60 protein-coding genes and 1 pseudogene (2 of these 61 only partly in view) are annotated in these 53,877 nt (G+C 71.0%); 32 read left to right on the top strand and 29 right to left on the bottom strand.

Annotated features, from left to right (window positions below):
* Together ACZ61C_RS21410 and ACZ61C_RS21405 are read left to right on the top strand one after the other, a co-directional pair.
* Positions 1-378 carry the final stretch of an LCP family protein gene (locus ACZ61C_RS21410; protein ID WP_465309239.1) on the top strand. It extends 1,149 nt beyond the left edge of the window, so the window shows 378 of its 1,527 coding nt (coding positions 1,150-1,527); its start codon lies beyond the left edge, outside the window; it ends in the stop codon at positions 376-378.
* 37 nt (positions 379-415) lie between these two features.
* Complete coding sequence (locus ACZ61C_RS21405; protein ID WP_465309237.1) at positions 416-1,738, top strand: LCP family protein; 1,323 nt, start codon at positions 416-418, stop codon at positions 1,736-1,738.
* A 77-nt stretch (positions 1,739-1,815) separates the two neighbouring features.
* Here the strand turns inward: ACZ61C_RS21405 and ACZ61C_RS21400 are convergent, their stop codons facing one another.
* Positions 1,816-2,646: an NAD(P)H-binding protein gene (locus ACZ61C_RS21400; protein WP_465309235.1), complete on the bottom strand. Its 831-nt coding sequence runs from the start codon at positions 2,644-2,646 to the stop codon at positions 1,816-1,818.
* Between the two features lie 109 nt (positions 2,647-2,755).
* Here ACZ61C_RS21400 and ACZ61C_RS21395 point away from each other — a divergent pair, with 109 nt between their 5' ends.
* Positions 2,756-3,466: a TIGR03089 family protein gene (locus ACZ61C_RS21395; RefSeq protein WP_465309233.1), complete on the top strand. Its 711-nt coding sequence runs from the start codon at positions 2,756-2,758 to the stop codon at positions 3,464-3,466.
* Here ACZ61C_RS21395 and ACZ61C_RS21390 read toward each other — a convergent pair.
* Complete coding sequence (locus ACZ61C_RS21390; RefSeq protein ID WP_465309231.1) at positions 3,463-3,903, bottom strand: DoxX family protein; 441 nt, start codon at positions 3,901-3,903, stop codon at positions 3,463-3,465. The genes ACZ61C_RS21395 and ACZ61C_RS21390 overlap by 4 nt on opposite strands.
* Positions 3,904-4,156: 253 nt before the next feature.
* Between ACZ61C_RS21390 and ACZ61C_RS21385 the strand changes: the two genes are divergently transcribed.
* Complete coding sequence (locus ACZ61C_RS21385; protein ID WP_465309229.1) at positions 4,157-6,007, top strand: GTP-binding protein; 1,851 nt, start codon at positions 4,157-4,159, stop codon at positions 6,005-6,007.
* Here ACZ61C_RS21385 and ACZ61C_RS21380 read toward each other — a convergent pair.
* Positions 6,004-6,861, bottom strand: a complete 858-nt coding sequence (locus tag ACZ61C_RS21380; RefSeq protein WP_465309227.1) for a DUF1206 domain-containing protein — start codon at positions 6,859-6,861, stop codon at positions 6,004-6,006. The two genes, ACZ61C_RS21385 and ACZ61C_RS21380, sit on opposite strands and share 4 nt — an antisense overlap.
* 291 nt (positions 6,862-7,152) lie before the next feature.
* Here ACZ61C_RS21380 and ACZ61C_RS21375 point away from each other — a divergent pair, with 291 nt between their 5' ends.
* Positions 7,153-7,839, top strand: coding sequence for a hypothetical protein (locus tag ACZ61C_RS21375; protein WP_465309225.1), 687 nt, complete (start codon positions 7,153-7,155; stop codon positions 7,837-7,839).
* Positions 7,840-8,844: a DUF262 domain-containing protein gene (locus ACZ61C_RS21370; protein ID WP_465309223.1), complete on the top strand. Its 1,005-nt coding sequence runs from the start codon at positions 7,840-7,842 to the stop codon at positions 8,842-8,844.
* On the opposite strand, the gene ACZ61C_RS21365 is transcribed toward ACZ61C_RS21370, so the two are convergent.
* From ACZ61C_RS21365 to ACZ61C_RS21355, 3 genes are all read right to left on the bottom strand, one after another.
* Positions 8,841-9,272 (bottom strand): hypothetical protein, encoded by a 432-nt coding sequence (locus ACZ61C_RS21365; protein ID WP_465309221.1) that lies wholly within the window; start codon positions 9,270-9,272, stop codon positions 8,841-8,843. The two genes, ACZ61C_RS21370 and ACZ61C_RS21365, sit on opposite strands and share 4 nt — an antisense overlap.
* A 68-nt stretch (positions 9,273-9,340) precedes the next feature.
* Positions 9,341-10,270: an esterase/lipase family protein gene (locus tag ACZ61C_RS21360; RefSeq protein ID WP_465309219.1), complete on the bottom strand. Its 930-nt coding sequence runs from the start codon at positions 10,268-10,270 to the stop codon at positions 9,341-9,343.
* A gap of 273 nt (positions 10,271-10,543) precedes the next feature.
* Positions 10,544-11,701: an acyl-CoA dehydrogenase family protein gene (locus tag ACZ61C_RS21355; RefSeq protein ID WP_465309217.1), complete on the bottom strand. Its 1,158-nt coding sequence runs from the start codon at positions 11,699-11,701 to the stop codon at positions 10,544-10,546.
* A gap of 105 nt (positions 11,702-11,806) precedes the next feature.
* Between ACZ61C_RS21355 and ACZ61C_RS21350 the strand changes: the two genes are divergently transcribed.
* Both ACZ61C_RS21350 and ACZ61C_RS21345 read left to right on the top strand, forming a co-directional pair.
* On the top strand, positions 11,807-13,468 hold the full coding sequence (locus ACZ61C_RS21350) for a class I adenylate-forming enzyme family protein (protein ID WP_465309215.1): 1,662 nt from the start codon (positions 11,807-11,809) through the stop codon (positions 13,466-13,468).
* Positions 13,465-14,181: a hypothetical protein gene (locus ACZ61C_RS21345; protein ID WP_465309213.1), complete on the top strand. Its 717-nt coding sequence runs from the start codon at positions 13,465-13,467 to the stop codon at positions 14,179-14,181. Before ACZ61C_RS21350 ends, ACZ61C_RS21345 begins: the two co-directional genes overlap by 4 nt.
* On the opposite strand, the gene purE is transcribed toward ACZ61C_RS21345, so the two are convergent.
* The 5 genes from purE to ACZ61C_RS21320 form a co-directional block, all read right to left on the bottom strand.
* Positions 14,178-14,675: a 5-(carboxyamino)imidazole ribonucleotide mutase gene (gene purE, locus ACZ61C_RS21340; RefSeq protein ID WP_465309211.1), complete on the bottom strand. Its 498-nt coding sequence runs from the start codon at positions 14,673-14,675 to the stop codon at positions 14,178-14,180. The two genes, ACZ61C_RS21345 and purE, sit on opposite strands and share 4 nt — an antisense overlap.
* Positions 14,676-14,689: 14 nt before the next feature.
* A complete protein-coding gene (locus ACZ61C_RS21335; RefSeq protein WP_465309209.1) occupies positions 14,690-15,874 on the bottom strand; it encodes a 5-(carboxyamino)imidazole ribonucleotide synthase in 1,185 nt (394 codons plus the stop codon).
* 103 nt (positions 15,875-15,977) lie between these two features.
* On the bottom strand, positions 15,978-17,198 hold the full coding sequence (locus tag ACZ61C_RS21330; protein ID WP_465309207.1) for a glycosyltransferase 87 family protein: 1,221 nt from the start codon (positions 17,196-17,198) through the stop codon (positions 15,978-15,980).
* Positions 17,173-18,522 (bottom strand): glycosyltransferase 87 family protein, encoded by a 1,350-nt coding sequence (locus ACZ61C_RS21325; protein WP_465309205.1) that lies wholly within the window; start codon positions 18,520-18,522, stop codon positions 17,173-17,175. Before ACZ61C_RS21325 ends, ACZ61C_RS21330 begins: the two co-directional genes overlap by 26 nt.
* A 71-nt stretch (positions 18,523-18,593) precedes the next feature.
* The gene (locus ACZ61C_RS21320; RefSeq protein ID WP_465309203.1) at positions 18,594-19,445 is read right to left on the bottom strand and encodes a GGDEF domain-containing protein; all 852 of its coding nucleotides are present in this window, start codon (positions 19,443-19,445) and stop codon (positions 18,594-18,596) included.
* Positions 19,446-19,715: 270 nt separating this feature from the next.
* Here ACZ61C_RS21320 and ACZ61C_RS21315 point away from each other — a divergent pair, with 270 nt between their 5' ends.
* From ACZ61C_RS21315 to ACZ61C_RS21280, 8 genes are all read left to right on the top strand, one after another.
* The gene (locus ACZ61C_RS21315; protein WP_465309201.1) at positions 19,716-21,920 is read left to right on the top strand and encodes a sigma-70 family RNA polymerase sigma factor; all 2,205 of its coding nucleotides are present in this window, start codon (positions 19,716-19,718) and stop codon (positions 21,918-21,920) included.
* Positions 21,921-21,930: 10 nt separating this feature from the next.
* Positions 21,931-22,431: a GtrA family protein gene (locus tag ACZ61C_RS21310; RefSeq protein WP_465309199.1), complete on the top strand. Its 501-nt coding sequence runs from the start codon at positions 21,931-21,933 to the stop codon at positions 22,429-22,431.
* 38 nt (positions 22,432-22,469) lie between these two features.
* On the top strand, positions 22,470-22,997 hold the full coding sequence (locus ACZ61C_RS21305; protein ID WP_465309197.1) for a GtrA family protein: 528 nt from the start codon (positions 22,470-22,472) through the stop codon (positions 22,995-22,997).
* A gap of 392 nt (positions 22,998-23,389) precedes the next feature.
* Positions 23,390-24,691: an MFS transporter gene (locus tag ACZ61C_RS21300; RefSeq protein ID WP_465309195.1), complete on the top strand. Its 1,302-nt coding sequence runs from the start codon at positions 23,390-23,392 to the stop codon at positions 24,689-24,691.
* Positions 24,688-25,542: an NAD(P)H-binding protein gene (locus tag ACZ61C_RS21295; RefSeq protein WP_465309193.1), complete on the top strand. Its 855-nt coding sequence runs from the start codon at positions 24,688-24,690 to the stop codon at positions 25,540-25,542. Before ACZ61C_RS21300 ends, ACZ61C_RS21295 begins: the two co-directional genes overlap by 4 nt.
* A gap of 18 nt (positions 25,543-25,560) precedes the next feature.
* Entirely contained in the window at positions 25,561-26,208 is a 648-nt protein-coding gene (locus ACZ61C_RS21290; RefSeq protein WP_465309191.1) for a response regulator, read from the top strand.
* A 101-nt stretch (positions 26,209-26,309) separates the two neighbouring features.
* Positions 26,310-26,942, top strand: a complete 633-nt coding sequence (locus ACZ61C_RS21285; protein WP_465309450.1) for a response regulator transcription factor — start codon at positions 26,310-26,312, stop codon at positions 26,940-26,942.
* Positions 26,943-26,945: 3 nt separating this feature from the next.
* Positions 26,946-27,356: a Pvc16 family protein gene (locus ACZ61C_RS21280; RefSeq protein ID WP_465309189.1), complete on the top strand. Its 411-nt coding sequence runs from the start codon at positions 26,946-26,948 to the stop codon at positions 27,354-27,356.
* On the opposite strand, the gene ACZ61C_RS21275 is transcribed toward ACZ61C_RS21280, so the two are convergent.
* Positions 27,246-28,019, bottom strand: a complete 774-nt coding sequence (locus tag ACZ61C_RS21275; protein WP_465309187.1) for a TetR/AcrR family transcriptional regulator — start codon at positions 28,017-28,019, stop codon at positions 27,246-27,248. The two genes, ACZ61C_RS21280 and ACZ61C_RS21275, sit on opposite strands and share 111 nt — an antisense overlap.
* Before the next feature lie 67 nt (positions 28,020-28,086).
* Here ACZ61C_RS21275 and ACZ61C_RS21270 point away from each other — a divergent pair, with 67 nt between their 5' ends.
* Positions 28,087-29,211: an FAD-dependent oxidoreductase gene (locus ACZ61C_RS21270; protein ID WP_465309185.1), complete on the top strand. Its 1,125-nt coding sequence runs from the start codon at positions 28,087-28,089 to the stop codon at positions 29,209-29,211.
* A gap of 1 nt (position 29,212) precedes the next feature.
* On the opposite strand, the gene ACZ61C_RS21265 is transcribed toward ACZ61C_RS21270, so the two are convergent.
* Positions 29,213-30,496 carry an ATP-binding protein gene (locus ACZ61C_RS21265; RefSeq protein WP_465309183.1) on the bottom strand — a complete coding sequence of 428 codons (1,284 nt, stop codon included), beginning with the start codon at positions 30,494-30,496 and terminating at the stop codon, positions 29,213-29,215.
* Between the two features lie 3 nt (positions 30,497-30,499).
* Positions 30,500-31,195, bottom strand: coding sequence for a response regulator transcription factor (locus ACZ61C_RS21260; protein ID WP_395932280.1), 696 nt, complete (start codon positions 31,193-31,195; stop codon positions 30,500-30,502).
* Between the two features lie 42 nt (positions 31,196-31,237).
* Here ACZ61C_RS21260 and hisN point away from each other — a divergent pair, with 42 nt between their 5' ends.
* The gene (gene hisN, locus ACZ61C_RS21255) at positions 31,238-32,023 is read left to right on the top strand and encodes a histidinol-phosphatase (RefSeq protein WP_465309181.1); all 786 of its coding nucleotides are present in this window, start codon (positions 31,238-31,240) and stop codon (positions 32,021-32,023) included.
* On the opposite strand, the gene ACZ61C_RS21250 is transcribed toward hisN, so the two are convergent.
* From ACZ61C_RS21250 to ACZ61C_RS21225, 6 genes are all read right to left on the bottom strand, one after another.
* Complete coding sequence (locus ACZ61C_RS21250) at positions 32,020-32,484, bottom strand: phosphotransferase (protein WP_465309179.1); 465 nt, start codon at positions 32,482-32,484, stop codon at positions 32,020-32,022. The genes hisN and ACZ61C_RS21250 overlap by 4 nt on opposite strands.
* Positions 32,485-32,505: 21 nt before the next feature.
* Complete coding sequence (locus ACZ61C_RS21245) at positions 32,506-32,766, bottom strand: hypothetical protein (RefSeq protein ID WP_003105220.1); 261 nt, start codon at positions 32,764-32,766, stop codon at positions 32,506-32,508.
* A complete protein-coding gene (locus ACZ61C_RS21240; protein ID WP_465309177.1) occupies positions 32,766-33,731 on the bottom strand; it encodes a TNT domain-containing protein in 966 nt (321 codons plus the stop codon). The genes ACZ61C_RS21245 and ACZ61C_RS21240 overlap by 1 nt, the downstream gene beginning before the upstream one ends.
* A 96-nt stretch (positions 33,732-33,827) precedes the next feature.
* Entirely contained in the window at positions 33,828-34,757 is a 930-nt protein-coding gene (locus ACZ61C_RS21235; RefSeq protein WP_465309175.1) for a hydroxymethylglutaryl-CoA lyase, read from the bottom strand.
* A complete protein-coding gene (locus ACZ61C_RS21230; protein ID WP_465309173.1) occupies positions 34,757-35,344 on the bottom strand; it encodes a PH domain-containing protein in 588 nt (195 codons plus the stop codon). The genes ACZ61C_RS21235 and ACZ61C_RS21230 overlap by 1 nt, the downstream gene beginning before the upstream one ends.
* A gap of 85 nt (positions 35,345-35,429) precedes the next feature.
* Positions 35,430-36,230, bottom strand: coding sequence for a biotin--[acetyl-CoA-carboxylase] ligase (locus tag ACZ61C_RS21225; RefSeq protein WP_465309171.1), 801 nt, complete (start codon positions 36,228-36,230; stop codon positions 35,430-35,432).
* An 81-nt stretch (positions 36,231-36,311) separates the two neighbouring features.
* Here ACZ61C_RS21225 and ACZ61C_RS21220 point away from each other — a divergent pair, with 81 nt between their 5' ends.
* The 3 genes from ACZ61C_RS21220 to ACZ61C_RS21210 all read left to right on the top strand — a co-directional run bounded on the left by ACZ61C_RS21220 (position 36,312) and on the right by ACZ61C_RS21210 (position 38,358).
* Positions 36,312-37,337, top strand: coding sequence for a C40 family peptidase (locus tag ACZ61C_RS21220; protein WP_465309169.1), 1,026 nt, complete (start codon positions 36,312-36,314; stop codon positions 37,335-37,337).
* Between the two features lie 87 nt (positions 37,338-37,424).
* Positions 37,425-37,985, top strand: a complete 561-nt coding sequence (locus ACZ61C_RS21215; RefSeq protein WP_465309167.1) for a hypothetical protein — start codon at positions 37,425-37,427, stop codon at positions 37,983-37,985.
* 37 nt (positions 37,986-38,022) lie between these two features.
* Positions 38,023-38,358, top strand: coding sequence for a VOC family protein (locus tag ACZ61C_RS21210; protein WP_465309165.1), 336 nt, complete (start codon positions 38,023-38,025; stop codon positions 38,356-38,358).
* Positions 38,359-38,360: 2 nt separating this feature from the next.
* Here ACZ61C_RS21210 and ACZ61C_RS21205 read toward each other — a convergent pair whose 3' ends face one another.
* Positions 38,361-39,383 carry an alkene reductase gene (locus ACZ61C_RS21205; protein ID WP_465309163.1) on the bottom strand — a complete coding sequence of 341 codons (1,023 nt, stop codon included), beginning with the start codon at positions 39,381-39,383 and terminating at the stop codon, positions 38,361-38,363.
* Between the two features lie 65 nt (positions 39,384-39,448).
* Here ACZ61C_RS21205 and ACZ61C_RS21200 point away from each other — a divergent pair, with 65 nt between their 5' ends.
* Positions 39,449-40,297, top strand: coding sequence for a sigma-70 family RNA polymerase sigma factor (locus ACZ61C_RS21200; RefSeq protein WP_465309161.1), 849 nt, complete (start codon positions 39,449-39,451; stop codon positions 40,295-40,297).
* A gap of 34 nt (positions 40,298-40,331) precedes the next feature.
* On the opposite strand, the gene ACZ61C_RS21195 is transcribed toward ACZ61C_RS21200, so the two are convergent.
* Positions 40,332-40,919, bottom strand: coding sequence for a dihydrofolate reductase family protein (locus ACZ61C_RS21195; protein WP_465309159.1), 588 nt, complete (start codon positions 40,917-40,919; stop codon positions 40,332-40,334).
* A 185-nt stretch (positions 40,920-41,104) separates the two neighbouring features.
* On the opposite strand from ACZ61C_RS21195, the pseudogene ACZ61C_RS21190 reads away from it, so the two are divergent.
* The 3 genes and pseudogenes from ACZ61C_RS21190 to ACZ61C_RS21180 all read left to right on the top strand — a co-directional run bounded on the left by ACZ61C_RS21190 (position 41,105) and on the right by ACZ61C_RS21180 (position 43,579).
* Positions 41,105-41,922, top strand: a pseudogene (locus tag ACZ61C_RS21190) (class I SAM-dependent methyltransferase).
* Positions 41,923-41,941: 19 nt separating this feature from the next.
* Entirely contained in the window at positions 41,942-42,544 is a 603-nt protein-coding gene (locus ACZ61C_RS21185) for a TetR/AcrR family transcriptional regulator (RefSeq protein WP_465309157.1), read from the top strand.
* 135 nt (positions 42,545-42,679) lie between these two features.
* Positions 42,680-43,579 (top strand): LysR family transcriptional regulator, encoded by a 900-nt coding sequence (locus tag ACZ61C_RS21180; RefSeq protein ID WP_465309155.1) that lies wholly within the window; start codon positions 42,680-42,682, stop codon positions 43,577-43,579.
* Here ACZ61C_RS21180 and ACZ61C_RS21175 read toward each other — a convergent pair.
* The 3 genes from ACZ61C_RS21175 to ACZ61C_RS21165 form a co-directional block, all read right to left on the bottom strand.
* Complete coding sequence (locus ACZ61C_RS21175; RefSeq protein WP_465309153.1) at positions 43,536-43,658, bottom strand: hypothetical protein; 123 nt, start codon at positions 43,656-43,658, stop codon at positions 43,536-43,538. The two genes, ACZ61C_RS21180 and ACZ61C_RS21175, sit on opposite strands and share 44 nt — an antisense overlap.
* 399 nt (positions 43,659-44,057) lie before the next feature.
* Positions 44,058-44,339 (bottom strand): hypothetical protein, encoded by a 282-nt coding sequence (locus tag ACZ61C_RS21170; protein WP_465309151.1) that lies wholly within the window; start codon positions 44,337-44,339, stop codon positions 44,058-44,060.
* A 21-nt stretch (positions 44,340-44,360) separates the two neighbouring features.
* A complete protein-coding gene (locus ACZ61C_RS21165) occupies positions 44,361-45,359 on the bottom strand; it encodes a GlxA family transcriptional regulator (RefSeq protein WP_465309149.1) in 999 nt (332 codons plus the stop codon).
* Between the two features lie 71 nt (positions 45,360-45,430).
* Here ACZ61C_RS21165 and ACZ61C_RS21160 point away from each other — a divergent pair, with 71 nt between their 5' ends.
* Positions 45,431-46,207, top strand: a complete 777-nt coding sequence (locus ACZ61C_RS21160) for an NAD(P)H-dependent oxidoreductase (RefSeq protein WP_465309447.1) — start codon at positions 45,431-45,433, stop codon at positions 46,205-46,207.
* A gap of 234 nt (positions 46,208-46,441) precedes the next feature.
* Here ACZ61C_RS21160 and ACZ61C_RS21155 read toward each other — a convergent pair whose 3' ends face one another.
* Positions 46,442-47,185 carry an SDR family oxidoreductase gene (locus ACZ61C_RS21155; protein WP_465309147.1) on the bottom strand — a complete coding sequence of 248 codons (744 nt, stop codon included), beginning with the start codon at positions 47,183-47,185 and terminating at the stop codon, positions 46,442-46,444.
* A complete protein-coding gene (locus tag ACZ61C_RS21150; RefSeq protein ID WP_465309145.1) occupies positions 47,182-48,033 on the bottom strand; it encodes an NAD(P)-dependent oxidoreductase in 852 nt (283 codons plus the stop codon). The genes ACZ61C_RS21155 and ACZ61C_RS21150 overlap by 4 nt, the downstream gene beginning before the upstream one ends.
* Before the next feature lie 83 nt (positions 48,034-48,116).
* On the opposite strand from ACZ61C_RS21150, the gene ACZ61C_RS21145 reads away from it, so the two are divergent.
* The gene (locus ACZ61C_RS21145; protein WP_465309143.1) at positions 48,117-48,476 is read left to right on the top strand and encodes a winged helix-turn-helix transcriptional regulator; all 360 of its coding nucleotides are present in this window, start codon (positions 48,117-48,119) and stop codon (positions 48,474-48,476) included.
* On the opposite strand, the gene ACZ61C_RS21140 is transcribed toward ACZ61C_RS21145, so the two are convergent.
* A complete protein-coding gene (locus ACZ61C_RS21140) occupies positions 48,448-49,638 on the bottom strand; it encodes an FAD-dependent monooxygenase (protein ID WP_465309141.1) in 1,191 nt (396 codons plus the stop codon). The two genes, ACZ61C_RS21145 and ACZ61C_RS21140, sit on opposite strands and share 29 nt — an antisense overlap.
* Before the next feature lie 73 nt (positions 49,639-49,711).
* Here ACZ61C_RS21140 and ACZ61C_RS21135 point away from each other — a divergent pair, with 73 nt between their 5' ends.
* A complete protein-coding gene (locus tag ACZ61C_RS21135; RefSeq protein WP_465309139.1) occupies positions 49,712-50,278 on the top strand; it encodes a TetR/AcrR family transcriptional regulator in 567 nt (188 codons plus the stop codon).
* On the opposite strand, the gene ACZ61C_RS21130 is transcribed toward ACZ61C_RS21135, so the two are convergent.
* The gene (locus tag ACZ61C_RS21130; RefSeq protein WP_465309137.1) at positions 50,275-50,832 is read right to left on the bottom strand and encodes a flavodoxin family protein; all 558 of its coding nucleotides are present in this window, start codon (positions 50,830-50,832) and stop codon (positions 50,275-50,277) included. The genes ACZ61C_RS21135 and ACZ61C_RS21130 overlap by 4 nt on opposite strands.
* Before the next feature lie 77 nt (positions 50,833-50,909).
* Between ACZ61C_RS21130 and ACZ61C_RS21125 the strand changes: the two genes are divergently transcribed.
* The 4 genes in view from ACZ61C_RS21125 to ACZ61C_RS21110 are tightly spaced (at most 56 nt apart) and all read left to right on the top strand, a layout consistent with a single transcriptional unit that may run on beyond the window.
* Positions 50,910-51,326 (top strand): MarR family winged helix-turn-helix transcriptional regulator, encoded by a 417-nt coding sequence (locus ACZ61C_RS21125; RefSeq protein ID WP_465309135.1) that lies wholly within the window; start codon positions 50,910-50,912, stop codon positions 51,324-51,326.
* Between the two features lie 56 nt (positions 51,327-51,382).
* Positions 51,383-52,174, top strand: coding sequence for an SRPBCC family protein (locus tag ACZ61C_RS21120; protein ID WP_465309133.1), 792 nt, complete (start codon positions 51,383-51,385; stop codon positions 52,172-52,174).
* Positions 52,175-52,208: 34 nt separating this feature from the next.
* The gene (locus ACZ61C_RS21115; protein ID WP_465309131.1) at positions 52,209-53,312 is read left to right on the top strand and encodes a sensor histidine kinase; all 1,104 of its coding nucleotides are present in this window, start codon (positions 52,209-52,211) and stop codon (positions 53,310-53,312) included.
* Positions 53,309-53,877, top strand: the 5' portion of a protein-coding gene (locus ACZ61C_RS21110) for a response regulator (protein ID WP_465309129.1). 73 nt of this gene lie beyond the right edge of the window; 569 of the gene's 642 nt are visible here — the first part of the coding sequence; the start codon lies at positions 53,309-53,311; its stop codon lies beyond the right edge, outside the window. Before ACZ61C_RS21115 ends, ACZ61C_RS21110 begins: the two co-directional genes overlap by 4 nt.

The following is a 53,877-nucleotide window of genomic DNA, read 5'->3' as shown; positions in this document are numbered from 1 at the left end:
GTGGAGCTGTTCGACGGCACCGGCTCGACCACGGTTGCCGGCCAGACCCACACGATGCTGCAGGGCAAAGGCTTCACCCTCGCCGCCGACCAGCGGCTGAGCACCCGCAACACCACCGTCGTCCGCTACAACCCGGCCGACACCGCCGCGTTGGACCTGGTCAAGCAGGCCCTCGGCACCGGCGTCCAGGCCGAGCCGGACCGCGACGTCACCGCCGGGCACGTGCGCGTGCTCCTCGGCAAGGACTTCCGCAGCGCCTCCGCCGGCCCGGGCGGCGCGCCGACGGCGACCAAGCCCTCGACACCGCCTTCGACGCCCGTGAGCTCCACCCCCGCCGCGCCGACGATCACGGCGGGCGACGTTCCCTGCGTCAACTAGACTGAGTACGCAGGGTGTTCGGGGGAGGTAGCGCAGGGTGGAAGACGACCAGGAACGGCCGGAGCCGGTCGCCGAGCCGGTGACGCAGCGCGACGATCCCAACTGGAAGCCGTCGCCCTTCCCGAGACAGCCCCCGGTGGTCGAAGCCCCTTCGCGCACGAGGCGCGCCGGGCGGGTGACGCGCCGGGTCGCGATCGGCCTGGTCTCGCTGCTCGCGCTCGGCGCCAGCGGCTACGCGTACGTCACCAAGGACCAGCTGCAGCAGAACGTCCCGACGACCGACGCGCTCACCCCGCGGGCCGGCGAGCCCGCGCCACCGCCGGCCGACGACGGCGCGGACGACATCCTCCTGGTCGGCAGCGACGCCCGCACGGACGCGCAGGGCAACGCGCTCCCGGCGCGTGTGCTGAAGCAGCTGCGGACCGAGTCCAACGACGGCGCGGTCAACACCGACACGATGATCCTGTTGCGGGTGCCGAAGAACGGCGCGAAGCCGTCGGCGGTCTCGGTCCCGCGCGACACGTGGACCGACGTCCCCGGCCGCGGCAAGGCGAAGATCAACTCGGCGTACGGCATCGCGAAGGCGCACTTCGCGCAGGGTCTGCGCGCGCAGGGCGAGCGCGACCAGGCGAAGATCGAACGCGACTCGGACACCGAGGGCCGCCGCATCCTGGTGCAGGCGGTGCAGGACCTCACGCAGGTGCGCGTCGACCACTACGCCGAGGTCAACCTGCTGGGGTTCTACCTGCTCACCGAGGCCCTCGGCGGCGTCAAGGTGTGCCTGAACCACGCGACGGAGGACAAGGACTCGGGCGCGGACTTCCGCCGCGGCGAGCAGACGGTGTCCGGCGGCGAGGCGCTGTCGTTCGTCCGCCAGCGCAAGAACCTCCCGCGCGGCGACCTCGACCGGATCGTCCGGCAGCAGGCGTTCCTGTCCTCGGCGCTGCACCAGGTCCTGTCGGCGGGCACGCTGGCGAGCCCGGGCACGATGGGCAACCTGATGGACGCGGTCCACCGGTCCCTGACCCTCGACCCGGGACTCGACCTGCTGCAGTTCGCACAGCAGGCCAAGGGGATCGCCTCGGGCGACCTGACGTTCGCGACGATCCCGGTGATCACGGCGAACGGCCGCAGCCCGGACGGCCAGAGCATCGTGGAAGTCGACCCGAACGCGGTCCGCGAATTCGTGGCGGGCCTGGCAGGCCGCCCGGCCCCGGCGGCGGCGAAGGCCCCGGGAGGAGCCCCCACGGGCGGCGGCTCGGCGTCGGCCGGGCTCCCCGGCGGCGGCTCGGGCAGCGGCGCCGCCCCCGCCGCGGCACCCCTGCACCAAGCCTCCCCCGGAGTCACCTGCGTCAACTGACCCCGGAAGGCGTCACTTTCACTATGAAAGTGATCCGGAGTTGACTCCTCCAGATCACTTTCATGGTGAAAGCTCGGTCAGGCGAAGTCGGCGCGGTGGTCCTCTGCCCACTGCCGGAAGGTCCGCGGCGGGTTCCCCGTCACCTCGCGCACGATGTCCGTGACCAGCGACGGCTCCCGCGTCGTGCGCTCCCACGCGCGCAGGACCTCCGGCGGCACCTCGGGCGGCCACCCCAGCGCGACCATCTTCGCGGCCGACCGCTCCGGCGTCTCCTCCTCGACCCGCAGCCGCCGGCCGAGGACGTCCGCGAGCACGTCCACCTGTTCCCGGAAGGAGATCGGCGCCGGGCCCGTGAGGGCGAGCGCCTCCCCCGCGTGCGACCCGTCGACCAGGATCCGCGCGGCGACGTCGCCGATGTCGCGCTCGTGGATCGCCCCGATCCGCGAGTCCGGGTACGCGATGCGGACGACGCCCGACACGATGTCCGCGCGCCAGCCCAGGACGTTCGTCGCGAACGCGCCGGGGTTGAGCACCGTCGAGGCGAACGGCGCCGCGGCCAGCGCCTCCTCGACCGTGCGGTGCAGCGTCGCGATCCGGCTCTGCGCGGACCGCGGCTCGAGCGTGGCCGCCGACGACAGCAGCACGACGTGCCGCACGCCGGCCGCCTCGGCCGCCTTCACGAACCCTTCGATCCCCGACGGCCGCGTGTACAGGAACACCGAGTCGACGCCGTCGAGCGCGGCGTCCACTGTGGAGGGATCTTCCAGGTCGGCGCTCACCTTCGCGGTGGGCACGTCGAGCGTGGTGGCGTCGCGGGACGACGCGCGCACGTCCTGACCTGCGGCGACGAGCGCCTCCAGTACGGCGCGGCCGACGTGCCCGCGGGCGCCGGTGACGAGGATGGTCATGGCTGTCCCCCAGCTTCCAAGATAGCTTTGCTTTCAAAGCAAAGCTACTCAGCCCGGACTCGCGGTGTCAACCGGCGAGGCGCGTGGTCCGCGCTTTAGCCTTGTCCGCATGAGCCTGACCGACGAGCTGCTGCGCCCGCTGCTGGCCTCGCCCGCCAAACCGTTGATCACCCACTACGACGACCAGCTGGGCAGCCGCGTCGAGCTGTCCGTGGCGACGACCGCCAACTGGGCGGCCAAAACGGCCAACTGGCTGACCGAGGAGTTCGACATCGAGCCCGGCGACGCCGTGGCCGTGCAGCTCCCGGCGCACTGGCAGACCGTCGGCGTGCTGCTCGGGGCCTGGTGGTGCGGCGCCCGCGTGGTGACCGAAGGCGCGGGCGCGCGGGTGGCGTTCGTCGGGCCGGACGACCCGGAGCCGACCGGCGCCACCGCGACCGCCGTCGTGACGCTCGACCCGATGGGCCGCGGCCTCGACGAGCCCCCGGGTGGCGGCGCGTTCGACTACCTGACGGAGTCCCGCGCGGCGGGCGACCAGTACAGCCCGCTCTTCCCGGTCCCCGGCGACACGGCGGCGCTCTTCGACTCCACTGTGGACGAATTGCTCGCGGAAGCCCGCGCCCGGGCCGGAAAACTCGGCCTGAGCGCGGACGACCGCGTGCTGTCCACTCGGGACTGGAGCGGCCCGGAAGGCATTCTCGACGGCCTGCTCGTCCCTCTGGCCGCCGGCGCCCACCTGGTCCACGTGAGCAACGCGGACGAGGCCAAGCTGGACGCCCGCCGCGCCGCCGAACGCACCACGGCGGACCTCCCGGCCTAGGCGTTCTGCAGCTCGCCGACCTCGGCTTCGCGGCGGGCGCGCCGGCGGCCCCACAGCAGGTGGTCCAGGGACAGCCGCCCGCCGTTGAAGCCCAGCGCCAGCCCGGCGAGCGCGAGCACCAGGACCAGCTCGTAACCGCCCTGGCCGGTGAGCCCGTTGTCGATGTGCACCGAGAGCAGCGCGCCGACCGAGATCACGACGTAGCCGACGCCGACCAGCGGCATCAGGAACCCGGCGATGAACGCGATCGACCCGAGGATTTCGACGGTCATCGCGAAGATCGCAGCGACTGTCGGCATGGGGATTCCGGTCATGGCGAAGAACTTCGCGGTGCCGTCGACGCCGTTGTTCCACTTCTGGATCCCGTGCGCGAGGAAGACGACCGCGACGCCGATCCTCCCCAGCAGCAGGGCCACGTCCTTGAATCGTCCGAACATCCGGTTTCAGCTCCCCGGTAGGTGAAATTTCAACTGACCCGACCCAAAGTAGGGCACCCGGCACCCTCACCCGAAGCTCCGGAGCGTGATCGACAGGGAACCGACAGGGACGACAGCGGCGGCGAAAACCGGTTTCGCGCGCCCCGCGGCGGCGCTACCTTGGCCCTGACCTGCGTCCACGACCGTGAGGAGATCCCGATGCGCCGACAGACCGTCCGACCCGGCCTGTCCCCCGCATCCCAGAGGATCACCCGTGAAAACCCTGAACATCGGCATTCTCGCGCACGTCGACGCCGGTAAGACCAGCCTCACCGAGCGCCTGCTCTTCGAAGCCGGCGCCATCAGCCGCCTCGGCAGCGTCGACCGCGGTGACACCCAGACCGACTCGCTCGAGCTCGAACGCCGTCGCGGCATCACCATCCGGTCCGCGGTGGCGTCCTTCGTGACCGGCGACACCCGGATCACGCTGATCGACACCCCGGGCCACTCGGACTTCATCGCCGAGGTCGAGCGCGCGCTGCGCGTGCTCGACGGCGCCGTCCTGGTGGTGTCCGCCGTCGAAGGAGTGCAGGCCCAGACCCGGGTCCTGATGCGCACGCTGCGCCGGCTCGCCATCCCGGTGCTGATCTTCGTCAACAAGGTCGACCGGCCGGGCGCGCGTGACCTGCTGGGCGAGATCCGGGCTCGGCTGGCGCCGCGGGCGATCGCGCTGAACGCCCCGCCCGACGAGCTGGCCGAGCTGCTCGCCGACGGCGACGACGCCTTCCTTGAGTCCTATGTGGACAACCGCGTCGATCCCGCGGCCCACCACGCCGAACTGGTCCGGCAGGTCGCCCGCGGCGCGCTGCACCCGGTGCTGGCCGGCTCGGCGATCACCGGCGCCGGCGTCGCGGAGCTCGTCACGGCGATGGCCGGGCTCCTCCCAGCGACCGAGCGCGCCGGCGACGGCCCGCTGCGCGCGACGGTGTTCAAGATCGACCGCGGCCGCGCCGGCGAGAAGATCGCCTACGCGCGCCTGTTCTCCGGTTCCCTGGCGCCCCGGCAGCGGATTTCCTTTTACCGCGGGGAAACCGAGCTCACCGGCCGTGTCTCGGCGGTCGAAGTCGCCGGTGACGACGTCGCGCTCGCCGGTGACGTCGCCCGGGTGCGCGGCCTGCGGGACGTCCGGATCGGCGACCGGCTCGGCACCCCCGGCACCGCCCGCGAGGGGGTGTTCGCGCCGCCGAGCCTGGAGACCGTGGTGCGGCCGGTCCGGCCCGAGCAGGCGTCGGCGCTGTTCACGGCGCTGACCCGGCTGTCCGAAGAGGACCCGTTGATCGACGTCCGCCGCCACGGCCACGACCTTTCGGTCCGGCTCTACGGCGAGGTGCAGAAAGAGGTGCTGCGCTCGATGCTGGCCGACGGCGCCGGCCTCGACGTCACGTTCGAACAGACGCGCACCCTGTACGTCGAGAAGCCGATCGGGTGCGGGGAAGCGCTCGAGGAGATGGATCCGGAGCAGCGGCTGTACTTCTTCGCGACGGTCGGGCTGCGGGTGGCACCCGGTCCCGGCGTCACGTTCGGCCTCTCGGTCCAGCTGGGCTCGCTGCCCCTGGCGTTCCACAAGGCGATCGAGGAGACCGTCCACACCACCCTCGACCAGGGCCTGTACGGCTGGGAGGTGCTCGACTGCGCCGTCACGCTGACCCACACGGCGTACTTCAGCCCGATCAGCGCCGCGGGCGACTTCCGGAAGATGACCCCGCTGGTGCTGATGGCGGCGCTGAACCGGGCCGGCACCCGGGTGCACGAGCCGGTGCACCGCTTCGAGCTGGAGATCCCGGCGAACGCCGTCAGCGCGGTGCTGCTCAAGCTCGGCGAGCTGCGCGCGGTGCCCGGCGAACCCGTCGTCGGGCCGGTGTCGTGCACGCTGCACGGCACGATCCCCGCGGAGCACGTCCACGCGTTCGAGCAGGCCCTCCCGGCGCTCAGCCAGGGTGAAGGCGTATTCCTGAGCGAGTTCGCGGACTACCGGCCCTACCCCGGCCCGCCGCCGACGCGGCCGCGGACCGGCGAGAACCCGTTGGACCGCAAGGAATACCTCGCGCGGGTGGCCCGGCGTTAGCGCTTGTGCGCCCAGGCCGCGCCGAAGCAGTAGGCGCCGAACGCGGCGAGGCCGAGCGCCACGACGGAGAGCAGCACGGTGCCGAAGGGCTGGGCGGCGAGCGTCTTGAGCGCGGCGTCCAGCCCGCCGGCCTTGTTCGGGTCGGCGGTGAACCCGGCGATGGCGAGGAGGATCGCGACCACGGCCAGGACGACACCCTTGGCCAGGTAGCCCGTCATGCCGACCCAGCCGATCCAGTGCTTGGTCTTCCCGGGCAGCTCGCTCGTGTCGAGGTCTTCGAGGAACTTCTTCTTGAAGCCCTTGACCCCGGCGGCGATCGCGACCCCGAGGACGGCCGCGGCGGCGATGACGACCAGCGCCGGCCCGGCGGGCAGCTGCAGCAGCTTGGCCGTGAACTCCTGCTGGGTCTGGTTGCTCGACCCGCCGCCCCCGCTGCCGGTGGCGAGCTTGATGGCGGAGAACCCGAGCGCGAGCACGGTGACCCCGCGCGCCGCGGCGCCGATCCGCTTGCGCGTCCGCTCCCCGCCGCTGACCCATTCGTAGCCGGTGGCGGCCATCAGGAACTGCCAGAGGCCGTAGAGGACCAGGCCGACGGCGAGCACCCAGAGCAGGACCTGTCCGAACGCCGTCGAGCCGACCTGCTGGAGGGCGCCCTTCTGGTCGGCCTGCTCGCTGTCGCCGAAGGCGACCTGCAGCGCGAGGTAAGCGAGGACGAGGTGGACCACGCCGTAACACGCCATCCCGGCCCGGCCGAGCCATTGCGCGGTGTCGCTCTTCGCGCCTTTGTCGGCGTTGGCCTTGGTCCGGCGCGCGCCCTGCGCCGCCCGGTTCGCGCCCTCTGATGTCCGGTTCATACCCGCTAGGTACCCACCCCGGACGGCTCCCGGCTGGGCCAAGCGGCCTAATTACTTGCTGTGACAGACTTGCTCACCGGCCCGACGCACCGGCCAGGAACCAGACCGATACCTGAGCCATCAACGCGAACAGTATTCACTGTCCGCATAATTCACCCAATCGAGCAACCCTTGCAACTCGTTCGAATGAGACCGCGGTTTTTCCTTCACGATACGCAATCTCAGAGACGAGAAGCAGCAAAAATCAGCTGGCTGCTAGCGTCGTTCCGTGCATCTGCGTCACTTCACCTCATGTCGACCCTCATCCTCATCCACGGGGCGACAGTGAGCATCTCCACTTCGATCCGGTCTCCGGAGTCCGACACCACGGACACTGCTCAACCACCGCAACTCTGGCACGCCACCGGCTTGACAGTGGAGTCGTTCCAGCGAGAACTACTGTCAGAGAAGAGCGACAATGAGCTCACCGAGCGACACATCCTGCACGGCAGTTGTTATGCACTCAATGAAGACCAGCACTTCAACGTCAAACGACATATTGCCGACCACTTCTCACTGAGGACGTCGACCGACATCTTCGTCGTCGGATCCGCTAAGCTAGGATTCAGTATCGCGCCCCACAAACGCTATCGACCCTTCAGCGATTCATCAGACATAGATATCGCAATAGTCAACCACGACCTGTACCAGAAGGTATGGCACGAGCTGCACGACTTCAAGATGTCAGGCGCGGCCTGGCATCTACAGCGCCAGTTCGAAGCCTACCTGTCATGGGGCTGGATCAGACCCGACAAGCTCCCCCTTGGCCCGGAGTTCGGCTTCACCAACGAGTGGTGGGAGTTCTTCCGAAACTTGCAGCGACTACAAGTCGGCGGCCCCTATAAAGTATCCGGCGCCTTATATCACGACGTCAATTTCTTGATCAAATACCAGAACAACGCGATCAACAAGTGCCGACCACTGGAGTATGGATCCTAGATGCAGACCTCAGCCACCAACAAGAGGCTTCGCTCGCTACTGACCGGAATACGCGACGGAGTGGTCATCCCGAACCCGGCGTTCCAGCGGCGCTTGGTCTGGTCGAACGACCACAAGATCGCGTTTCTTGAGACCGTACTGCACGGACTACCCTTTCCGGAGATCTTCATGAGCGCCGGAAAAGTCAACCCAGACACCGGCGATGGTTCCGAGCTCATCGTAGACGGACAACAACGGATCACCACACTGTACCAGTACTTCACCGGAACAGGTGATCTCGCCATACCCGACAAGCTCAAGCCATACGCCGAATTGACCGAAGAAGAAAAGATTTCATTCCTCGAATACGAAGTGGTGGTCCGAGACCTGGGCCCCCTTACCGAACACGAGACGCGAGACATATTTCACCGCATCAACTCGACCAACTACTCCCTGACCGCCATGGAAGTGAACCACTCGAGGTTTGACGGCGAGCTGAAGCAGTTCGCCGAGAAGATTGCCACACATTCTTTTTTTTCCAAGCACAAGTTCTTCACCTCACTCGACGGACGTCGCATGAACGATGTCCGTTTCGTGCTTACGTTGATCGTCACCATGATGAGCGGCTACTTCAATCTTGACGACGAACACGAGCCCTACCTTGAGCGATTCAATGACACATTTCCCGCGAAGAACGAGATAGAGGAGCGCCTGGAGGGCGTGTTCAAGTTCATCGAGAAATGCGGGTTCGAGTCAAGGGATCGCATCTGGCAGAAGGGTGACCTGCTCACCGCGGTCGTCGAACTCGATCGGATCATCAACACCGAAAAAATCCCTCTGGACCCACGTGACACGCGCAATATCATGACCGGCTTCTACGAACAGGTGAACAACGCCACCAAAGTGTCATTCACGCCACCGGATGCGGCCGAGTACTACCGACGGGTTCGCTCGGGCATCAACAGCCGGAGCAATCGCATCAACCGAGCCACCGCGCTTCGCGGCCGGCTCAAAGCTCTTTTTTAGAACGAACCGGGCCGGCGGCGGACCTCGTCGAGCCCGGTCCAGCCGCCGTTGACGGCGAGCAGCGTCAGCACCTGCTCCGCCTGCTCGGCGAAGCGCGCGAGGTCGTCGTGGAGCAGCGCCGCGCGTTCGCTGTCGAGCTGCTCGAAGTCGTCCCACCAGAGCCCGATCGCCGCGCCCGCCGTGACGACGAGGCCCTGCACGAGCCGCCGGAACCCGGGCGACGGCTCATCGGCGGTGTTCCGGTACGCCGTCTCGATGTCGTCACACGCGGCCAGCAGCTCCCGCAGCTGCCGGACGGCATCGGCCGGCGTGCCGTCCCAGGCGGCGGTCGGCCAGGCGCGGTCGGACAGCTCGAGCCACAGCCGCCAGCCGGCGAGCAGCTCGGCTTCGTCGTGGGGCGTCCAGGACGCCGGAACCGGCCAGTACATGCTTCGAGCGTGACACCGCCGGAGCGGAAATCCGCCCCGGCGGTGGGTTATGTCTCATGTGGCGTAGCTCAGCTGATCACCGGCGGCACCGGCACGCACGGCGGCGTCTTCGCGTGCGCGGGGTCGAGCGCGTTGAGCACCAGCCCCTGCGCGACGGGGTCGTAGGTGATGCCGAGGTGGTCGGTGAAGTCGAGCCCGCAGACGTTCTGCAGCAGGATGTTCTTGACGTTCGGCGCCGGCGCCAGGAAGGCGCTGGTGTACGGCGTCACGACGTCGTCGTAGCGGGTCTGGATGACGGTGTACTGGATGCCGTCGACGGTCTCACCACCGGCGTTGAGATCGGTGAGGAAGGCGGACCCGACGGCCTGTTCGTTGCACGACTGGCAGACGGTCCCGAGCGCGGCGGGCACCCCGGGGATCATTTCGAGGGTGCTGAGCAGGCCGAAGAGGTCGGTCCCGTGGTTGGACGGCGACAGCCCGACGAGCCGGCTGATCTTGTCCGCACCGCCGAGGTACTTGATCCAGTACCGGATGTTCATCCCGCCCTGCGAGTGCCCGACAACATCGAGTTTCTCGGCACCGGTGGCGGCGAGGATCTTGTCCCCGAAGGCGGCAAGCGCTTTCGTGGTGTCGGCGATCGGCCCGACGGTCTGCAGGAAGCTGCCGGGCGCGCCCCCGAAGTTGCCGGCGAAGACGCAGTACCCGGCGTCGGCGAGCTTCTTGGAGAGGTTGGCCCAGTTCTCGTAGGCGTTGGCGGTGGTCCCGTTCGAGAGCAGCACGGGGTTCGGGTGCTTGTCGGAGGGTTTGCAGTTCCAGTCGTTCGCCCCGGGCGGCGCGATGGTGGGCGCACCGAGCGAGTAGAGCGCGGCTGTGAGGATGTTGGGTTGCACGGGCCCGGTGGGTTCCTTCTCGGCCGCTTGCCCGGTACTGGCCCCCAGTGCCAGCGCCGCCACCGTAGCGACGGCCGCCGTGAGCCACCTGCGCGTCGTTGCGCCCATCCGTTTCACCTCTCTGTGAACCGATGGTGATCCGCGTCACCGACTTTATTAACGCGCGGGTAACATGTCCGGACACTCCCCCTGGTGAGTGATTTTCTATCGGGCTTCGACCTGCTATGAGTGACACGCGGCGGCTGAAGTGCCACTCACGCACATGACAAAGCCACCGAGAACCCGGACCCCGAAGGCCGACCGCGCCGCGGCGGTCCCGGGCACAAACGCCGACACCCCCGGCACCACGTGGGTACCGGGGGTGTCCGCAGGTTCTGCCGATCAGCCCTTGAGCAGGGCCCGCGCCATGACGACCTTCTGAATCTGGTTGGTCCCCTCGTAAATCTGCGTGATCTTGGCATCGCGCATCATCCGCTCGACAGGGAAGTCACGGGTGTACCCAGCCCCGCCGAACAGCTGAACGGCGTCCGTAGTCACCTCCATGGCGATGTCCGACGCGTACGTCTTAGCCGCCGAAGCCATGAACCCGGCCCGCTTGTCCCCACGCTCCGAAGCCGCTGCAGACGCGTACACCAGGTGACGGGCCGCCTCGATCTTCGTCCCCATGTCGGCCAGCATGAACTGAACACCCTGGAACTCGGAGATCGACTTACCGAACTGCTTACGATCCTTCACGTACGCCACGGCCGCATCGAGCGCACCCTGAGCGATACCCAGCGCCTGCGCCCCGATCGTCGGACGCGTGTGGTCCAGCGTCCGCAGCGCCGTCTTCAGCCCGGTACCCGGCTCGCCGATGATCCGGTCCTCGGGGATCGTGCAGTTCTCGAAGTAGATCTCGCGCGTCGGGGAGCCCTTGATGCCGAGCTTCTTCTCCTTCGGGCCCACCGAGAAGCCCGGGTCGTCCTTGTGCACGACGAACGCCGAGATGCCGTTCGCCTTCTTCTCCGCGTCCGGGTCGGTCACGACCATCACCGTGTACCAGGACGACTCGCCCGCGTTGGTGATCCAGCACTTGGTGCCGTTGAGCACCCAGTGGTCACCGTCGAGCCGGGCGCGCGCCCGCATCGACGCGGTGTCCGAGCCGGCCTCGCGCTCCGAGAGCGCGTACGACGCCGAAGCCTCGCCCGACGCAATCGAGGGCAGGACCAGCTTCTTCACGCTCTCCGAACCCGACAGGATGATCGGCTGCGTGCCCAGCTTGTTGACCGCCGGGATCAGCGACGCCGACGCGTCGACCCGCGCGACCTCTTCGATCACGATGCAGGCGCCGACGGCGTCGGCACCCTGGCCGTCGTACTCCTCGCCGATGTGGACGGCGTTGAACCCGGACTTGACCAGCGCGTTGTACGCCTCGATCGGGTAGCGCTCGTTCTCGTCGACCTCGGCCGCGTACGGCGCGATCTCCTTCTCGGCCAGGGCCCGGACCGCGGCCCGCAGCTCCTCGTGCTCCTCGGCAAGCTGGTAAAGGCCTTCGGTCACTTCCGGTCACCTTCTCTACGACGTCGGGAGGGTTCTGCCGATGTTAGCGCTCGTTCACAGCCTGCGTCCTTGTGTCGTTGGCCGCAGAAATCGTACGGTCGGGTGATGCCGCTCACCGCGCCGACGACGCCGCCCGGTTTGCCCGCCTCCCTCGACTACCCCGAAGTCCCGGTCGGATCGATCCTCGCCGCGGGCGCCGCCCGCTGGGGCGACCGGACCGCCTTCGCCATGGACGGTCACAGCCTCACCTTCACCGAGACCTGGCGCGCCGCGTGCCGGTTCGCCAACGCGCTCCGCGAGCGCGGCATCGGCCGCGGTGACGTCGTGGCGCTGCACCTGCCGAACTGCCTGGCCTTCCCGATCGCCTACTACGGCACGCTGCTGGCCGGGGCCACCTTCAGCCCGGCGAACCCGCTGCTCCCGCCGGACGACCTCGCCTTCCAGCTCGCCGACTGCGAGGCCGCGGCCGTGGTGACGTCCGGCCCGGTCGCGGGGGTGCTGGCGAGCGTCGCCGACCGGATCCCGGCGCGGCTGACCGTCGTGGTGAACCCCACCGCCGACCTGCCCGAGGGCGTCGCCGAGTTCGAGGCGTTCCACGCCGGCCAGCCCGAGACGCGCCCCGACGTCGAGCTCGCCTTGCACGACGACCTCGCGCACCTCGCCTACACCGGCGGCACCACCGGCCGGTCGAAGGGCGTGCGGCTCTCGCACCGCAACGTCGTGGTCAACACGTTGCAGCACGCGTGCTGGGGCAGCGGCTCGGTGCCGGCGCTCGACGCCCAGGGCGACATCACCCTCGACCAGGTCGGCAGCGAGGACGAGTGGCAGACGCGGCTCGGCACCGGCGTCGCGATCAACCTCACGCCGTGGTTCCACGCGATGGGCATCATCGGCGGCCTGAACGCGGCGGTGATCGCGGGCACGACGATCGTCCTACACGCGCGCTTCGACCCGGCGGCCTACGTCGCCGACGCCGAGCGCCTGCGCATCACCGGCATCGGCGGCGCGCCGGCGCTGTTCGCCGCCCTGCTCGCGACGCCGGCGTTCCACACGGCCGACCTGTCGTCGGTCCGCACGATCGGCTCGGGCGCGGCGCCGATGAACCACACGATGATCAACGCGCTGCGCGAGCGCTTCCCCGGCGTGGTGGTCAGCGAGGGCTACGGGCTCACCGAGGCGACGATGGGCGCGGTGGTTTCGCCGACGTACGTCTCGGGCACGCGCAAGGTCGGCTCGGTGGGCCTGCCGATCTTCGACACGGAGGTGAAGATCGTCCGGGCCGAAGGCGGCGAGGACCCGCTCCCGGCGGGCGAGAAGGGCGAGGTCTGCCTCCGCGGACCGCAGATCATGCTCGGCTACCGCAACCGCCCCGAAGAGACGGCGGCCGCCCTGGTCGACGGCTGGCTCCACACGGGCGACATCGGCATCCTCGACGCGGACGGCTACCTGTCCATCGTGGACCGCAAGAAGGACATGCTGCTGTACAAGGGATACAACGTGTTCCCGCGCGAGCTCGAGGAGCTCCTCATCACGATGCCGGGCGTCGCGGCGGCCGCGGTGGTCGGCCGCCCGGACACCGAGGTCGGCGAGCTGCCGGTGGCGTTCGTGGTGCCGCGAGGCGCGCTGGACGCCGACGAGCTGATGGCTGCCGTGAACGAGAAGGTGCTGCCGTACAAGCGGTTGCGGGAGGTGCACGTCGTCGAGCAGATCCCGGTATCCGCCGCGGGGAAGGTGCTGAAGCGGGAACTGCGGGAGCGGCTCGGGTGACCGAACAGTCCCCTCGGCCCGACAAGACACCGAAGGTCGCCGGGCCGCTCTGGGTCATCTCGCTGTTCCTCGGGCTTTCCGAGGTCGTGGTCGCGATCGCGGCCACCCAGGCCACCGGGTGGATCCAGGGGATGCTGGCCGTCTTCTCGGTCGTGTTCCCGGCCGCCGTCGCGGCCGTGTTCTTCCTGATTCTGTGGCACGACAACAAGGTCCTTTACGCGCCACGGGAGTTCGGCGAGAGCACGAGTGTGGGCGAGTACGCCGAGGCGATGAGCCGGAACTCGCGCAGGGGCATCAAGGCTCTGGAGTCGGCGGTCACCGAGTCGCTGGGAGAGTTGAACAGCAAACTCGACTCGTTGGGCGCGACGCCCACCCAGCGCGACGAAATCGTCGCCTCCCTCCGCTCGGTGGCGAAACGCAGCATCGTCACCATCGATCTGGCCACGTTCAACACCACTCCGCTGGAGATGCTCGTCGACGACGACACAACCGTGAAGGAGCTCTTGAACGCGGCATATTTCGCGATCAGCCCGCGCGTGCGGCCCTACACCTACGGCAAGGACTGGGTCCTGCGAGACGGACAGACCGGTCGGCTCTTTCGGGACATCGGAACCATCTGGGCGAACAGCAGCCTGAAGGCTCTCGACGACGAAAGGCCGCTGAAGGAGATCGGCATCTCCGGCGGAGACCAGCTCACCGCCGCGCTGCTCTAGTGGCCGGTCTTCTCGCGCAGGGCCGCGTCCTTGTCCAGGACCAGCTTCTCCAGGTCCTGCTGGAAGCGCGCCATCTTCGTGCGCAGCTCCTCGTCCGACGCCGCCAGGATGCGGACGGCCAGGAGCCCCGCGTTGCGCGCGCCGCCCACCGAGACCGTGGCCACCGGGACGCCTGCCGGCATCTGGACGATCGAGAGCAGTGAGTCCAGGCCGTCCAGGTACTTGAGGGGGACCGGGACGCCGATCACCGGCAGGACTGTCGCCGAAGCGACCATGCCCGGGAGGTGGGCCGCGCCGCCCGCGCCCGCGATGATCACGCGGATCCCCCGGGCCACCGCCGATGTCGCGTAGTCCAGCATGCGCTGGGGCGTGCGGTGCGCCGAGTAGACGCCGACCTCGTACTCGACGCCGAACTCGTCCAGCGCCGCGCCGGCCGCCTCCAGCGTCGGCCAGTCCGAGTCGCTACCCATGATCACGCCCACCTGCGGCGCCATACCCGATACTCCCGTCAGTGGATCTCGTAGCCGTCGAGCCAGACGGCGTGGGACAGCCAGTGCGCCGACAGCAGCGCGCGGTTGCGCAGGTCCTCCATGCGCTCACCGGTGAAGTTGACGTGCCCGAGCTTGCGCCCCGGCCGCTCCTGCTTGCCGTAGAGGTGCACCCGCACCTCCGGGTAGCGCGCGAAGAGGTGGTGCAGCCGCTCGTCCGGCCCCATCTCCGGCAGCTCCGACGCACCCAGCACGTTCGCCATCACGCACGCGGGCGCGACCAGGTCCGTCCGGCCCAGCGGGTAGTCGAGCACCGCGCGCAGGTGCTGCTCGAACTGCGACGTGCGCGCGCCGTCCATCGTCCAGTGCCCGGAGTTGTGCGGGCGCATCGCGAGCTCGTTCACCAGCAGCCCGGTGTCGGTCTCGAACAGCTCCACCGCCAGCAGGCCGGTGACGTCCAGCGTCGACGCCACGCGCAGCGCGAGGTCCTGCGCCTCGTGGACCCGCGCGTCCGAAAGGCCCGGCGCCGGGGCGAGGACCTCGGTGTTGATGCCGCCGGACTGCACCGTCTCCACCACCGGGTACGCCGCGCCCTGGCCGAAGGGCGAGCGGGCGACGAGCGCGGCCAGCTCCCGCCGCATCGCCACCTTCTCCTCGACCAGCAGCGGCGTGCCCGCCGCCAGCAGCTCCGGCACCGTCTCGCGGGCCTGCTGCGCCGCGTCCAGCATCCAGACGCCGCGGCCGTCGTAACCGCCGCTGGACGCCTTGAGCACGACCGGCCAGCCGTGCGCGCCGCCGAACTTCACCACATCGTCCACAGTGGACACCTCGGCGAAGGCGGGGCCCGGCACGCCGAGGCCGGCCATCATCTCGCGCATCACGAGCTTGTTCTGCGCGAAGCCCAGCGCGGACGGCGCCGGCCGGATGACAAAACCCTCCATCGCGAGCGACAGCAGGTGCTCACCCGGCACGTGCTCGTGGTCGAACGTGAGCACGTCGACCGAGGCCGCGAACTTCCGCAGCGCCTCGAGGTCGGTGTGGTGCCCGAGCGTGACGTCGCCCGCGACGAGCCCGGCGGCTTCGTTCTCCCCCGCGGCGAGCACCCGCAGGGACTGACCGAGGGAGATCGCCGCCTGGTGGGTCATCCGGGCGAGCTGGCCGCCGCCCACCATGCCCACGACGGGCAGACCAGTGTGTTTGTCCATAGCGGGCACCAGCCTACTGTGTCGACTTTTACCAATCCGGCTGGCAGTCACGGCGGAACAGCCGCCGGTGAGCAGGCCGCCGCCGGTGTGTGTCCGCCTGCTTTCAGCCGGATTGGTAAACGGTGACGACCTGCGGTGACCGCCGGACCAGGCGAACCTCGCGCGCCGCGAGGCCCAGGATCCCGGCCGCCGCCGCGAGCACGTAGAGGTTGCCGAGGACCGACCAGCCCAGGCCCCAGCCGAACTCCGTGTCGCCGCCGTTGGGCACCAGCATCACGACCTGCGAGACGAACAGCACCGCGACCGCCGCCGCGATCCGGTACCACCCCTTGAACACCAGCAGCGTGAGCAACGGCACGCACCACACCCAGTGGTGCGACCACGACACCGGCGACAGCAGCAGCCCGTAGAACGCCGTGACGAGCAACGCCGCCGCATCTTCACCGCGCCGGTGCAGCCGCACCACCAGCCACACCGCGGGCACGGCCAGCACCGCCGCCACCCCGACCGCCACCGCCAGCGACCAGGGCGCCAGCTGCGACGCCCGGCTGACCAGCCCGTTCAGCGATTGGTTGAAGATCCAGTGCACCGACCCGACCCGGCTCGGGTCGGTCGCCGAATCCCGCCAGAACCGCGCCGCGTCGACCGGGATGACCGCGAACATCACCGCTTCGAGCGCCACGAACGTGCCCAGCGCGCGCAGCCCGTCCTTCCACCGGCCCGTGAAGAACAGGTGCGGCACGAAGATCAGCGGGGTCAGCTTGATCGCCGCCGCCACGCCGATCAGCACGCCCGCCCACCGCGACCCACGAGCGGACAGCACCAGGACGTCCAGCACCACGAACGCCATCAGTATCAAGTTGATCTGGCCCAGGAACAGCGTCTTCCACACCGGTTCCAGCGCCAGTGCGATGGCCGTTCCCGCCGGCAGCGCCCACCAGCTTCTTCCCAGAAGCGACGAGCCCCCCGGCGACGACAGCACCACCGTGATCACGACCATAAGGCCGACCACCGACAAAACCGCGATCACGCCCCAGACCAGGCCCGACGGCACGAGCGCGAGCGGCAGGAACAGCGGCGCGGCGGCCGGTGTGTAGGTGAACGGCAGCCGCACCCAGTCCGGCAGCGCCGTCAGCACGTCCCGCGTGTACAGCGGGTCGCCGTGCACCAGCGTCATCGCCCCCGCGCGGTACACGGCGCTGTCCGCGCCGAGGTGCCAGCCGGCCAGCCAGACGACCACGCCCAGAGCGAGAACGAGCAGCGCGAGAAGGCCCGAGAGCACCCAGCCGGTGCGGGCCTCAGACGCCGGTCGCGACGTCGACATGCTCGTCCGCGGCGGCCTTCTTCCGCGCCCGCCGCTGCAGGCCCCAGCGCAGGATCAGTGCCGCGGCCAGCACGACCGGCATCAGGATGTAGGCGTCCCCCAGGATGTTCTGCCACACCTTCCAGTGCAGCTCGACGTTGCGGCCATTGGGCAAGATCAGCAGCACGCAGCTGAGGAACACGAACGCCACCAGGAACGTCCCGACCCAGCGCTTCCACGCCGTCGCCGGGGTGGTCTTCGGCAGCCGCGACACGAGCAGCACGATCAGCGGGACCACCCAGACCCAGTGGTGGGTCCACGAGATCGGCGAGATCAGCAGCGTCCAGAACGCGGTGACCAGCACCGCGGCCAGCGCCTGGCCCTTGCGGTGGAACCGCATGAGCAGCCACAGCGCCGGGATCGCGAGCAGGAAGCCGATGCCCATCGCCGCCTTCGACGCCCACGGCGCGAGGTCGGTGGCCCGGTTCATCAGCGCGTTGAGCGACTGGTTGCCCGCCCAGTGCACCGGCCCGATCCGGCCGGTGTCGGGGAGTGTGATGGTCCAGTACTTGGCCGCGTCGTGGGCGTTGATCAGGAACATCAGGCCCTGGAGCAGCACGAACGTCGCCAGCCCGCGCAGCGCGTCCTTGCGGCGGCCGGTGATGAACAGGTGGCCGAGGAACACCAGCGGCGTCAGCTTGATCGCCGCCGCGACGCCGACCAGCACGCCGCCCCAGCGGCTCCCCCGCGCGCCGATGACCAGCATGTCCAACAGGATCATGGCCATCAGGATCAGGTTGATCTGACCGAGGAAGATCGTCCGCCAGACCGGTTCGAGGCCGAGGAAGACCAGGAAGAACACGATGGTCGAGCGGGCCGGCGAGGCCCACCAGCGCGGCCCGTCGTCGGCCGGGCGGGGCAGCGCGCCGATCGCGATCCGGATCGACAGGGCCATCGCGCCGAGCGAGACGGCGGTGATTAGGCCCCACGAGATCTGCGTCGGGAACGCCGCGAGCGGGACGAAGATCAGCGCCGCCGTCGGCGGGTAGGTGAACGGCAGCAGCGCCCACCACGGCTCGTTGGCGAGGGTGTTGGAGTCGTAGAGCGAGTCGCCGTGCAGCAGCGTCAGCGCGCCGGCGCGGTAGACCGCGCTGTCGACGCCGAGCACCCAGTCGTGCTGCCAGCCGTAGATGCCGTACCCGATCGCGATCACGGGGATCACCAGCAGGATCAGGATCGACCGCGGGCGTACGGACAGGCGGGCGAGTGATTTGCGCAGGGCCAGGCGGTGCTGGGATCTGGCCGCGACTTCGCCGTCGACGTCGGTGGGTACGGTCCGGGTCACCTCACCAGGAAATCATGGCCGGTCCCGTCCGGGGTCAGAAGGGTCCGCGCGAACCGGGCTTTCCGGACGTTCTACGCCCGCGCGAGACGGGCCAGCAGGTCGCACGCCAGTTCGTGGGTGGCGGGCAGCCGCACGGCCGACACCCGGGGCCGGCCCGCGTCCGCCAGCTGGCTGTCGACCGAAAGCCGCTCGTGCAGCGCTCTTCGCAGCGCGACGCCGTGCGAAGCGACGCCCTCGTCCTTCGGGACCAGAGCGGCAACGACGGACGGCCCGAGCGAAGCGACGCTCTGCCCGCTGTCGAACACCGCCCGCAGCGCGTCCGCGACCAGGATCATCCCGGTCAGCCGCGGGAAACCGGCGACGGTGCGGAGGTCGAGCGAGACGACCAGCAGCACGTGGTCCTCGGCCGCCGGCCGCTCCCGCGCGGCGGCCGCCTGGTAGACCTCGACGAGCCGGGTGCGCAGGTACGCGGCCGAGGGCAGGCCGGTCAGCGGGTCGGTGACCTCGGTGTGCACGAGCTGGTCGGTGGCGACGTCGGCCCAGGCCAGCGCCGTGGTCCGGAGCAGCCGTGCCGGGGTCGCGTCGACGTCGGGCGAGACGAACCCGTCGCCGCCGTGGTCGACGACGGCGTGCAGCGCCGCGAGGTCGGCGAGGGTCTCGGCGAGCCCCGCGCCGGCGGCCGCCCGGGCCCTGGCCAACCCGGCCAACGCCGTTTCGGCGGCTTCCACCCGGCCCTTGGCCGTCACCGCCGCGCAGACGGCGTCGACCTCGGGCAGGGCCCAGTCGCTCGGGAAGCGCCAGCCGGAGGCCAGGCTGGCCGTGCGCCAGCGCGCCCGCAACGTGCGCAGAGCGTGGTCGCGCTCGGCGTGCGCGGAGGCGGGCGGGACGTCACCGGAGCCGGATCGCGTAGCCGGAAGATCCACTGGCCACCCGCTCCTTTCGTCCGGTCCGTGTCGATCTTGGTCGGTGCTTCACGGTGAGGACGTACCCCGATGGACGCCGTGACGCGTACTGGCGAGTTTTTGTTAAGAAGGTTTTCCCCGGAGCCGGCCGGAGGTGGGTGATTTTGCTCCGCCGACGGAGTCAACACCCCCACCACGACGTGACGGCCCAGGGCGGGTCAGTCACACTTGTCTCGCGCCGCGGGCTCGCCTGTAATGGCAGGTCCTGGCCCTAGCCGACCGAGGAGTGCCGTGTCCACCGTTCCCGCCGATCTCAGCGGAAAGAGTGACGCCGAGCTGATCGCCGAGGTCCGCGCCGGGAAGATCGAGTCGTACGGGCCACTCTATGAACGGCACACCGGCGCGGCGCACAATCTCGCCCGTCAGCTGGCCCGCTCGAGCTCCGAAGCCGATGACCTCGTGTCCGAGGCGTTCGCCAAGGTGCTCGACACTCTCCGTGGTGGCAAGGGACCGGACACCGCCTTCCGGGCGTACCTGCTGACCGCGCTGCGTCACACTGCGTACGACCGCACCCGCAAGGAACGCCGCGTCGACCTCAACGAGGACATGACCGACGTCGGCGGCGCGGCGGCCGAGGCGCTGACCGTGCAGTTCTCCGACACCGCCGTCGCCGGGCTCGAGCGGACGATGGCCGCGAAGGCCTTCGCACGGCTGCCCGAACGCTGGCGCGCGGTGCTCTGGCACACCGAGATCGAGCAGCAGAGCCCGGCCGAGGTCGCGCCGCTGCTGGGCCTGACCGCGAACGGCGTCTCCGCGCTCGCCTACCGCGCACGCGAAGGGCTGCGGCAGGCGTACCTGCAGGTCCACCTGCAGGAGAACGAAGAGGAACGCTGCCGAGCCTGCGCCGAACGCCTCGGCGCGTGGACCCGCGACGGGCTGTCCAAGCGGGAACGCGCCCAGGTCGAATGCCACCTCGACGAGTGCGAGAACTGCCGTGCGCTGGCCGCCGAGCTCGCCGACGTCAACGGCGGGCTGCGCGCGATCATCGCCCCGATCGTCCTGGGCGGCGCGGCACTCGGTTACCTCGCCACGATCGGCGCCGCGAAAGCCAGTGCTGCCACCGCCGCGACCGCGGGGGCGGCCGCCGCCGGCGCAGCTGCGGCCGGGGGCAAGGCCGGCGCGGCCGCGGGGGCCGCCGCCGCGGGGCCCCGCCAGTTCGCCGGGGTCGCCGCGTCCGGGACGGCGGTCGTCGCGGCCGTCATCATCGCGCTGACCGCGGGCGGCGGGGCGCAGGACATCCCCGTCGCGGCCCAGGTGCCGCCGCCGGCGACCCAGCCGGTCCAGCCGCCGGCGCCGAAGCCGCAGCCGCCCGCCCCTCCGGCGCCCGCGCAGCCACCGGCACCGCCCGCGCCTCCCGCACCACCGGCGCCGCCCGTCGAGCCCGCGCCGCCGACGGTCGAGCCGCCGGCTCCCGCACCGCCGGCGCCGCCCGCCCCGGCACCGCCGTCGGTGTCCGCGACCACGCCGCCGGGCGGGCTGGAGCTGAGCCCCGGCACCGCGCTGAACCTGCCGCTCACCGTCCGCAACGACGGCGGCAGCGCGTCCGAGCCGGTGGCCGCCGCGCTGAACCTGCCGCCGGGCGTGCACGCGGTCGACGCGGGCGGCGGTGGCGCGCCGATGGCGTTCGCCCAGGACGGCGCCCCGATTTCGGTGAACTGCCCGGGTGGCGAGGGCACGGTCGTCTGCAAGACCGGCGCCGGCCTGCAGCCCGGCCAGAGCGCCACGCTGAACTTCCGGCTCCAGGCCGACGAGGACGCCCAAGGCGGCACGGTCACCGGGTCGGTCACCGCCGGCGTGCAGATCAACGTCGCGGTGAGCGTGAAGGTCACCGTGAAGCTGCCGCCGGAAGCCGTGGTCCTCGAGGCGCAGGGCGACGGGCTCTCAGCGTTCCCCTGGACCCGCAACCCGCTGGTCTACGTGCGCGTCCGCAACACCGGCGAGACGACCAAGCCGGTCACGGTCACCTTCGACCACCCGCTGTGGCAGTGGTGGAGCCTGCGCGGCTTCCCCTGCACGACGACCGGCGACGGCGCGAGCTGCACGACGAAGAGCGCGCTGGCCCCCGGCCAGCACGTCAACCTGTGGGTGCGGCTGAAGGGCCGTCCCGACGACGGGCGCGTCACGATCAACGCGAAGCTCGGCAAGGCCACGGCGGCGCCGGTGACCGTGGACTTCGGCTGTTACCACCACTGGTGCGGCGAGGACCCGCTGCCGACGACCACCCCGCCGACGTCGACGACCACGCCCACGAAGCCGACAAAGCCTTCGAAGCCGACGTCGACGACTCCGCCGGCGACCACGTCGAAGACCGAGCCGACCACCGAGCCCCCGGTGTCTTCGACGACGACGAGCGCGCCGCCTCGGCCGACCGGCAAGCCGGGCGACCAGCCGCCGACCGTCACCCCCGAACGGGCTTTCGGGTGGCTGACCGGGTAGCGTCCGCGCGGTGCGCGAGCTGCTGAAAAAGCATCGCGAGCTCCTCCGCTTCGCCGTTGTCGGCGGGATCAGCTTCGTGATCACGATGTCCGTCAACTACGGCCTGAAGTTCACCGTGCTGCGGACCCACCCGGTGACGGCGCTGATCCTCGGCGTCCTCGTCGCGACGATCTTCTCCTACGTCGCCAACCGCGAGTGGTCGTTCCGCACCCGCGGCGGCCGCGAGCGGGCGCACGAGGCCGCGCTGTTCTTCCTGATCAGCGGTGTCGCGCTGGGCCTGAACGCGCTGCCGCAGTGGTTCTCGCGGTACGTGCTCGACCTGCAGGCGCCGCACCTGTCGGCGTTCGGCGTCGAGGTGGCCGACTTCGTCAGCGGGATCGTCATCGGCACGCTGCTGGGGACGGCGTTCCGCTGGTGGGCGTTCAAGAAGTGGGTGTTCCCGGAGGAAGACGCCCGGGTGTCCCTTTCCGTCGCGGACGATCCGGACATTCCCGGCCGCAAGGTCGCCTGAACCACAGGTCAACGCGGTGTGCTCCTAGACTGGGGTGCGTGACCGTTGTGGAAACCGTGCTCAAGCGCACGCCGGAACCACTGCGTTCGGTGCTGATCAAGCACCGGGAGCTGCTGAAGTTCGCGATCGTGGGCGGCACGACGTTCCTCGTCGACAACGGCGTCTGGTACTTCCTGAAGCTGTCGGTGCTCGAGTCGAAACCGACCACCGCGAAGGCCATCGCGATCATCGTCGCCACGATCGTGTCGTACATCCTCAACCGCGAATGGTCGTTCCGCACCCGCGGCGGCCGCGAACGTCACCACGAGGCCGCGCTGTTCTTCGTGATCAGCGGTATCGCGGTCGTGGTGAACTTGATCCCGCTGTACGTCTCGCGGTACGTGCTCGACCTCGAGGTCCCGCACGTGACGCGGCTGGTGCAGGAGGTAGCGGACTTCGCGAGCGGGTCGATCATCGGCATGCTGCTGGCGATGTTCTTCCGCTTCTGGGGGTTCAAGAAGTGGGTTTTCCCGGATGAGCTGGGCGAACGCCGGCGCGACACCGGCGACGTGACCCGCCTCCGCTGAACCAGTTCCGGCTCCGATCACGCGAGTTCCGTCCCGGATCACGGGCATCACGCGTGATTGAGCGGGCATCACGCGTGTCTGGTCGGGCATCAGCCCGATGCCCTCTCGATCACGCGTGATGCCTCCCGGATCACGCGTGATTCCCGGCGGATCTCGCGGAAACTACTTGTCTTCTGACATGTAGTTGTCTACAGTCATCCTCGTCAGTGTTCCTTCGTGAGGACGCCGTCCGGGTTCGGCCGGGCGAGCGGGACGATTCGAGGTGGTTTCCGAGCGCGAAGAGGTCGCACCCGTTCGCGGGTGACGATGGAGCCTTTTCCCGACTCGACGGGACGCGTGCCCCAAGCCGCGTCCGCATCTCTCGTCCCTTCTGACGAAACAAGGACCCTTTCTTGAGCACCACCGCGCTGAAACGCGCCCAGCTGAAACCCGCGCTCGCGGGCCTTTTCCTGTCCGTTTTCCTCGCCATGCTCGACACCCAGGTCGTCGCCACCGCGCTCCCGCGGATCGCCGCCGAATTCACGAGCGCCGGGGCCTATGCCTGGGTCACCACCGCCTACCTGCTCGCCGGCAGTGTCACCGCTCCCCTCTACGGCAAGCTCGGTGACGTCGCCGGGCGCAAACGTGTGCTCCTGGGCGCCCTCGGCCTCTTCCTGCTCGGTTCGCTCGCCTGCGGCCTGGCGCCGTCGGCTCCGCTGCTGATCGCCGGGCGCGTCCTGCAGGGCGCCGGCTCCGGAGGCCTCTTCGTCTCCGTCGGCGCTTCGCTCGGCGAAATGTTCACGCCTCGCGAAGGCGCGAAGTACTTCGGGTGGTTCTCGATCTGCTTCGCCGTCGCCTCGCTCGCCGGACCCGTCTTCGGCGGCCTGCTGACCGATCTGGCCGGCTGGCGGTCGATCTTCCTGGTCAACCTGCCGCTCGGCCTGGTCGCCCTGGTGCTGCTCAGGCACCTCGACCTGCCTCGACGCCGTCGGCAAGCCCCGTTCGACTTCGCCGGTGTGGTCCTGCTCGGGGTCACGATCACCGGGTTCACCCTGCTCACGCCGTGGTCGATCGGCCTCGGCGCGCTCGCGGCCGTCGCCTTCGTCCTCGTCGAAAGACGAGCCGAAGCGCCGGTGCTGCCGCCACACCTGTGGCGCGACCGGACGTTCACCGTGTCCGTCGTGCTCAGCGTGCTCGCCGGGTTCGCCTTCCTCGGCTCGATCAACTACGTCGCGGTCTTCCTGCAGGCCGACGCCGGCCCGGCGGAAGGCGGGCTGCGGCTCGTGCCGATGACGATCGCCGTCGCGGTGGCGTCCGCCGTCGGGAGCCGGGTCATCGCGCGCACCGGCGCCTATCGCTGGGCGCCTCGGCTCAGCATGGCGCTCGGCCTGCTCGCCGTGCTCGGCCTCACGGTCGTCCAGGGGCTGCCGCTGGTCCTGCTCTGCCTGGTCGTCTTCGGGCTCGCGGCCGGGCTCAACCTGCAGGTCCTCGCGATGGCGACGCAGAACACCGCGCCGCCGGGAGACCGTGGCGCGGTCGCCGCCACCGTCAACCTCGCCCGCGCGCTCGGCTCGGCCCTCGGCCCGGTCGCGCTCGGCTTCGCCTACCGAGCCGGCGCCCACGGCGTTTTCCTCGCCCTGCTGCCGGTCCTCGCGCTCGCCCTCGTCACGGCGTTCGCGCTCCCGCACGTCCCCCTCGAAGGAGAATCCCGATGATCTTCGTCCTCGGCGCCACCGGCAAGGTCGGCCGCGCCCTCGTCCCCGCCCTGCTCGACGCCGGCGCCGCCGTCCGCGCCCTGACCCGCGATCCCGGGAAGGCCCACATCGATCCGCGCGCCGAAGTCGTCCAGGGTGACCTCGACACCGCCGATCTCCCCGCGCTGCTCGACGGTTCGGACCGCGTGTTCGTGCTGACCCAGGGCCACGCCGCCGACCGCGAACAGGCGGTCGCCGAAGCCGCCGCCCGGGCCGGGGTCACCCACCTCGTCAAGCTGTCCACCACCGGTGTCCACTTCGGACAGAACGACGTGATCACCCGCTCCCACGCCGAAGCCGAGCAGGCGGTCCGCACGGCCGGTCCGATGTGGACGATCCTGCGGCCCGGCGCCTTCATGGACAACCGGTTCGCCTGGCGCGAAACGATCCGCGGCGAGAACACCGTGTACGCGCCGGACACCGACCCGGCGTCCGCGCTGGTCCACGTCCGCGACATCGCCGACCTCGCGACGCTCGTCCTCACGACGTCCGGCCACGAAGGCGCGACCTACGCGCTCACCGGCGGCGAAGCCCTCACCACCGCGCAGCAGGTGAAGATCCTGTCCGAAGTGCTCGGCCGGCCGATCGAGCACGTCGAAGAGCCCGAAAGCGCCGCGCGCGACCGCATGATCCGGATGTACGGCTGGCCCGCCCAGGCCGTCGACGGGCTCTTCGCCCTCAAGCGCGAGTCCGCCGGCCACGAACACGTCGTCTTCGACACCGTGGAGCGGCTGCTCGGCCGGCCGCCGCGGACCTTCGCGGACTGGGCGCGTGAGAATGCGGCCGCGTTCACCTACCATTACCGGGGGTGACGGCGGGGAGGTGACCGGATGGCCGACGGCCTGCGTGTCCTCGTCGTGGACGACCACCCGCTCTTCCGCTTCGGCGTCTGCACGCTGCTCGACGCCGAAGCCGGGATCGAGGTCGTCGGCGAGGCCGCGACCGGGGTCAACGCCGTCGACGCCGCGGCCGCGCTGCGGCCCGACGTCGTGGTCATGGACCTCCACCTGCCCGACCTCTCCGGGATCCAGGCGACCCGGCACATCGTGACCGCGAGCCCGGACACCGGCGTGCTGATGCTGACGATGGCCGACGAAAGCGAGTCGGTCTTCGCGGCGATGCGCGCCGGTGCCCGCGGCTACCTGCTCAAGGACGCCGAGCCGGACGAGATCATCCGCGCCGTCCAGGCGGTCGCCCGGCGTGAAGCCATCTTCGGCCCCGACATCGCGAACCGCGTCCTCGGCTTCTTCAACCAGCCGCCGGCCACCGAGCCGGTCTTCCCGGAGCTGACCGGGCGCGAGCGTGAGGTCCTGTCGCTGATCGCGGCCGGGCACAGCAACGGCGTCATCGCGAACACGCTGTGCCTGAGCCCGAAAACCGTGCGCAACCACATCTCGAACGTCTTCGCGAAGCTGCACGTCGCCGACCGGGCCGAGGCGATCGTCCGGGCCAGGGACGCCGGCCTCGGGCGGTCTTGAGGGGCGGTCCTCCGGGCAACATCGGGACGCCGGTCCCATGTGCCCGGGACACCTCGGAGGGCAGGCTGAAGGCCTGCACCGTTCGAGGGGAATGGGTGACGATGTTCGAATCCGACAGGACGCCGGTGGTGGTCCGCGCCACCGATCCGATCCTGCACAACGGCGTCTGCATGGCGCTGCGTTCGCGCGACGACGTCCGGGTGGTGGACGCGGAGGCGGCCGACTCCGGCGTGGTCGCGCTGCTGGTCGCCGACCGGCTCGACGAGTCGATGACCCAGCTGCTGTCCGCGTTGCACCACCAGGGCTTCACCCGCATCGTGCTGGTCGCGGGCGAGGTCGACGACAACGAGATCCTCAACGCCGTCGAGCACGGGGTCTGCGCGGTCGCCCGCCGCGCCGACGCCGGGCCGGAGGTGCTCGTCCGGCTGGTCAAGGCCGCCGCGGCCGGGGAGGGCGCGCTGCCGCCCGACCTGCTCGGGCGGCTGCTGAACCGGGTTTCCCGGCTGCAGCGCCAGGTGCTCCAGCCGCGGGGGCTGCACCTGGGCGGGATGAGCAACCGGGAGACCGAGGTGCTGCGGCTGGTCGCAGCGGGCTGTTCGACGCAGGAGATCGCCGACCAGCTGTGTTATTCGCAGCGCACGGTGAAGAGCATCCTGCACGACGTGACCAACCGGTTCCAGCTGCGCAACCGTTCGCACGCGGTCGCGTACGCCCTGCGTGAAGGGTTGATCTGACCCATGATCGCCCAGGTCGACGAGGCCTTGTGCCGGCTGTTGCGCCCGCGTCTGCCGGCGGGGACGCAGATCCGGCTCGATCCGCCGAAGCCGACCTGGCAGACGGAGTCGCAGGTGCGGAGCGTGGAGCTGTTCCTCTTCGCGCTGCACGACGCCGTCGGCGAAGAAGACGAGGGGGGAGGGAAGCGCGCGGCTCGCCGCTGCGCGCTTTCCTACCTCGTCACCGCGCGGGCCGCGAAGGTCCGCGAAGAACACGATCTGCTCGACGCCGCGCTGCACGCGGTGCTCGACGCCGACGAGGGCTCACCGGTCCGGCCGCGCCTGGCGGCCACCGACCCGACGGCCCTGTGGACCAGCCTGGGCATGCCCGCGCGAGCCGGGTTCGTCCTGCTCGTCACCGCCGACACCGAGTGAGTGCGCGGTGGTGATGCCCGCGAGCACAAGGTCGACCCCGGTAAGGAACTGCTCGCGGTCGTCGTGCTCCCGCACCTGCCCCGCGATGGCCCGGACGAACGGGTAGCCGGCCGGGTCGAGCGCTTCCCACGCCGTCGCCACGGTGTCGAGGAACTCGGCGCGGCCCACCGTGAGCCCGGGGGTGTGCGCGTTCGCCGCGTTCTGGCCGGCGGCGCCGAGGACGTAGTGCACCAGCGCCGACGTCGCGGTGAACCAGCTGGCTTCGGGCACGCCGAGCGCCTGGACGTGCCGGCCGAAGCTTTCGAAGACCCGCGGCGCGACCAGGCCCGAGGGGTTCCGGGAGAACTGCGCCGAGAGCTGGGTCGCCAGCCACGGGTGCTCGTCCAGCGCGACGAACAGGCCGAGCGCGACGCCGCGGATCCCGTCTCGCGGCGAGCTCGCGGAGTCCGGCGTGGCCAGCACCGCCTCGACGACGGCTTCGGTCGCGGCGCCGAGCAGCTCACCCTTGTTCGCGACGTGCCAGTAGATCGCCCCGGCCCCGGTCGCGAGCCGCTCGGTCAGCACCCGGAACGTCAGCCCGCTCTCGCCGGCTTCGTCGAGCACCTCGACGGCCGCTTCGACGATGCGATCCCGGGAAAGAGCCTCTGTGCGCCGCGCAACCATGGCTCCATCTTGACATGACTGGAACGCCGTTCCAATATGGAATGACATTCCAGAGAGGAGCACCACCATGCGCACCCCCATCACGATCATCGGCGCCGGACTCGGCGGCCTCACGCTCGCCCGGGTCCTGCACGTCCACGGCATCCCGGCCACGGTTTACGAGGCCGAGGCCTCCCCAGCGGCCCGCACGCAGGGCGGGATGCTCGACATCCACGCCCACAACGGCCAGCCCGCCCTCGAAGCGGCCGGCCTGCTCGAGGAGTTCCGCGGCCTGGTCCTGGAGGGCCGCGAAGCGACGCGGATCCTCGACCGGCACGGCACCGTGCTGCTCGACGAACCCGACGACGGCACCGGTGGCCGTCCCGAAGTGCAACGCGGGGAGCTGCGGCAGCTCCTGCTCGATTCACTCCCGGCGGGCACCGTCCGGTGGGGACACAAGGTCAGCGGCGTCCGCGCGCTCGGCGAGGGCCGCCACGAAGTGACCTTCACCGACGGCACGTCCGTCACCACGGACGTCCTGGTCGGCGCGGACGGCGCGTGGTCGAAGGTCCGGCCGCTGCTTTCCGACGCCGTTCCCGCGTACGCCGGGACGTCGTTCGTCGAGACGTACCTGTTCGACAGCGACACCCGCCACCCGGCCAGCGCGAAGGCCGTCGGCGGCGGCGCGCTGTTCTCGCTCGAGCCGGGCAAGGGCATCCAGGCGCACCGCGAAAGCGGCGGGAACCTGCACACCTACGTCGTGCTGTCGGAGTCCCAGGAGTGGTTCGCCGAGATCGACTTCACCGATGCGGCCGCGGCCTCCGCGCGGATCGTGAAGGAGTTCGACGGCTGGGCCCCGGAGCTGACGGCGTTGATCACCGACGGCGAGACCGCGCCGGTCCTGCGCCCGCTCAACACGCTGCCGGCGAACCACCGCTGGGAGCGCGTGCCGGGCGTGACGCTGCTCGGCGACGCCGCCCACCTGTCGGTCCCGAACGGCGAAGGCGCGAACCTGGCCATGGCCGACGGCGCCGAGCTGGGCAAGGCCCTCGCCGCGCACCCGGACGACGCCGAGGCCGCGCTCGCCGAGTACGAGCGGGCCCTGTTCCCGCGGAGCCTCGAAGCCGCCACCGAAGCCGCGCGCGACTTCGAGCTCTGCTTCGGGGAGAACACACCGCACAGCCTGGTCGCCCTGCTCACCGGGCAGGCCTGACTCAGCGCGGGACGCGTTCGGCGGGCCAGCGCACTTCGGGCACGTCGCTGGGCCGCGGGACCTTGAGGAACAGGCTGAACACAGCCGGACGGCGGTTCGACAGCTCCAGGCGGCCGCCGTCCGCCTCGACCAGCGCGCGGGCCAGCGCCAGCCCGACGCCGGTCGAGCCGCCGCCGGAGAAGCCGCGTTCGAAGATGTGCGGGGCGAGCTCGTCGGGCACGCCCGAGCCGGTGTCGCTGACCTCGATGACCACCGTGCCCTCGGCGTCCCCACGGCGGGCGACCAGGGTGACCGTGCCCGAGCCGTGGCGCAGCGCGTTGTCCAGCAGCACGCCGATGACCTCGCGGAGCCGCCCGGGCGTCGCCCGCGCCATCAGGCCGTCGGCCACGCGCATGCGCAGGTTGCGGCCTTCCGAGCGGAGCAGCTCACGCCACTCCTGCGCCATCTCGGGCAGCTGCGTGGGCAGGTCCACCGGCTCCGCGCCGACCTCGCGGGCCGCACGCGCCGCCGCGAGCAGCTCGTCGAGCGCTTCGGCGAGCCGGTCGGCCTGCTCCTGGGCGGCCTTCGACTCGACGGCGACCTCGTCGTCCGGGTGCACGGTGAGCGGTTCGAGCCGCAGCTGCAACGCCGTCAGCCGGCTGCGCAGCTGGTGCGAGACGTCCCCGACGAGCTGGCGTTCGCGCTGCACGAGCTGGGCGAGCGCGGTGCCGGACGCGTCCAGCGCCTCGGCGACCATGTCGAGCTCGCCGACGCCGTAGCGGCTCGGGTCGGGCCGGAAGTCACCGCCGCCGAGCCGCGACGCGCGTTCGGCGACGTGCCGCAACGGCTTCGCCAGCCGCCGCGCGGTCGCGATCGCGACCACCGCGCCGGTGCCGATCGACAGCAGCACCAGCAGGACGACGACGAGCGTCACCGTCGTCTGGCGTTCGTGCATCGGCCCGGCCGGCACGGCGATCTCCACCTTGCCGTCGCGGGCCAGGTCGGCCGTCTCGCCGACGATGTCGGGGCCCGGGTCGTTGCCGTAGCGCTTCTCCCCCTGGCCGCTGGACCACACGGTGAGCAGGCCGTTCGCCGGGACCGCCGCGCGCACCTGGTCGAGGTCGATCGCCTGGCCGTTGGCGATCTCGGTGTCGAGGATCGCCGCCGCCGCGCGGGCGTTTTCGGCGAGGGTCTCCCGGTAGCTCGACTCGATCTGCCAGCTCGCCACGATGCCCAGCGGGATGCCGAGGACCGCCGCGGTGACCGCGACGGCCAGGAGGATGGCCAGCAGGATGCGGCGGCGCACGGCTTATTCGGCGTTGAAGCGGAAGCCGACACCGCGGACGGTCGCGATCCGCCGTTCGCCGTCGTGGGTCTTGCTGCTGCGGCCGGCGGCCTCGTCGGCGGCGATGGCGAGCTTCCGCCGCAGCCACGACATGTGCATGTCGAGCGTCTTCGACGTCTTCGACTCGAGGTCGTTCCAGACCTCGGCGAGGATCTCGTCGCGGCTGACGACCTGCCCGGCGCGGCTCATCAGGACGCGCAGCAGCTCGAACTCCTTGTTCGCCAGCTGGACCTCGTGCAGGTCGACGGTGACCAGCCGCGCGCCGAGGTCCATCCGCACCCCACCGGCCTCGAGCACCTCGGGCACCCGGCGGCGCAGCAGCGCGCGGATCCGGGCGAGCAGCTCGGCCAGCCGGAACGGCTTGGCGACGTAGTCGTCGGCGCCCGCGTCCAGGCCGACGACGAAGTCGACCTCGTCGGTGCGGGCGGTGAGCATCAGGACGGGCAGCTCGGTCCCGTTGGCGCGCAGGCGCCGGCACACCTCCAAGCCGTCCATCCCGGGCAGACCGAGATCCAGCACGAGCAGGTCGACGCGCTGGGCGGCGGTGGCGTCGAGCACCGAAGGGCCGTCGGTGACGACGTGGATCTCGTATCCCTCACGTTCGAGGGCGCGGGAGAGCGGTTCGGCGATGGCCGGATCGTCTTCGGCAAGTAGGACCATGCTCACCTGGTCAACTCTACGGCGGTGCGGCGTGAAACCATCGTGACCGTGCCTGGCTACGGAGATGATCTGGACCTCGCCACCCGGCTGGCTGACACCGCCGACGCGATCACGGCGGCGCGGTTTCGCGCCCTGGACCTCAGGGTCGAGCGCAAGCCCGACCGCACCCCGGTGACCGACGCGGACACCGCGGTCGAAGACGCGGTCCGCGCGGTGCTGGCCGCGGAACGCCCGTCCGACGCCGTCTTGGGCGAGGAACGCGGTGGCTCGGCGGCGACCGGCCGCGCGTGGGTGCTCGACCCGATCGACGGCACGAAGAACTTCCTCCGCGGAGTACCCGTCTGGGCGACGCTCATCGCGCTGGTCGTCGACGGCGACCCGGTGGTCGGCATGATCACCGCGCCGCTGCTGGGCCGCCGCTGGTGGGCTGCGACCGGGTCCGGGGCGTTCTCGTCCGACTCGGCCGGGACGCGCCGGCTGGCGGTTTCGGGAGTTTCGTCTCTTTCGGACGCTTATCTGTCCACAACGGACCTGAACTCGTGGGGCGAGCACCACTCGCGGGAGAAGTACCTCGAGCTGGTGGACGCGTGCTGGGAATCCCGCGCGTTCGGCGACTTCTGGCACCACGTCCTGGTGGCGGAGGGCGCGTTGGACGTCGCGGCGGAGTGCATCGTGAACCCGTGGGACGTCGCGGCGGCACAGGTGATCGTCACCGAGGCCGGGGGCCGGTTCTCCGACCTGGACGGCTTGGGCCGGTACGACAACGGGAGCGCGTTGTCGACGAACGGCCTGCTGCACGACGAAGCGCTGGGGATCCTCAAGCGCTAGGCGAGCCGGTCCAGTGCGGTGCTGAGGAACGCGTCCCGGCGTTGGGCCGCGAAGTCGACGTCCGCGATCGAGCGGGTCCGCAGGGGCCGCGCAGCCCGAGGCTCGAGCGAGACCGCCTGAAGCGCGGCCGCCGTGGCCCCCAGCGCCTGGAGCCGTGCGTTCGAGGCGACCGGGGGAATCCGGCTGTGCCCGGGCAAGGCAGCCGTCAGCACCGCCAACGCTCCGGTCGCGGTGCCATCCAGATCCGTGGCGATCAGCCGGGCCGCGGGCAGCCCGTCGTCACCGGCGACCCGCAGCGCCGCCGCCTCGGTCGCGAACCGCCGGCGATGATCGGGATCAGCGGGGTCCCCGAGCCGCAGCACGGCCGCGTCGGCCCCGTCGAACCTCAGCAACCACGGATCGGCGCCTTCCCGCAGGCCGGTGACCGAGGCCACCCCGGCGCCGCCGACCGCGTCGGTCACCCACCGGCCGCTCCCGCTTCGTCACGACCCCGGCAGCAGGCCGACGGCGCCACGGGCGACCTGCGCCCAGGCCAGCCGGCCGAAGAGGTAGTGGCACGCGACCTGCTCGCTGGTGAACCGCGCCCAGTCGTAGCGGTTGCCCTGCTCCCGCCAGAACACCTCCCACGCCTCGTCTTCGCCCTGCATCAGGCACCAGGCGTTGTCGACCTCGGCGCCGAGCGAGACCACCTCCGGCGGGACGCCCAGCACGCCGAGCCAGCGCTGGATCGACTGGGTGTTCATCAGTCCTCTTCCCCCTTGGCCTCGGCGAGATAACCGAGGGTGACGAGCTCGTCCGCCGCCAGCAGCGCCCGGTAGCGGGCGCCGCCGCCGACCTGGCCGAACCAGTTCGCGGTCTCCGACCGCCACATCGGCACCGCGCGCACGACGACGTACCGGCGGTACTCGGCGTCCAGCATCCCGGGCGGCAGCGAGCGTTCCGCGAACGGCGTGCCGTCGGCGAAGAACACCCGGCCGTACGCCGGGCCGAAGCGGTCGAGCACGGTGTTGGCCGGGACCATCACCGGCTCGGCGTGGTCGAGGCCGCCCTCGGGGAACATCTCCCCCGGCGGCCACGCGTACTCCGGCCCGAGCTCGCTGTGCCCGACGACGAACCGGCGGATCCACACCGCCTGCGTCGCCCGCGCGTACGGGACGTAGTGCTCGGTCAGGTGCGCCGGCACCGGCCGCGGCGGCGCGGTCGGCGACCGGCGGAACCCGGCGGTGACGTTGGTGAGAGCCTGGTCGTCGAAGATCAGCCGGGCGTCCGGGTGGTCGTTCGGGCCGAAGCCGTCCGGGTCGTCCTCGGGCAGGTCGAGCTGCAGCGCCGGTTTGTCCATCGCGACCGGCAGGTGCCCGATCGGGAACATGTGCACCAGGAACAGCGCGACAACGCTTTCCCGTTCGACGCGCGGCGAGCCGAGCGGGGGCAGCGGCGCGGGCGAGCCGGGGTTCGGCGGCGGACCCGCCACGGGCGGCGGCGGCCCGGCCGGCGCCGGCGGGGGCTGCGGGGCCGGGGGCAGCGGGAACGGCGGCAGGAGCGGCGACACCGCGTGCGGCCACGCGGCGGGATTGCCCGAAGGCGGCGTCGGCGCCTCTTCGAAGGCGCCCGAGTCCGGCAAGCCGTACCCGGGCAGCCGGATCGGCCCGGTGTCGAGGTCGGCCTCGACCGGTTCGGAGCCCGCCTCGGAAGGCTCGGTCACACCCATCCTCCGGCTCGGTCGGTGCCCGCGGGCACACTGTTCGACGCGGCCGCGGCCGGTCCCCCTTGATACCGCACCCCTCGGGTGCGTGCGCAGGCGAGGTCAGCTCAGCGCGGCCACCACGCGGGACGGGCTCGGGCGGCCGAGCTGTCCCGCCATCCACGCGCTGGCCGCCACCAGCGCGTCCAGGTCGACGCCGGTCTCGACGCCGAGGCCGGCCAGCATCCACACCAGGTCCTCGGTGGCCAGGTTCCCGGTCGCCGACTCGGCGTACGGGCAGCCACCCAGTCCGCCCGCCGAAGAGTCCACTGTCGACACTCCACATCGGAGCGCCGCGAGGGTGTTGGCGAGAGCCTGACCGTAGGTGTCGTGGAAGTGCACGGCCAAAGTGCCGACATCGCCGAACAGCCCGACCAGGTTCTCGACCTGGCCCGCGGTCGCGACGCCGATGGTGTCGCCCAGCGAAAGCTGCGAGCAGCCCATGTCCAGCAGGCGGCGCCCGGCGTCGGCGACCTGCTTCGCGGGCACTACGCCTTCCCAGGGGTCGCCGAAGCACATCGAGAGGTAACCGCGCACGTCCAGGCCGGCTTCCCGGGCCCGGGTGACGACCGGCTCGAACATCGCGAACTGCTCGTCCAGCGACGAGTTGAGGTTCTTCTGCGCGAACGTCTCCGTGGCGCTGGCGAAGATCGCGATGTGCTCGACCCCCGCGTCGAGGGCCCGGTTCAGGCCCTTCTCGTTCGGCACCAGCACGGGGTAGCGGACGCCTTCACGGCGGTCCAGCCCGGCCAGCAGCTGCTCGGCGTCGGCCAGCTGCGGCACCCACTTGGGGTGCACAAAACTGGTCGCCTCCAGCGTGGTCAGGCCGGCGCCCGCGAGCCGGTCGAGGAACTCCAGCTTGACCTCGACCGGGACGATCGTCTTCTCGTTCTGCAGGCCGTCCCGCGGGCCGACCTCCCAGATCGTGACCCGCTCCGGCAGGTCACCCGCCGAGGGGACCCGCTCCGGCAGACCGAGTTCGCGCGTGCCCATCAGCGGCGTCGATCGCCGCGCGGCGGGTGCCCGCCCTGGGGCGGCAGCGGCTCGGTCTGCTGGGGAGCCGGCGCGCCGCCGGGCCGGTAGTCGTCGTACGGGTTGTCGTTGACCTCGCGGTAGATCACCGAGTGCACCTTCTCGACGTGCGGGATGTCCTCGAACCGCAGCGGCTCGTCCGACGCCGACTCGATGATCAGCGAGCCGCAGCCGAAGACCCGGTCGAGCAGGCCGTGCTCGAACTGGACGCTGTTGATGCGGCCCATCGGGATGTCGATGCCGGTGCGCTTCAGCACACCCTCGCGCACGATCAGCCGGTCGGTCGTGACGATGAAGTGGGTGGTGCGCCAGCGCACGAACGGCACCAGGAACAGCCACACGACGAGCACGAGCGCGACCACGCCGATGGCGATCAGCCCGACGGAGTCCCACGGCGAGCCGGCGTCCTTCGCCAGGAGCGCGAGCCAGATGCCCGCGCCCACAGTGACCAGCAACGCGAGCGTCGGGAAGATCAGCATCTTGAAGTGCGGGTGACTGTGCACCACGACGTGCTCTTGCTCGCTGAGCAAATCGTCCGGATAGGCCACGGCGGACGCTCCCAAGGTCGGTGCGGCGGTGTCGTCTCACCGTACCGGCGAGACGCCCGGCCGGTGAGTGCAACGCCCCGAAGAATCAGGCCGGGCGGACGTGCACCACGTCACCCGCGAAGACGGTGTGGCGCTGGCCGCCCGCCATGTCGACCTGCAGCTGCCCCGCGGCGTCGATGTCGGCCGCCCGGCCGACGAGGGACGTGCCGTCCGGGAGCTGCACCTCGACGTCCTGGCCGAGGGTCGCGCAGTGGGCGCGGTAGTCGCCGAGCAGGCCCGCTTCGGTGAGGTCGCCGCCCGCGAGCCGCCAGCGCCGCTCGAGCTCGTCGAGCTCGGTGAGCAGCGCGATCGCGACGTCGGTGCGGTCGGTGTTCGTGGCGCCGCGCTCGGCCAGCGACGTCGCGGGGAGCCCGCCGGGCCCCGGCTGGACGTCGCCGAGCGGCAGGACGTTGAGCCCGATGCCGAGCACGATCGACGCTTCGGCCCCCGCGACGGCCTCGGCCAGGATGCCGGCGCACTTGGCGCCGTCGACGAGGACGTCGTTCGGCCACTTGAGCGACGCGTCGACCCCGACCCCGGCGGCGGCCGCCCGGACGGCGAGCCCGGCGACGACGGACAGTGACCCCAGCGCCGAGAACGACACGCCCGACGGCCGCAGCGCGACGCTCAGGTACAGCCCCGCGCCCTTCGGCGAGCTCCAGGACCGCGCGCGCCGCCCGACCCCCGCGGTCTGCTCCTCGGCGAGCAGGACGGTGCGGTCGGCAGCCCCGTCGTCGACGGCTTTCCGCAGGTCGGCGTTGGTGGAGCCGGTCCGCTCGACCACGTCGATCTTCGGGTACCGATCCTGCAGCTCCGCGCTCAGGCGGGCGGCGTCGATCTCAGGCATGTGCCCACCATATGGGAGTCCCCCTAACGTGCAAGCTACTCAGTCGTTCACTAAGAGGTGCGCTCTTCTAAGTTGGAACCCGTGACGACCAAGCCGACCTCCTGGGCTCGTGGTGCGGCCCTGCGCGGCCTCGTCGCGCTGCCGCTCGTCGCGGGTCTCGTGGCCGCGGGCTTCCTGCTGGCCGACCGCTCCCCCGAACCCGCGCCCGCCCCGCTCCCGGTGGCGCGCGACGCGGCGGCGTCGGGCCCGTCGGTCCTTGAGGTCAGCGCACCGGTGAAGGCGCAGGAACCGGGCCAGGGCGCGTCCGGCGCGGGCGGCAAGAGCCCGCTGCAGCAGTGGGCCGAGCAGCTTTCCGGGCCCCTGGACATCCCCGCGGACGCGCTGGTCGGCTACGCGAACGGCGAGCTGGCTCTACGCAGCGAACAGCCGTCGTGCCACCTCTCGTGGGTCACGCTCGCCGGGGTCGGCTCGGCGGCATCCGACCACGGCCGCGGCGGCGGGAACCTGCTGGGGCTGACGGCTGCGCAGACCAAGAAGTACGGCGCCGACGCCCCGGTCGCGGCCGGGCGGGCGCTCTGCGCGGGCGGCACCGACCTCGGCGCCGGCCCCGGCTGGTGGAAGGCGATCGCGGCGTACCACCCGGGCAGCGAGACCGAGCTGTTCCGGCAGCGGGTGCTCGGCACGGCCCAGCTGTACGCGACGCTCTCGCTCGACCCGGCGTCGGCCTCGTCGCCGTCGGTCCGCGCGACCCGGTTCGCGCTCGGCCAGCTCGGCCTCCCGTACGTCTGGGGCGGCAACGGCCCCGACGCGGGCGCGGCCGGCTTCGACTGCTCGGGCCTGACGAAGGCGTCGTACGACAGCGCGGGCGTCTCCCTGCCGCGCACGGCGGACAGCCAGTTCCGGGCGCTCCCGCCGGTGCCGGCTTCGCAGGAGCCGCGCCTGGGCGACCTGGTGTTCTACGGCAGCCCGGCGACGCGCATCCACCACGTCGGGCTCTACCTCGGCAACGGCCTGATGATCAACGCGCCGACCGAGGGCCAGGCGATCCAGATCCACACGTATCACTCGAAAGGTGACGACTACGCGGGCGCGGGCCGCCCCGCCTGACTCTTTCGTCTCGCGTTTTCCGGTTCCGCCCCGCAGCCGGGCCGGTGTCGATTACCCTCCGGATTCTTCGAGGGGAAAGGCACTTTTATGTCCGTTCGCGCGCTATCGGTCCTGGCCACGGGCGTCTTCCTGGTGATCACCGGCTGTTCGAGCGGCGTCGGCGGCACGGCGGCCCCGGCTTCGACTTCGGCCTCGGCTTCGTCAGGCACGCCCGCACCGTCGTCGCCGACCGCGGCCACGTCCTCGACACCCGCTCCTTCCCCGTCGAGCACGCCGTCCTCGCCCTCGTCAGCTCCTGTCAAGACGGCCGCCGGGGCGATCGCGCGGTACGAGACGTACCTGCACGCGGTGGGCAAGCAGGACGTCGCGACGGTCTGCGAAATCGCCGCGCCGGCCGCGAAGAAGGCCGAGGACGAGGGCTTCGGGCCGTGCGAGCAGACGATCCCGGTGATGTTCGGGTTGATCTCGGCGGCGCAGAAGCGAGCCCTGCAGAGCGCGACGGTCGACCGGGCCCGCGTCAGCGAGGACAGCGCGACGAAGGTCCAGGTCCCGGCGAGCGCGATCCGCGCGGCCGTCAAGTTCACCGAAGGCGACCTGGGCGACGCGGTGCTCGAGTACCGCGGCGGCAACTGGTTCGTCACCGACTGACCCGTTTTTGTCGGGGGTCGCCGCTAGTGTCGCCGGCATGTACGAAGTGGACTTCGTGGAGTTCCCGTCGGCGTCGGCAGCGGCGTCCGGCGAGTTCTTCGAGCGCGCGTTCGGCTGGGCGGCGACCGCCTACGGCCCGGACTACACGGACGTCCGGACCGGGGGACCCACCCTCGGCTTCCAGGCGGACCGGGCCCAGCAGACCGGCGCTCCGCTGGTCACCATCCGCACCGACGACCTCGCCGCGGCCCGGGCGGCGGTCGAGTCGGCCGGTGGTGTGGTGACGACGGAACCGTTCGCCTTCCCCGGCGGGCGGCGGTTCCACTTCCGCGAACCCGGCGGGAGCGAGCTGGCGGTGTGGTGCCCGGAATGAGACTAGGACGCCTGCTCGACGTACCCCGCCGCCCCGCCGCCGTAGTAAGTGGCGGGGTCGCCGGGCGCGAGCGGCAGGCCGAGCGCGAACCGCGTCACCAGGTCGGGGTTGGCGATGAAGTGCCGCGCGTAGGAAACGGCGTCGGCGATCCCGGCCGCGACCACGGCGTTGCCCGAGTCGCGGTCGAAGCCGTTGTTGACGACCAGCGGCCCGGCGAACAACCGCCGGTAGCGGGCGAAAGCGGCGAAGTCCGGTCCGTCATCGGCCCCGCGGAGGTGCAGATACGCCACATCCAGTGAAGCGACGAGCTCGTCGTACTCGGCGCGGAGTGTTTCGTCCACAGTGAACAGTCCGCCGGTCCACCACGGCGAAAGCCGCACGCCCACCGCGAGCCCGGACTCGCGCACGGCGGCGACGACGTCGAGCAGCAGCTTGCCCCGGGAGCGGCCGTAAGCGTCGGTGCGGTGGTTCAGCCGTGGGTGCAGGAACTGCGCGAGCAGGTACACGCCGTTGGCCGCGACCTCGACCCCGTCGAACCCGGCGCGGCGCGCGTTCTCCGCTGCCGTGCCGTAGTCCGCGACGGTCGCCCGGATCTCGGCCACGCTCATCTCGCGCGGAGTCAGCGTCGGCCGTCGCCCGCCGGCGAGATGCACCGTCTCGCCCGGGTTCACCGCGGACGGCCCGCCCGGCCGTCCGCCGAGGAGCTCCGGGTGCGACACCGCGCCGGTGTGCCACAGCTGCAGGACGATCCGGCCGCCGAGTGCGTGCACGACGTCGGTGACCCGCCGCCACCCGGCGACCTGCGCGCCGGTGTGGATGCCGGGGACGTCGGCGAGCCCGACGGCCCGTTCGCTCACCCAGGTGCCTTCGGTGACGACGAGCCCGGCGCTCGCGCGCTGCGCGTAATAGGCGGCTTGCAGTTCGCCCGGCACCCCGCCGGGGACGCGCGCCCGCGTCACCGGCGCCACCACCACCCGGTTCGGCACCCGCCAGCCACCCAGGTCGGCAGGGGTCAGCAAGCTCATCCGGTCACCTCCGGTCGCGGGGATTCGTCAAAGGAGCGACGGTGACGGCGGGCGAAAGGTGACCGATGGACGACCTGGCGGCGGAGTTCGAGGCCGAACGCGGCCGGCTGCGCGGGCTGGCCTACCGGATGCTCGGTTCCGCGGCCGAGGCGGACGACGCCGTCCAGGTGGCGTGGCTGCGGCTGAACCGCGCGGAGCCGGTCGACAACCTGGCGGCGTGGCTGACGACGGTCGTCTCCCGCGTCTGCCTCGACGTGCTGCGCTCGCGGAAGGCGCGCCGGGAGGATCCCTTCGAGGTCCTGCCGGAGCCGGTCGACGGCGCCGACCCGGCCGGCGAGGTGGAGCTGGCGGACTCGGTGGGCCGCGCGCTGCTCGTCGTGCTGGCCGCGCTCGGCCCGGCCGAGCGGATCGCGTTCGTGCTGCACGACCTGTTCGCGATGCCGTTCGACCGGATCGCGCCGGTGCTGGACCGGACGCCTGTGGCGGCGAAGAAGCTGGCGAGCCGCGCCCGGCAGCGGGTGCGGGGCACGTCCCCGCTGCCCCCGGCCGACCTGGCGCGGCACCGCCGCGTCGTGGACGCGTTCCTGGCCGCGGCCCGCGGCGGCGACCTCGACGAGCTCCTCGACGTCCTCGCCCCGGACGTCGTGCGCCGCGCCGACCCGGCGGCGCTCCCTTCGGGAGCATGCCTCGAAGCACGCGGCGCCCGTGCCGTGGCGGAGGAGACGCAGGTGTTCGGAAAGCGGGCCCGCTTCGCCGAGACGGCCTTGGTAGACGGCGCGGTCGGCGTGGTCGTCGCCCCGCGAGGACAGCTGCTGCTCGCCCTCGCGGTGACCGTCGAGGGTGCGCAAGTGACCTCGTACGAAGTGATCGCCGACCCCGCCCGCCTCGCCGCCCTGCGGATCACGCTCCTGTGAGCCCGCGGCAGTACTGGCGCGACCGGCCCGGCCCTCACCGGTCGATCCGGTAGGACAGGTGCGTCACGCCGGTGCCTTCGATGATCTCCGGCCCGACCAGCTTGGTCATCGCGTCGAGGTTGTCGAAGAAGCGGACGCCGGAGCCGAGCAGCACCGGGGCGAGGTCGACCTGGATGCCGTCGAGCAGGCCGAGGTTCAGGCACTGCTGGGCGATCGTGGTGCTGGCGACCGCGACGATCTTGTCGCCGGCGACCTGCTTGGCCTGGTCGACGGCGCTCTTGAGGCCGTCGGTGACGAAGGTGAACGGCGCGTCGGGGTGCGGCCAGTCGACGGGCGTGTCGTGGGTGACGACGAAGACCGGCACGCCCATCGGGTGCGTGCCGCCCCAGCCCTGGGTCAGGTTGAAGAGGCGGCGGCCGGTGATCAGCGCGCCGACGTTCTGGAGCGCTTCCCTGAGCATCTTCGCGCTGGCTTCGGAGGTCTTGAAGGTCGCCCACTCGGCGGCGGTCGGGACCTCGACGTCACCGTTGCCGAACCACTCGAACAGGTGATCGGTGCGATCCTCCGGGTCGGCGACGAAGCCGTCGAGGGACATGGACATGTTGGCGATGACCTGGGCCATTGTCTTGCTCCTTTGTGCTGGTCAGGGGTGGTTTCCCTGCTGAGGAGAAGTCTTCCGCGGCGGCGCTCCCGGAAGATCTGCCACCTGGCTGACATCCGGTGGCGGGGTGGCCGATGCCTTGACAGCACCGGGCAGTCCCGGAACCATGAACGTGTGTTCATGAACGCGTGTTCACAACGAAGGGGATGCAGATGAGCGGGATCGTCAACACCGCGCAGGCGAAGGCGTGGAACGGCTACGAAGGGAAGCATTGGGCGACCAACGCCGACCGCTACGACGGCGTGAACAGCGGGTTCAACGAATTCCTGCTCGACCGCGTCGGCGGGGAAGACCGGGTGCTCGACATCGGCTGCGGCAACGGCCAGCTGACGCGGCTCGCCGCGGCGCGGGGCCGGTCCGCGCTCGGAGTCGACCTGTCCGGGCCGATGCTCGAGACCGCGCGGGCTCGAGCGGGTCGGACGTGACGTTCGAGCAGGGTGACGCCCAGGTGCACCCGTTCCCCGATGGCGAGTTCGACCTGGCGGTCAGCCGGTTCGGCGTGATGTTCTTCGCGGATCCGGTGGCGGCGTTCGCCAACGTCCGGCGGGCGCTGAGCCCCGGCGGCCGGCTCGCGTTCCTGTGCCTGACCGCGCTGGCGGGCACGGACCTCGGCCGGGTGTTCGGCGCGATGGCGGCGTACCTGCCCCAGCCGACCGGGCCGGACGGCAGCGGCCCGACGTCGTTCGCGGACCCGGACCGGACGAAGGCGGTGCTGACCGAAGCCGGCTTCGAGGACGTGACGTGCACCCACGTCGAGGCCGACCAGATCTGGGGCCGGGACGTCCCCGACGCGGCGCGGTTCATCGCTGACTGGGGCCCGGTGCGCCACCACCTGAGCCTGGTCGACAAGACCACCGCCGCCCAGGCGACCGAAGCCCTCACGGCGGCACTGGAGCCGTTCGCCGCCCCGGACGCGGTGCGGTTGCGCGGTGCGGCGTGGCTGGTCACGGGAAGGAGGACCTGACGGGCCTACGATGACGGCGATGTCACCGAGGAAAGCCGCGGCCCAGCGGGACGGCCAGTCCCTGTACGACCTCCTGGTCGAAGCCTGCGAGAAGCTGATCGCCGAGAACGGCACGGCGAACCTCACCGTGCGCGGGATCGCGCGTACGGCGGGCGTCGCCGACGGGGTGCTCTACAACCACTTCTCCGGCAAGGAGGAGCTGATCGCCTACGCGCTGCTGAAGTACGTGCGCCACACGGAAAACACGCTGGGCGAGCTCCCGACACCCGGCGAAGGCACGGTGGCCGGCAACCTCCGCCGTCACCTGGAGTTCGGCCTGACACTGCACCGGGCGATCGTCCCGGCGTTCAGCGGCCTGGTCGGGCAGCCGACCGTGCTGGAGCAGTTCGCGGCGATCAGCGAGAACTCGGGCGACTGGCGCGACCGCCTGCTGGCCTACCTCGAAGCGGAACGGGCCCTGGGCCGCCTCCGCCCGGAGTCCGAAGTGGACGCCTCGGCGGCGCTGCTGGTCGGCTACTGCCACAACTCGGTGATGGCGGCGGTCTTCCCGCACACGAGCCCCCTCGACCCGCCGAGCCCGGAGTCGGTGGTCGAGGCCGTGCTCCACGGCATCGCTCCCTAGCCCCGTCGGTCCCGCACCCGCACCCGTACCACCCGTCGACGCGGTCCGTCCTCTGTAGAGCAGTCGACACGAATCCCGTCATTCGCGACCCGGAAAGGGAAAGACCGATGGACGCTGCCGCGATACCGTTGCGGTATGGACGATGTCGAGGTCCGTGAGCTGCGGTACTTCCGCGCGGTCGCCGAGGAGCTGAACTTCTCCCGCGCCGCCGAGCGGCTCGGGATGGCGCAGCCACCGCTGTCGCGCGCGATCCGGCTGCTGGAGCGGCGGCTCGGGGTCCTGCTGTTCGAACGCACCAGCCGGCACGTGTCCCTCACGCCGGCCGGGAACGTCCTGTTCGCGGAGTCGGCGAAGGCGCTCGACGCCGTCACCGCGGCGGTCCGGCGCACCCGCCGGGCGGCGCAGGACGCGCCGCCGCTCGTGGTCACCGCCAAACCCGGGGTCGCCACCGAACTACTGCGGCGGATCGCCGACGGATACCCGGACCGGGTCGAGATCCGCATCAGCGGGTTCGGCGAGCAGGCGGAGATGGTGCGGGACGGCCGCGCGGACGTGGCGGTGGTCGGCGGCCCCGCCGACAACGACGGCCTGGACGTCGAGGTGCTCTTCAGCGAGCCGCGGGTCGCCGCGCTTCCCTCGGGGCACGAGCTGGCCGGGCGGGCCGCGCTGGCCTGCGCGGACTTCGCCGGGCGGCCGACGCCGTGGTGGCCGGACGCGTCCGCCGCGGACCGGGCGTACTGGTCCGGGCAGGACGTGACCGGTGGCGCGGTCACGCCGGGGCCGGTGGTGCACAACAGCGAGCAGATGCTGGAGACCGTCGCGCTCGGGCAGGCGATCGCCTTGCTTCCGGTGTCGGTGGCCGAGCAGCGGGTGCGGGCCGACGTCGTCTACCGGCCGGTGGTGGACGCGACGCCGTACTCGCTCGTCCTGGTGTGGCCGACCGACGCGCGGGACCCACGGATCGCGCGGTTCGTGCGGACGGCCGTCGAGGTCAGCGGAGCACCACCTCGACCGGGAGCTGTCCCGGCGGGGTGACCGAGCGGATCACCGGCGGCACCCGGACGTCGTCGGCCTCGAACGCCACCCGCAGCTGCTCGACGTCGGCGTCGGCCATCAGCTCGGCCAGCTCGTCGGCGCGGGCGAGGGTCGCCGGGGAGAGCGTCGCGTCCTCGGTGAGACCGCCTCAGAGGTCCCACAGGATCATCTCGTGCTTGTTGAGCGCGGCGAGGTCGAGCACGAGGTTGTGCCACGCGTACGGCAGCCCGCGCAGGAAGGGCACGTCCAGATCCGGGGGAGACGACCAGCCGGTCCGGGTCGACGTCGCCGGAGCGGGCCGCGGTCCACGCGTCGGCGCCGGTCAGGAAGCGGTCGCGGGGCACGTCGAGGAGGTCGAACTCACCGAACCCAGCCGGGAACTGAGGTTCGACGAGGTGCCACTCGGCGCCGTCGTGGACCTCGGGCGCGGGTCGGGAAACCGTGGTGCCGCGCCATCAAAACGAACAGGAGGAAGAAGTCACGACAGCAGCCGACGATCCGCTTGAGCGGCTGACGCGGGCCGCCCGGCGGCGCCGGGTCGAGCTGGCGCAGGCGGGCGAATATGTCCGAGGCGTAGCGCAGGTTCGCGCCGCGCCGACGGGAAGCCGTGCTCGGCGATGTCCCCCTGCGCCCAGTAGTGGAACATCAGCTCGGACGCCGCGAGGCGCAGGGCCGCGAGGTCGTCCGGCGTGCCGTCGAGCCAGGACGACTGCGCTCCCGGGTCGGTGAACCGGCTGTGGCTGACGTAGAAGTCGTCCATGGCCGACCACGCTAGCCGGATTCAGCCCGCCTGCGTCGCCAGTTCTCCGCGGAACGTCGAGCGGTAGGCGCTCGGTGACACCCCGAGGGCCACCTGGAAGTGCTGGCGCAGCGACGCCGCCGTGCCGAACCCGGCTTCGGTGGCGACCCGGTCGACCGGCAGGTCCGACTCCTCGAGGAGCTGGCGGGCGCGCTCGATCCGTTGCTGCGTCAACCATTGCAGCGCCGAGATGCCGACCTCCTCGCGGAATCGGCGAGTGAACGTGCGGGTGCTCATCGCCTCGCGGGCGGCGAGCTCGCGCAGGGTGAGCGGCCGGTGCAGGTTCTCCAGGGCCCAGGCACGCGCCTCCTTGGTGGAGGACGTGCGGGGTTCGGGCACCGGCCGGCGGACGAACTGGGCCTGGCCGCCTTCGCGGTGCGGGGACACCACCGTGCCGCGGGCGACTTCGTTGGCGACCGCCGTGCCGTGATCGCGACGGATCATGTGCAGCACGAGGTCGATGCCCGAAGCGACCCCCGCGGAGGTCAGGACGTTGCCCTCGTCGGTGTAGAGCACGCACGGGTCGACATCGACCTCGGGGAACCGGTCCTGCAGCTCCTCGGCGGAGCGCCAGTGGGTGGTCGCGCGGCGGCCGTCGAGCAGGCCGGCGGCGGCGAGCACAAACGCGCCGGTGCAGATCGACGCGATCCGGGCGTCCGCCGGGATGCGCTCCAGGGCCGCGGCCAGCGGCGGCGTGAGCACCCGCGCCATCGGCTCGTACTCGGCCGAGGACGCCGGGACGATCACCGTGTCGGCCTCGGCCAGCACCTCGGGACCGCGGTCGATGGGGATGGTGAAGTCGGTGTCGGTGCGCACCGGGCCCGGCTCGAGGGTGCAGGTCACCACCTCGTACAAGGGCTCGCCCGACGCCGAGCGAGCCTGCCCGAACAGCCGGTGGACGATGCCCAGCTCCATCACGAGCAGACCGTGCCGGACCAGCACGGCAACGTGGTGACGCCCGGGGTGCACAAATTCGGCCATGGCTCGATTCTTGCACATGTTGGCTATCAGGCCACTCGATCGACCGAGGAGGTCGAGTGACCATCGAGGTCATGAACGTGTTGTGGGTTTTTGCGCATCCCGAGCCCCGCTCACTGAGCGGCGCCCTCCGCGACGGCGGGCTCCGGACGCTCGGCGAGCTCGGTCACGAGGTCCGGGAGTCGGACCTGTACGCGATGAAATGGAACCCAGTGGTCGACGCAGCCGACTTCGGCGCCGAAGCCGGCGACGAGCGCCTGGTGGTCGGAGCAACGTCGGCGCGGGCGCACGCGCGGGGCGAGCTGAGCCCGGACATCGTGGCGGAGCAGGAAAAGCTCGACTGGGCGGACGCGCTCGTCGTGCAGTTCCCGCTGTGGTGGTACGGCCTGCCGGCGATCCTGAAGGGCTGGTTCGACCGCGTCTTCGTAAAGGGTTTCGCCTACGGCATTCGAGCAGAAGACGGCCGAACGTTGCGCTACGGCGAAGGCCGCCTCAAGGGCAAGCGCGCAATGGCGGTCCTCACCGCGGGCGCCCGCGAACCGGCCATGGGCCCGCGCGGGGTGAACGGCGCCCTGGACGAGGTCCTGTTCCCACTGCACCACGGAACGCTGTTCTACGCGGGAATGACGGTCCTGCCCCCACTCGCGGTCTACGGCGCCGACCGAGTGTCCGACAACCACTTCACCGAGGCGCGCGAACTCCTGCGGAAACGCCTGGAGTCGCTGGAAACCACGGAGCCAATCTCCTTCCGCACCCAGAACGGCGGCGACTACGACGAGGAACTGGTCCTCCGCCCGGACCGCGCGCCAGGCGTGACGGGCTTGGCCGCGCACCTCACCCAGGCAGGGTGACGCACCGGCCCCGCCACGCGGACCTCCGCCCACCGCCGATCACGCGTAATGCCCGCTAAATCACGCGAAATGCCCCTCCGATCACGCGTGATACCCGCTCAATCACGCGAGATGCCCGTCCACCCGCCACACCACAAGGCCCGCCACCACCCACCCACGCCACAAGGCCGCCGCCTACCCGCGCTACTCGGCCGCCCAGCCACGCCGCGTCTCGCGGGCCCCCGCCCACCCCCCTCAGGCGGGCAACGTCAGCCGCTGCCCCAACCCTCCGTCCACCGGAAGATCCGCTCCCGTCGTAAAAGTCGCCTCAAAAGCCAAAAACAACACCGCCGCCGCCACCTCCTCCGCAGTCGCATGCCGCCTCAACGGGGTCACCTCGTCACCCGTCTCCTTGAACGCCGCCAGCACCTCCGACGGCACCCCCGTCACCCCCATCGTCGGGGTGTCCGTGTAACCCGGGCTGACCACGTTCACCCGGATCCCTCGCGGCGCCAGCTCGGCCGCATACGTCCGGGCGAACGACCGAACAGCCGCCTTCGCCGCGGAATACGGCCCCATCCCGGCGATCCCGGCCTCCGCCGCCACCGAGGTCGTGAACACGAACGATCCCCCAGTCCGCACCAACCCCGCCAACCGCTGCGCCGTGAAGTACGCGCCCCGGGTGTTTACCGCGAACGTCCGGTCGTAGATCTCCGGTGTCGTCTCGGCGAACGGGGTCAGCGTCGCGAACCCCACGTTGACGAACACCAGGTCCAGCTCACCAAGCGTCTCCGCCGCCACCGAACCCAGCTCGTCGACGTCCGCAAGGGACGCCGCGTCCGACGACAGCACGTGCGCCGGCAGCTTGCCCGCCAACCGCGAGACGTCGCGGCCGGTCAGGAGCACCTCGGCCCCGCCATCGATGAGGGCCTTCACCACAGCCAGCCCCATGCCGTGGGTGCCGCCCGTGACCACCGCCTTCTTGCCCAGGTACTTCACCGGATCTCCTCGATGACACTCGCGATCGCGTGCGCGCCGTGGCCCGATGCCACCGCGCGGTCGAACAGCTCCCGCAGGGCGGCCGGGACCGTGACACCGATCCCCTGCGCTCGGCTCGTCTCCACCAGTAGGCCGAGCCCGGCCGCATTGATGTCCAGCGCCGAGACGTCGGTCTCGTACTCGCCGCTGGCCACCTGCGCGCCGATGCCGGGCAGGAACCCGCCCACCGCCGAGAGCCAGCCCAGTGCCATCGGCGTGAACTTCTCCGGTGTGACCCCCTCGGTGCCGACCAGGGCCAGCGCGTGCAGGTAGCCGCCCATCGTCGACCACATGATTCCCAGCAACGCCAGGTCGTACAGTGCCGCCAGTCCGGCGTCCTCGCCGAGGAACACCGGCTCCCCCAGAACTTCCAGCACGTCACGCTGTGCTGTGAACGCCGCTTCGGAACCGCTGTAAAGAATCCGCGCGCCCGGCGTCCCGATGCCCTGGGGCACGGCCATGATCACGCCGTCCAGGTAGTCGATGCCTTGCGAAGACGCCCACTTCGCGACGTCACGGGCCTGCTCCGGCGTCCCGGAAGTGAGGTTGACCAGCAGCTTCGGCGCGGCCGCCGCCAGTACCGGTTGTTGAGTGTCGTATGTGGACAGACAGCTGATGACGACGTCCGCCGCGGCCGCTTCCGCGGGGGTGGCCGCGAGCCGTGCTCCCTGGTCGAGCAGCGGACCCGCCTTGAGCGGCGACCGGTTCCACACCACGACGTCGTGGCCCGCCCCCAGCAGTGCCCCGGCGAGCGCGGCGCCCATCCGGCCCAGGCCGAGCACGCCCACCTGTTTTGTGCTTTCTCCCATGGGTTCCATGCTGCTGATGCGCTTTACAATGGACAAGTACCGACTAATAAGTCGGGTACTCACCAAAAGGTAAGGATCGGCGCATGCTGGCGAGAACCTACCGCTGCGGACTGGACGCGGCCATCGACGTGGTCGGCGGCCGCTGGAAGGCCCTGATCCTGTGGGCGCTGCACGCCGAGCCGCTGCGGTTCGGCGAGCTGAAGCGGAAGGTCGCGGGCATCAGCGAGAAGATGCTGATCCAGGCGCTGCGAGAGCTGGAGGCGGACGAGATCGTGCACCGCGAGGTGTTCCGGGAGGTCCCGCCGAAGGTCGAGTACTCGCTGACCGGCCTCGGTCAGCGGCTGAACACCGCGTTGCTGCCCCTGGGCGACTGGGGCGAGGAGAACATGGCGGGCATCGCGAGCCGCCGGGGTGTCACGCCGGCGCCGCCGCATAGCGCTTGAGCTTGATCGTGTTGCCCGCCTTGAGCGGCAGCTCCTCGATCAGCTTGCGCCACGGCAGGTACGGCAGCAGCTTGTAGTTGAGGTTGCGCATGCGGATCCACGTGCGCGTCGGCGGGACGAACCACTTCCCGTTGCCCTCGGCCAGCTTCTGGCACGCGGCGACGAGCTCGCGCATCTCCTCCTGGTACGCGCCGAACGCGCTCCGGTGGTCACCGCCGGCCGCCGCGAGCTCGCCGGCCAGCACGTACGCGCCGACGATCGCGAGGCTCGTCCCCATGCCCGAAAGCGGTGCGGCGCAGTACGCCGCGTCGCCGACCAGCACGACCCGGCCGTCCGAGTACCTGTCGAGCTTGATCTGGCTGGCCGAGTCGAAGTAGAAGTCCGGTGCCTCGCGCATCGCCTTGAGCAGCGTCGACGTCTCCCAGCCGACATCGGCGAAGCGCTCTTCGACGATCCGGCGCTGCTGCTCGACGTCGCGGTGGTCGTAGCCGAGCGGGTCCGAGCCGAACCAGAACAGCGCCTTGGCCTCGCTGTTGTCCCGCGCGCTGTACACGCCGACCGTACGGTTCGGCTCGTTGTAGAAGCGGCCGACGTGGTCGAGGCCGAGGTGGTTCGGCACCGTGAAGATCGAGACGTAGTACCCGAGGTCGCGCCGGTACCAGGACTCGTCGCCGAAGACGAGCGAGCGGACGTTCGAGTGCAGCCCGTCGGCCCCGACGACCAGGTCGAACTCGCGCGGCTCGCCGTGTTCGAAGGTGACCATGACGCCGTCGCGGTGCTCGGTGATTCCGGCGATCGAGTCGCCGAAGACGTACTCGACGTCGTCCGCGGTCGCCTCGTGCAGGATGCGTGAGAGGTCGCCGCGCAGGATCTCCAGCTCACCGCTCTGGAACGTCGACGGCGTGACCACCAGCGTCCGGTCGTCGCCGTCCACATAGGACACGTCGCCCATCCGGGTCGCCGCCGCTTCGACCCGGCCGAGCAGGCCCATCCGGTCGAGGACGTCGAGGGACGCGCCGCGGAAGTCGACCGCGTAGCCGCCATCACGCAGCCGGGGCGCGCGTTCGACGACCGTCGGCGTGAAGCCGTGGCGGCGGAGCCAGAAGGCCAGGGCGGGGCCGGCGACGCTGGCGCCGGAGATGAGGACTCGTCTGTTCTGCATGCCGAGAACCATAACCGCGATTTGGGCGATCGCGCAATGCGTTCGCCTAAGACGATCGTGCTAGGCTCTCGGCATGGGCAACAAGGAAGCACTGCTGGCGGGCGCGAAGCGCTGCCTGAACGAGAAGGGGTACGCCCGCACGACGGTGCGCGACCTCGCCTCGGCGGCGGACGTCAGCATGGCCGCGATCGGGTACCACTTCGGCTCGCGGGAGGCGCTGCTCAACGCCGCGCTGATCGAGGCGAACGAGGAGTGGGGCGAGACGCTGGCCGGAGTCCTGCGGGCCGAGACGCCCACGGACGCGTCACCGGCCGAGCGCTTCGAGCTGATCTGGCAGCGCGTCATCGAGTCGTTCGAGGCGCACCGCCGGATGTGGGCGATGACCTTCGAGGCCTGCTCGCAGCCGGACCTCGACGAGAAGGTCCGGGCCCAGCTGGCGAACGCCTTCGAGCTGGCCCGGTTTGGCCTGGCGAACCTCTTCCAGGGCCTCGACGACGGCGGCCCCGAGGCCCGGGCCGCCGGCACGGTGCACCAAGCCCTGCTCTCGGGCGCGATGCTCCAGTGGCTGGTCGACCCGGACCACGCCCCCTCGGGCGCCGACCTGGTCCTCGGCCTGCGCCTGATCGCGGCAGACGCCTAGGCGGTCACAAGAGCCTTGCTGAAGAACGTCTCCGCCGCCGCCATCGCGTCAGCGTCCAGCAGGACGTCGCCGGGGCGGCTTCCGTTGCCCAGCAACACTCCTCCCCAGTTCATGCTCAGGTACTCGGCGCACAGCTCCAGCGTCCCGATCAGCGGCTGGGCTTCCCGCGCCGTCTCGCTCAGGACGCTCACGCCCCACAGCGACTTGCCGCGCATCCTCGGCTTGAACTCGACCGGCAGGCGCATCCAGCCGGACCAGTAGTCGAGGTAAAGCTTCACGCTCGCCGCGACCGAGTACCAGTACACCGGCGACACGATCACGATGTCCGTCGCCGCGAAGGTGGCGTCCATCAGCAGCTGCTCGTTCGGCCCCGGCTCCGGGTGCTCGCCGGCGCCGTGGCGGCGGTCTTCGAACGGCGGCAGCGGCAGCTCGGGCAGCCGCAGCCACCGCTGCTCCGCGTCGGCCGGCAGCTCCTTCGCCGCTCGCCGGGCCAGCATCTCCGTGTTCCCGCCGGCCCGCGCCGCGCCGACCAGGAAGAGGAAGTTCCGCGTCATGAGAGTCCCCTCAATTACTTGCATGTACATATAAAGACTGTCCCTACAGCTATCCTGATGTCAAGAGGAGGCCGCACATGACCGTCGACGAACAGGCGTGGGGACGCGTTCTCGTCCTGCACGCCCGCATCGAGCAGGAGCTCGGCAAGGCGCTGCACCGCCGCCACGGGCTCGGCCTGTCCGAGTACCGCGCACTCGGCAAGCTGGTCGAAGGCCCGCGCGGCGGCCTGCGGATGCAGGAGCTCGCCGAGGCGATCGGGCTCAACCAGAGCTCGGTCAGCCGGATGTGCGCGCGCCTCGAAGACGCCGGCCTGACCATCCGCGACCTGTGCGAAGACGACCGTCGCGGCGTCTACTCGGTGATCACCGACGCCGGCCGCAAGCGCTACGCCGAGACCGAGCCGACGTACTGCTCGGTGCTGCGGACCGCGCTCGACAAGGCCGCGGGCGACCCCGAGCTCACCGCCGCGGTCGCCGCCGTCCGCGGCGCTTGACCCGAATATGCCACGGTGGTTATATACGGGCACAGGCACCCTGACAGGAGGACGCCGTGCCCGCGAAGCTGCTGACCGCCGACGATCGCCCCGTGCTCAGGCTGGAACGCCGTCTCGAGCACCCGCCCGAGAAGGTCTGGCACGCCCTCACCGACCCGGCCGAGCTGGCGCACTGGTTCCCTGCGCAGGTCGACGTCGACCTGCGCGCGGGCGGCGCCATCCGGTTCACCTTCCCCGGTGAAGACGACACAACGACCGGCCGGGTCGTCACCGTCGACCCGCCGCGCGAGTTCACCTTCGTCTGGAACGACGACACCCTGCGCTGGCTGGTGTCCCCGGACGGCGACGGCAGCCTCTTGGAGTTCACGCACACCTTCGGCCGCGGCGACCCCGCGATCGCGAAGCTCGCGGCGGGCCGCAACGCCGCCGGCTGGGACGTCTGCCTCGACGCCCTCGACGCGCGGCTGTCCGGCCGCTCCTTCACCCAGCCCGGCCAGTGGCACGACCGGATGGCGTCCTACGTGACGGAGTTCGGCCTCGACGCGGGCGAAGTCCTGCCGGACGGCACCATCCGCTTCCGCCGCGACCTGGTCTGGAAGCCCGTTGACGAGGTCCGGGCGCTGCTGCCCGGCGAACCCGGCTGGCACGTGCTCCACGACCCGCTCGACGGCACAAGCGTCGAGCTCACCGAAGCCGCCGAGGCCGACGTCCCCGCGCAGCTGGCCAGGCGGCACGAACAGCTCGACAAGCTGTTCGCCGCGACCCACGGCGTCGACCTGCCGGATTGGACGCCCGACCGCGTCGAGTACGTGAAGAAGCAGTACGCGGAGCGTCCGACCCAGGGTTGACGCTTCCACCGCGCGGCCGCATTACGTTCGGTCCATGCGAATCCGCGTGGCACTCGACGTGCTGGCCGCGCTCGTGCTGGGGATCGGCGCGGGCGGCAACCTCGCCGCGGGCGCGTGGACGCTCCCGGCGTGGCTGCCCGCCTGGCTCGGCTGGACGATCCTGCTGACGAGCGTCCTCCCGATCGTGCTCCGGCGGTGGTGGCCACTCGGCAGCTACGTGCTCAGCCTCGTGCTGGCCGCGGCCGCCGTCCCCATCGGCGGCCCGGTCTTCGGCGTCGCCGTGGTCGGCGCGGGATGCGCGCTTTACGTCGTGGTGGTCCGGCTGAACCGCCGGTTCGGCCAGATCGGCCTCGCGGTCGGCATGATCGAGCTGGGCGTGCTGGCCCTGGTCGTGTCAAACCCGAGCGCGGCCACGACGGTGAACTTCAGCGTTTCGGCGCTGGTGGTCGGGTTCGTGCTCGGCATCACCGTCCGCACCCGCCGCGAGTACGCCGTGATCGAGCGGGAAAACCATGCGCGCCAAGCAGTTTCGGCCGAACGGCTGCGGATCGCGCGGGAGATGCACGACGTCGTCGCGCACAGCATGAGCCTGATCGCGGTGAAGGCGGCGGTCGGCAACCACGTCGCCCTCGAGCAGCCGGACCAGGCGCGGGACGCGTTGCGCGTCATCGAAGACACCAGCCGCGAGACGCTCGCCGAGCTGCGGCGGATGCTGGGAGTGTTGCGCGACGGCACCGGCGTCCCGGCTTTGGCGCCCGCGCCGACACTCGACGACCTGCGTGCGCTCGCCGAACGCGCGCAGGTCGCGGGCCCGGCCGTCGACCTCGTCGTCGACGGTCTCGACGAGCTGCCGAACGGCGTCGGCCAGTCCGTGTACCGGATCGTGCAGGAGGCACTGACCAATGTGGTCAAACACGCGGGCGCGACGACGTGCCGCATCCACGTCACGGGCGGCGACGGCGAGGTGAGCATCGAAGTGCTCGACAACGGCCGCGGCGGCGTCGCGACCCCGGGCCACGGCCTGATCGGGATGCGCGAACGCGTCGCGGTCTACGGCGGCGAGTTCAGCGCGGGCCCGTCCGGCCACGGCTTCCGCGTTTTCGCGCGGCTCCCCTACGAAACGGCGGTGGCCCGATGACCCGCGTCCTGATCGCCGACGACCAGGCGTTGCTGCGCGGCAGTTTCCGCGTGCTGGTGGACAGCGCGCCCGGGCTGAGCGTGGTCGGCGAGGCGTCCGACGGGATCGAGGCGGTCGCGCTGACCCGGCGTGAGAAGCCGGACGTCGTGCTCATGGACGTCCGGATGCCGGAGATGGACGGCATCGAGGCGACCCGCCGGATCTGCGCCGAGACCGACGTCCGGGTGCTGATGCTGACGACGTTCGACCTCGACGAGTACGTCTACGCGGCCTTGCGCGCGGGCGCGAGCGGCTTCCTGCTGAAGGACACGCGCCCGGCAGACCTGCTGGCGGCCATCGAAGTGGTGGCCTCCGGCGACGCGCTGCTGGCGCCGTCGGTGACCCGGCGGCTGGTGGCGGAGTTCGCGCGGCTGCCGGCCGGCCCGGTGACCCGGTTGGACGGCGTCACCGCGCGCGAACAGGAAGTGCTGACGCTGATCGCGCGCGGGTTCTCGAACGACGAGATCGCCGCGCGCCTGCACCTGGGCATCGCGACGGTGAAGACCCACATCGGCCGGCTGCTGCA

It is taken from the genome of Amycolatopsis sp. NPDC104587 (genome assembly GCF_055583645.1).
Note: the sequence above shows the minus strand (reverse complement) of the source record. Positions and strands in the feature narration are given on the sequence as shown.

Excerpts from the sequence above, each read along its gene's own strand:
- ACZ61C_RS21400 (WP_465309235.1), bottom strand. The coding sequence starts at position 2,646 with ATGACCATCCTCGTCACCGGCGCCCGCGGGCACGTCGGCCGCGCCGTA.
- ACZ61C_RS21395 (WP_465309233.1), top strand. The coding sequence starts at position 2,756 with ATGAGCCTGACCGACGAGCTGCTGCGCCCGCTGCTGGCCTCGCCCGCC.
- ACZ61C_RS21390 (WP_465309231.1), bottom strand. The coding sequence starts at position 3,903 with ATGTTCGGACGATTCAAGGACGTGGCCCTGCTGCTGGGGAGGATCGGC.
- ACZ61C_RS21380 (WP_465309227.1), bottom strand. The coding sequence starts at position 6,861 with ATGAACCGGACATCAGAGGGCGCGAACCGGGCGGCGCAGGGCGCGCGC.
- ACZ61C_RS21375 (WP_465309225.1), top strand. The coding sequence starts at position 7,153 with ATGTCGACCCTCATCCTCATCCACGGGGCGACAGTGAGCATCTCCACT.
- ACZ61C_RS21370 (WP_465309223.1), top strand. The coding sequence starts at position 7,840 with ATGCAGACCTCAGCCACCAACAAGAGGCTTCGCTCGCTACTGACCGGA.
- ACZ61C_RS21365 (WP_465309221.1), bottom strand. The coding sequence starts at position 9,272 with ATGTACTGGCCGGTTCCGGCGTCCTGGACGCCCCACGACGAAGCCGAG.
- ACZ61C_RS21360 (WP_465309219.1), bottom strand. The coding sequence starts at position 10,270 with ATGGGCGCAACGACGCGCAGGTGGCTCACGGCGGCCGTCGCTACGGTG.
- ACZ61C_RS21350 (WP_465309215.1), top strand. The coding sequence starts at position 11,807 with ATGCCGCTCACCGCGCCGACGACGCCGCCCGGTTTGCCCGCCTCCCTC.
- purE (WP_465309211.1), bottom strand. The coding sequence starts at position 14,675 with ATGGCGCCGCAGGTGGGCGTGATCATGGGTAGCGACTCGGACTGGCCG.
- ACZ61C_RS21335 (WP_465309209.1), bottom strand. The coding sequence starts at position 15,874 with ATGGACAAACACACTGGTCTGCCCGTCGTGGGCATGGTGGGCGGCGGC.
- ACZ61C_RS21330 (WP_465309207.1), bottom strand. The coding sequence starts at position 17,198 with ATGTCGACGTCGCGACCGGCGTCTGAGGCCCGCACCGGCTGGGTGCTC.
- ACZ61C_RS21295 (WP_465309193.1), top strand. The coding sequence starts at position 24,688 with ATGATCTTCGTCCTCGGCGCCACCGGCAAGGTCGGCCGCGCCCTCGTC.
- ACZ61C_RS21290 (WP_465309191.1), top strand. The coding sequence starts at position 25,561 with ATGGCCGACGGCCTGCGTGTCCTCGTCGTGGACGACCACCCGCTCTTC.
- ACZ61C_RS21285 (WP_465309450.1), top strand. The coding sequence starts at position 26,310 with ATGTTCGAATCCGACAGGACGCCGGTGGTGGTCCGCGCCACCGATCCG.
- ACZ61C_RS21280 (WP_465309189.1), top strand. The coding sequence starts at position 26,946 with ATGATCGCCCAGGTCGACGAGGCCTTGTGCCGGCTGTTGCGCCCGCGT.
- ACZ61C_RS21275 (WP_465309187.1), bottom strand. The coding sequence starts at position 28,019 with ATGGTTGCGCGGCGCACAGAGGCTCTTTCCCGGGATCGCATCGTCGAA.
- ACZ61C_RS21270 (WP_465309185.1), top strand. The coding sequence starts at position 28,087 with ATGCGCACCCCCATCACGATCATCGGCGCCGGACTCGGCGGCCTCACG.
- ACZ61C_RS21260 (WP_395932280.1), bottom strand. The coding sequence starts at position 31,195 with ATGGTCCTACTTGCCGAAGACGATCCGGCCATCGCCGAACCGCTCTCC.
- ACZ61C_RS21245 (WP_003105220.1), bottom strand. The coding sequence starts at position 32,766 with ATGAACACCCAGTCGATCCAGCGCTGGCTCGGCGTGCTGGGCGTCCCG.
- ACZ61C_RS21240 (WP_465309177.1), bottom strand. The coding sequence starts at position 33,731 with ATGGGTGTGACCGAGCCTTCCGAGGCGGGCTCCGAACCGGTCGAGGCC.
- ACZ61C_RS21235 (WP_465309175.1), bottom strand. The coding sequence starts at position 34,757 with ATGGGCACGCGCGAACTCGGTCTGCCGGAGCGGGTCCCCTCGGCGGGT.
- ACZ61C_RS21225 (WP_465309171.1), bottom strand. The coding sequence starts at position 36,230 with ATGCCTGAGATCGACGCCGCCCGCCTGAGCGCGGAGCTGCAGGATCGG.
- ACZ61C_RS21215 (WP_465309167.1), top strand. The coding sequence starts at position 37,425 with ATGTCCGTTCGCGCGCTATCGGTCCTGGCCACGGGCGTCTTCCTGGTG.
- ACZ61C_RS21210 (WP_465309165.1), top strand. The coding sequence starts at position 38,023 with ATGTACGAAGTGGACTTCGTGGAGTTCCCGTCGGCGTCGGCAGCGGCG.
- ACZ61C_RS21205 (WP_465309163.1), bottom strand. The coding sequence starts at position 39,383 with ATGAGCTTGCTGACCCCTGCCGACCTGGGTGGCTGGCGGGTGCCGAAC.
- ACZ61C_RS21200 (WP_465309161.1), top strand. The coding sequence starts at position 39,449 with ATGGACGACCTGGCGGCGGAGTTCGAGGCCGAACGCGGCCGGCTGCGC.
- ACZ61C_RS21195 (WP_465309159.1), bottom strand. The coding sequence starts at position 40,919 with ATGGCCCAGGTCATCGCCAACATGTCCATGTCCCTCGACGGCTTCGTC.
- ACZ61C_RS21185 (WP_465309157.1), top strand. The coding sequence starts at position 41,942 with ATGTCACCGAGGAAAGCCGCGGCCCAGCGGGACGGCCAGTCCCTGTAC.
- ACZ61C_RS21180 (WP_465309155.1), top strand. The coding sequence starts at position 42,680 with ATGGACGATGTCGAGGTCCGTGAGCTGCGGTACTTCCGCGCGGTCGCC.
- ACZ61C_RS21175 (WP_465309153.1), bottom strand. The coding sequence starts at position 43,658 with ATGGCCGACGCCGACGTCGAGCAGCTGCGGGTGGCGTTCGAGGCCGAC.
- ACZ61C_RS21170 (WP_465309151.1), bottom strand. The coding sequence starts at position 44,339 with ATGGACGACTTCTACGTCAGCCACAGCCGGTTCACCGACCCGGGAGCG.
- ACZ61C_RS21165 (WP_465309149.1), bottom strand. The coding sequence starts at position 45,359 with ATGGCCGAATTTGTGCACCCCGGGCGTCACCACGTTGCCGTGCTGGTC.
- ACZ61C_RS21160 (WP_465309447.1), top strand. The coding sequence starts at position 45,431 with ATGAACGTGTTGTGGGTTTTTGCGCATCCCGAGCCCCGCTCACTGAGC.
- ACZ61C_RS21150 (WP_465309145.1), bottom strand. The coding sequence starts at position 48,033 with ATGGGAGAAAGCACAAAACAGGTGGGCGTGCTCGGCCTGGGCCGGATG.
- ACZ61C_RS21145 (WP_465309143.1), top strand. The coding sequence starts at position 48,117 with ATGCTGGCGAGAACCTACCGCTGCGGACTGGACGCGGCCATCGACGTG.
- ACZ61C_RS21140 (WP_465309141.1), bottom strand. The coding sequence starts at position 49,638 with ATGCAGAACAGACGAGTCCTCATCTCCGGCGCCAGCGTCGCCGGCCCC.
- ACZ61C_RS21135 (WP_465309139.1), top strand. The coding sequence starts at position 49,712 with ATGGGCAACAAGGAAGCACTGCTGGCGGGCGCGAAGCGCTGCCTGAAC.
- ACZ61C_RS21130 (WP_465309137.1), bottom strand. The coding sequence starts at position 50,832 with ATGACGCGGAACTTCCTCTTCCTGGTCGGCGCGGCGCGGGCCGGCGGG.
- ACZ61C_RS21125 (WP_465309135.1), top strand. The coding sequence starts at position 50,910 with ATGACCGTCGACGAACAGGCGTGGGGACGCGTTCTCGTCCTGCACGCC.
- ACZ61C_RS21115 (WP_465309131.1), top strand. The coding sequence starts at position 52,209 with ATGCGAATCCGCGTGGCACTCGACGTGCTGGCCGCGCTCGTGCTGGGG.